Source organism: Mucilaginibacter gynuensis, assembly GCF_039541195.1.
GTDB lineage: Bacteria > Bacteroidota > Bacteroidia > Sphingobacteriales > Sphingobacteriaceae > Mucilaginibacter > Mucilaginibacter gynuensis.
This window is the reverse complement of the sequence record NZ_BAABFT010000012.1, coordinates 115343-162060: the sequence shown is the minus strand read 5'-3', so window position 1 is coordinate 162060 and position 46718 is coordinate 115343. Positions and strand designations below refer to the sequence as shown.

Genomic DNA, 46718 nt, shown 5'->3' with positions numbered 1-46718 from the left:
TACCTATCAATCTGAAAAAATAATAGCCCCGGCAAACCAGGGCTACACGTGATGAACTTCCAAGTGGAGGCCCTCATTGAATGATCAAAATTATTAAATATTATTTGCTTTTAAAGACAGTACCTCTACGCAAGCGTAAAGAGGGCTTACATATTTTTTTAATTTATTCCTTCCCTCTTTTTGCTTGCAAAGAGAGGGAGATCCAGCGAAGCGTAGATCGGGTGAGTTGCTTACGCTGATAACCTAAACCCTACCCCACATACCCACCCGACCCCCGAACCTGAAACCCCGCCACTGAAACTCCCAACTAAACCCGATTGAAGCGGATACCTGCCCGGCGCCCAAGGCCTTGCGCGCGTATGAGCGAAAAGCGGGGCTGCCGGAACAAAAGCACCACAGCCATTGATTTTCATAAAAAAATCCACAACTGCAATATGTCACACAGTTGTTCCACAAATACACTCTCTCAGTATCGTTTTACCAAACATACAGCCTTCATCAACGAAGCATATAACCCATCACACAATCAACCCTATACCTGCAATTGACGGGCATAAAAACAAATCGCAAAAAGCATTTGACATTGATATAAAAAGACGTATCTTTGCAGTCCCGTAATTACGGGGTATAATAAACGTTTAATTAATTTAATTTTAAGCAAGTGAATACGTTAAGTTACAAAACTGTCTCAGCCAACAAAAAAACCGTTAACAAAGAATGGGTTGTTGTTGACGCACAAGGCGAGATTTTGGGGCGCTTGTCTTCTAAGATCGCTATGATCATCAGAGGAAAAAACAAGCCTGGTTTCACCCCGAACGTAGACTGCGGTGATAATGTTATTGTTATCAATGCAGACAAGGTAAAGTTGACCGGAAACAAGTTTAGCGATAAACAATATGTTTCTTACACCGGTTACCCGGGTGGTCAAAAATTCATTTCTCCTAAGGAGTTAATGGCAAAACATCCTCACCGTGTAATTGAAAAAGCGGTACGTGGTATGTTACCTAAAAATCGTTTGGGCAAAGCATTATTCGGCAATTTGCATGTATATGCAGGTGCTGAGCATCCTCATGCTGCACAAAACCCAAAAGCCATTTAATTTTTTAATTTCAAAGGAGAAAAGAAATGCCAACAACTAACACTTCAGGCAGAAGAAAAACAGCAGTTGCCCGCATCTATCTTAACGATGGCAACGGCGCTATTATCGTTAACGGTAAAGATTACAAAGAGTACTTCCCTACATTGCCTTTACAATACATTGTAACTCAGTCAACTGAAGTTGCAGGTGTTGCAGGCAAATACGATGTTAAGGTAAACGTAGCAGGTGGTGGTGTTAAAGGACAGGCAGAAGCCGTTCGTTTAGCTATCGCTAAAGCTATTGTTGAGCTTGACGCTGAAAAGAAACCGGCACTGCGTGCTAAAGGTTTAATGACCCGCGATGACCGTATGGTTGAGCGTAAAAAACCAGGACGCAAGAAAGCAAGGAAAAGATTTCAATTCAGTAAACGTTAATATTTTAAGGAGGACTCAACAATGGCTAGAACAACATATCAGGATTTACTGGATGCAGGTGTACACTTTGGTCACCTTACCCGCAAATGGGATCCGAAAATGTCACAGTACATTTTCATGGAGCGTAACGGTATCCACATTATCGATTTAAATAAAACCTTAACTAAGGTTGAAGAAGCTGCTGCAGCTATAAAACAAATTGTAAAATCAGGACGTAAAGTTTTGTTTGTTGCTACCAAGAAACAAGCTAAAGACATCGTTGCTGAGCAAGCAAAAACAGTAAACATGCCTTTCATCACCGAGCGTTGGTTGGGTGGTATGTTAACTAACTTCGCTACTGTACGTAAGTCGATCAAAAAGATGTCAAACATCGATAAATTGACTAAAGACGGTACTTACAGCAACCTTTCTAAAAAAGAAAGACTGATGATTCAGCGTGAGCGTATCAAATTGGAAAGCCTTTTGGGCGGTATTGCCGACCTGAACCGTTTACCGGCTGCGCTTTTCCTGATCGACGTTAAAAAAGAGCATATCGCGGTTTCTGAAGCGTTAAAGTTAAATATCCCAACCTTTGCAATGGTTGATACTAACTCTGATCCTTCAAACATCGATTTCCCTATCCCGGCGAATGATGATGCAACCAAATCAATCTCTTTGATCACTTCTATCATCATCAAAGCTATTGAAGAAGGTTTAGATGAGCGCAAACGCGATAAAGAAGACGAAGCTGAAAAAGAAGCAGTTGCTGCTAAAGCAAAAGCTGACGCTCCTGAAACTGCTGAAGGCGGTAAAAGAAAAAGAGTAACTGCTGAGGCTGAAGCCGAAACAGAAGCTCCTGCTGCTGAAGGTTCAGAAGAATAATTTATTTTAGTTGTGAGTTGTAAGTTAACAGTAGTAACCTACTTTTGCTTATAACTCGCAACTTTTTAACATAAAACAAAAAAATTAACAATGTCTACAGTACAAATATCTGCAGCCGACGTAAACAAACTGCGCCAGCAAACTGGTGCCGGTATGATGGATTGCAAAAAAGCTTTAACTGAAACCAATGGCGATTTTGAAGCTGCTATCGATTTCTTAAGAAAAAAAGGTGCTAAAGTTGCGGCCAGCCGCCAGGACAGGGAATCAAACGAAGGTGTGGTTATTGCACGTACGTCTGCCGATGGCAAACGTGGTGTGATCATCGAACTTAACTGCGAAACTGATTTCGTGGCTAAGAACGCTGAGTTCATCGCTTTCGCTAACGCTATCGCTAACGAAGCTGTTGAGCAAAACCCTGCAACTCTTGAAGAACTGAACAACCTTTCTATCGATGTTGATACTGCACGTATCACTATCGGCGAAGCCACTACCGAAAAAACCGGTAAAATTGGCGAGAAGATCGGTGTATCTAAATTTGAAAAAGTTGAAGGCGAAAGAGTGATCGCTTACATCCACGGTAACTTCCGTTTAGGTGTATTGGTTGCTTTAAGCGCTAACGCTGAAGGTGCTGATGAAGCAGGTAAAGACGTATCAATGCAAATTGCTGCCATGAACCCTGTAGCTATTGATAAAGATGGTGTTGACGCTACTACTATTGAGCGTGAATTAGCTATCGCTAAAGATCAGATCCGTGCAGAAGGTAAACCGGAAGAAATGGTTGAGAAAATTGCTGCCGGTAAACTGAACAAATTCTACAAAGATTCAACTTTATTGAACCAGGAGTTCGTTAAAGATCCATCGAAAACTATTTCACAGTTCTTAAACACTGTTGAAAAAGGCCTTACAGTTACCGCCTTCAAGCGAGTTGCTTTAGGAGCTTAAATATTTTAATCCTCGCCGAAAGGCGGGGATTTTTTTTGATATATATTTTCGTTATCGCGGTTCGCGGTGCATTTGAGCAATTTCAGTATTACGATGAGATTGCTTTTTTACGGAATAAACACGGCGCTAAATTAAAGAATGGTAATAGCCTTACATAACATACAACTAATATCCGGCGGAACTATACTTTCCGGCAAAGCGGTATTAATTGATGGTAGTAAGATCAGCGCTGTTATCGATGAAGCCTCTCTCCCCTCAAACATTCAAACAGTTGACTTTAACGGCGCTTATCTTGCCCCGGGTTTAATTGATATGCAGGTTTATGGCGCTGGCACTTTGTTTTTTGGCGGTGAGCCAAGCGTTGCGGCCTTGCAGCAACTGGAAGATAACCTGATTAACCAGGGAACTACCGGCTTTTTAGCCACCATTGCTACCAACAGCGATGCCGTGGTTGAGCAGGGCATTGAAGCCGCTAAAACTTACAGCCAACAAGCCAAAGGCGCCTTTTTAGGGTTACACCTCGAAGGGCCGTATTTAAACGCCGCACGTAAAGGCGCGCATCCCGAAAAGTATATTAAGAAAGCTACGCTGAGCGAGATCACCCAATGGGTTGAGCAAGGCGAAGGCATCATAAAGATGATCACTATAGCGCCTGAACTACAGGAGACCGAAGTGATCGACTACCTGAACCAGCAAGGCATCATCATCTCTGCCGGGCATACCGATGCGAGTTATGAGCAGGCTTCCGCCTTTTTTAGCGGACAGGTACAGGCAGCTACGCATTTATACAATGCCATGCCTCAAATGCACCACCGCAAACCGGGCATAATCCCTGCCATTTTTGAAAAACGACCGTATACCAGCATTGTTGCCGATGGCATTCATGTAAGTTTCGCGATGATCGCTTTGGCCAAACGGGAACTGGGCGACCGCCTCTTCTTTATTACCGACGCGGTAACGGTTGCCAACGGCGGCGAATACAAACACAGGCTCAACGGCGATCATTTTGTAATGCCCGACGGCACCCTATCAGGCTCGAACCTTACCATGCTGAAAGCCGTACAAAACGGGGTACAAAAAGCGGGTATTGAACTGGCCGAAGCTGTAAACATGGCTTCTTTATATCCGGCGCAGCTGGCATCACTCACCCGCAAGGGGAAAATTGAGGCCGGTTTTGATGCGGATTTTATAATATTTAATGATAAGTTTACACCCGTAGCAACCGTATTGCAGGGTAACATCATCTATACTAACAAAATTTAACTGACACATATATCTAAAACACATCTGATGAAGTACAAAAGGATCTTACTAAAACTTAGCGGAGAATCGCTGATGGGCGAGAAACAATATGGTATTGACAATAACCGGGTGCAGCAATACGCGCAGGACATTAAAACTGTTTTTGATGCCGGTATTGAAATTGCTATAGTAATAGGTGGCGGTAATATTTTCAGGGGCTTAAGTGCCGAAAAATCAGGTATGGAACGCGCCCAGGCAGATTATATGGGTATGCTGGCCACCGTTATCAACTGCATGGCCATGCAAAGCGCTTTAGAAGATATCGGTATTGAAACCCGCCTGCAATCGGCCATTAAAATGGAGCAGATCTGTGAGCCCTATATCCGTCGCCGTGCCATGACGCATTTGCATAGTGGTCGCATTGTAATATTTGGCGCCGGTACAGGTAACCCGTATTTTACTACCGATACAGCTGCCTCATTACGCGCTATTGAAATTAAAGCGGATGTGGTATTGAAAGGTACCCGTGTTGACGGTATCTACACCGCCGACCCGGAGAAAGACCCAACAGCTACCCGTTACGAAGAGATCACTTTTCAGGAAGTTTACGATAAAGGCTTGAACGTTATGGATATGACTGCCATTACCCTTTGCCGCGAAAACAAACTGCCGATCATCGTATTTGATATGAACAAAGAGGGCAACTTTATGCGCATTGCTAACGGCGAAACCGTTGGTACCATTGTAAAATAAAGTATTATGCACTAATACCGATAAAATAAAGCTTGCAAATTGCAGGCTTTTATTCGTTAAAGGCAAATTTATTTGATAACGAAACATCGATATATCTGCATTAACACTAAATTGCGGTGAGCTAAAATCGTAGAAATTACTATTTTTGTCAAAAATTTTTAAAAATGAGCGAACTCATTAAAAAGCAAATAAGCGATGCTAAAGCATCAATGGACAGAGCCATTGAACACGCAGACAGTGAACTGAATAAAATACGTGCAGGTAAAGCCAATCCATCAATGCTTGATGATGTATCGGTTGATTACTACGGTACCCCAACCCCTTTAAGCCAGGTGGGTAGCGTAAACACGCCCGATGCACGTACCATTATCGTTCAGCCATGGGAAAAATCATTGCTTCCGGCTATTGAAAAAGCCATTAAAGAAGCTAACCTTGGTGTAAACCCGCAAAACGATGGTGTGATCATCCGCATCAACGTACCACCGCTTACCGAAGAGCGTCGCCGCGATTTAGTTAAGAAAGCTAAAGGTGAGGCCGAAACCGGTAAGATCGCTATCCGTAACATCCGTAAAGATGCTAACGAGAAGATCAAAAAATTAAAATCAGAAGGTGTTTCTGAAGACGAAATAAAAGTTGGCGAAGCTGAAGTTCAAAAACTTACCGATGCGTTCATCGTTAAGGTTGACCAATTATCAGAAGCTAAGGAAAAAGACATCATGACGGTATAAAACCAAACTAATGTCAAATTAAAAGGGAATGAGCTACTTAGCCATTCCCTTTTTCTATTTTTGCCCCTCGAAATATGAACGTACTATTATCTTACTTAAAACAGCACCGCTTAACAGTTGCCCTGGCACTGATACTGGCGGGCCTCAACATAGGTTTCTCCCTGCTTGATCCATACATAACCGGCCGAATTGTTGACCACGTTATTGAGCAGCGCAGCAAACTACAATACGACGAGTACCTGCACAATGTTTTAAAACTGGTGAGCTGGGCCATTGGCGTCGCCATGGTATCGCGTATAGCTAAAAATTTTCAGGATTACTTTACCAACATCATTACCCAAAAGGTAGGCGCGGCCATGTATGCCGATGGATTGAAGCATTCGCTGCAACTCCCCTACCAGGTATTTGAAGACCAGCGCAGCGGCGAAACCCTGGGCATTTTGCAAAAGGTACGCCTGGATAGCGAGAAATTCATTACTGCGTTCATCAGCATACTGTTTGTATCGCTGATAGGTATGGTATTTGTAATTGTGTACTCGGCAAGTGTGAGCTACAAGGTTACATTGGTTTATTTTGCGGCCATCCCGGTAATTACCATTGTGAGCATGGCCATGAGTCGCCGTATAAAAACCATCCAGAAGAATATTGTGGGCGAAACCACCGCGCTGGCAGGCTCAACTACCGAATCGTTAAGGAACATCGAGCTGGTAAAAAGCCTGGGCCTTGCTAATCAGGAGATTGAACGCCTTAACAAAACCACCTATAAAATACTCGACCTTGAACTGAAAAAGGTAAAATACGTACGCAGTATGAGTTTTGTACAGGGTACTACCGTAAACCTGGTTCGCAGTGTTATGGTTGTGGTGTTGTTGATGCTGATATTTAAAGGCACCATTTCACCGGGACAATATTTCAGCTTTTTGTTCTACTCATTCTTTTTGTTTAACCCTTTGCAGGAGTTAGGCAACGTAATATTATCATGGCGCGAGGCCGAGGTATCATTAGGCAACTTCCATAAAATAATGAGTACGCCTATTGATGTTAAGCCCGAAAAGCCGGTATTATTAGAGAAGGTGACTAACCTTACCTTCAGCAACGTTACTTTTAAGCATTTAACCGCTAACCGCAACGCGCTAAGCAATATCAGTTTTGAAACCAATATGGGCGAAACCATCGCTTTTGTTGGACCATCAGGCTCGGGTAAAACCACCCTTGTGAAACTACTGGTTGGCTTATATCAGCCATTGGAAGGTGATATTTTATATAACAAGATACTAAGTAAAGACATCGACCTCGATCAGCTACGCGAAAAGATAGGTTTTGTAACCCAGGATACGCAGCTCTTCTCGGGTACTATCCGCGAGAATTTGCAATTTGTTCGCCCGGGTGCTACGGATGCTGAGTGTATGAACGTATTGCAGCGTGCCGCCTGCCAAACCTTATTAGCCCGTGCCGATAAAGGGTTGGATACCGTAATTGGTGAAGGTGGCGTAAAAGTATCAGGTGGCGAAAAACAGCGTCTGTCTATAGCCCGTGCCCTGCTGCGCCGTCCGGACCTGCTGGTGTTTGACGAGGCTACTTCTGCGTTGGATTCTTTAACGGAAGAAGAAATCACCGAAACCATCCGCGATGTATCGGTAGAGAACGACCATATCACCATACTGATTGCCCACCGCCTGTCAACCATTATGCATGCCGACAGGATATACGTATTGGAAAAAGGCAACATCATCGAATCGGGCCGCCACCTCGACCTGCTCAACCAAAAAGGCCTGTACTACGCCATGTGGAGACAGCAAATCGGCGAAAAGGTTACTGAAGAGATTTAAGTTGAGTTGTAAGTTGTGTGTTGAAGGTTGTGAGGGAGGATGAGGTTTCAGGTATTTGTTGATGAACAAGTGAAATGTATACCGCGCGCTAAGTAAGTCCTCTCCTTTGGAGAGGACTTAGGTGAGGCTTTTCCCGTCAGCAAACAGCTTCGGGTGAAAACGGGCAGAACGTTGTCGGCCAGGAGCGCAAAGGCGGGCATAGGAGCTTGTTGCATGTGGGTAGGATAATGCGTTGGGGCAAAAGTTCCAGCCCAAGTTCTGCCCGTTTTGCAGGGCATGGCCAAGTGCGGCAAAGAAGCCTCTTGCTGGACGAAGGGTTTTGTTACTTTTGCCCTCAAAAGTAATGGGGCCTGCGCCCAAGAGCAGACTGACGTTAATAATAGCATAAGCTTAACCTAAGTAGAGATTGCTTCGTTCCTCGCAATGACGCGATTTATTCATCCTGAATCTTTACTCTTACTTCTCTATCAATACTTATACCTATCACCCCAAAGCTTTTTAAGCTTCTCTTTTATTTCGTATTCTTTAGGGTTATTGCCGGGCTGGTATATTTTGCGGCCCTTAATGGCGGCAGGCAAAAAGTCCTGATCGGTAAAGTTGCCATCGTAACTGTGGGCGTATTTATAATCTTTACCATACCCAATGTTCTTCATGAGTTTGGTAGGTGCGTTGCGTAAGTGCAGCGGCACAGGCAGGTCGCCGGTTTGGTGCACAAGTGAAATGGCCTCATTAATGGCCATATAACTCGCGTTACTTTTTGGTGAAGTAGCCAAATAAATAGCCGTTTGCGACAGGATGATCCTTGATTCGGGCATACCGATCACATTTACCGCCTCAAAGCAGCTTTGCGCCAACAGCAGCGCGTTAGGGTTGGCATTGCCAATATCCTCCGATGCCAGTATCAGCATCCGCCGAGCTATAAACGATGGATCTTCCCCTCCTACTATCATCCGTGCCAGCCAGTAAACAGCACCATTAGGATCGCTGCCCCGCATTGATTTTATAAAGGCCGAAATAATATCATAATGCTGCTCGCCGGCTTTATCGTACAGCGCCATGTTTTGCTGCACATGCTCCAGCACCACTTCGTTGGTAAGGGTTATCTTTTTGCTATCGAAAGCGTTTATCAGCAGTTCAAATATGTTGAGCAGCTTACGCGCGTCACCACCCGACAAGCGTAATAAGGCCTCATGCTCTTTAATGCTGATCTTTTTCTCCTTCAGCACCACATCTTCCTTCATGGCTTTTTGCAGCAGGTTTACAAGATCGTCCTCTGCAAGTGGCTGCAAAATGTACACCTGGCATCGCGATAGCAAAGCCGATATTACCTCGAACGACGGGTTCTCTGTAGTAGCGCCTATCAGCGTAACAATGCCACGTTCTACCGCGCCAAGTAATGAGTCTTGCTGCGATTTGGAGAAACGGTGGATTTCATCTATAAACAATATCGGCAATATTTCGCCCTGCTCTTTCAACAAGGATGCCTTTTCAATTACCTCCCGTACATCCTTAACGCCCGAATTAATAGCGCTTAACGAAAAGAACGGACGGTATAACGACTGCGAAATAATGTAAGCCAGTGTAGTTTTACCTACCCCCGGCGGCCCCCAAAATAACATAGATGGCAGCGAACCGCTTTCTATCGCTTTGCGTAGTACCGCGCCGGGGCCAACCAAATGTTTTTGGCCAACATAATCATCAAGCGATTTTGGCCGCATGCGTTCGGCTAAAGGAGGCAGATTATTCATACGAGTAAAATTCAGAAAACTAAACGCCAAATCCTAAAAAAGTTAGTAAATTGTGTTGCCAAACATGAAAAGATCTATTTTATACCTTATCATTATTCTATTCACTTGTTGTAAAACAACTAAACCCGAAATTGTTGGTATTTACAGTTATAAAAACAGTAATTATAATGTATTAAAAATTAATGCCGATCATACATTTCAATATGAGAAATTAGATATTCACCAGTTTTTTAACCCATCTGATACATCAAGGAGAGCAAATTACGATTGTTCACATACTGCGACGAGCGGTGTATGGTATAAAAATTATGATAATAAGTTAATTCTCAATAATTGCGATAATGATACAACCGATGTATTCAGATACTGGCGTTTATCCAAAAACCTAAATAATAATAATAATGAAATAAAAGTTTCCTTCAAAAACCTTATAGGTGAGACTATAGGAATTTCCGGGGTTTCGCATAACGACAACTGGATTGGCATCAGTTTCCACAAAACTTATAGAGATTTCAGTGTTGAGGTGGGTAAATACGACAATTTAGTGTTTGATTTTGGGGCTTATTTTTATAAACCCTTGGTACTTGATTTAAAGGATAGCTCTGCTGCTGATTATACCATTACCCTTGCCCCGCATTTTTTATCCGGATATTTTAAAAATGAAATAGTGACTTTACATGGAAAAAACATCATATGCCGGGATTCTGTATTTAATAAAGTCCGTATAAAGAAATGATCCGAACGTTCAACTTATCTACCTTCCATACCATTTGCGATGAGCTGGCTGCTGCCGATGCTGATCTGGCCGGGATTATCGATATTTACGGTTACCCACCCATGTGGTCGCGACCGAACACGTTTGAAACGTTGGTGCATATTATTCTGGAGCAGCAGGTATCGCTGGCCTCGGCGTTATCAGCACTTAATAAATTGCGTGAGCGGATACAGGAAATTACCCCGGCAAGGGTTTTACTGCTTACCGATGAGGAATTGAAAGCATGCTATTTTAGTCGCCAAAAAACGGCCTACACCCGTTACCTTGCCGAAGCTTTGTTGAGCAAGCTTATCGACCTGGAAGAATTGGCCGCTTTACCCAATGACGAGATCCGCAGCAAACTTACCGCCCTTAAAGGTATTGGCAATTGGACAGTTGATGTTTACCTGATGTTTGTTTTGCAACGTGCGGATATTTTCCCGATAGGCGACCTTGCCGCCGTAAATGCCCTTAAAAAAGTGAAAAATATACCTGCGGGTACAAGCAAAGAAGAGTTAGCCGCTATTGCCAAAGCATGGCAACCTTACCAAACGGTGGCCACCATGCTGCTTTGGCATTGGTACTTGAAAGGCCGTAATCCGGCGGTGCCGTTTCCTTAAATACAAAACCCATGTTGTGCGTGGCATAACAAGGGTTTATACAATATTTACTAAAATGTTCTATTAATAAAGCAAATGATCATACGGGTATCTTTCCGTATGGATGGCTTTCACTTTCTGGTAAAGCAGATCGCGGAACTCGTCGATATTTTCGCGGGTTGATGCCGATATAAACACTGCCGGGCTGTTGTTTTTACCCATCCAGGTATGTTTAAAATCTTCCAGTGTTAATGGCTGCATTTCTTCGCCTTCGTGTGTTTGTACGGGCTGGTAAGCATCAATCTTATTGAACACGGTGATAGTTTGCTTATCAATCACACCAAGGTCTTTAAGCGTTTCGTTTACCGTACGGATCTGATCTTCAAAATTAGGGTGCGATACATCCACCACGTGCACCAAAATATCGGCCTCGCGTACCTCGTCAAGTGTCGATTTAAAGCACTCTACCAAGTGGTGAGGCAGCTTACGGATAAATCCTACCGTATCTGATAACAGGAACGGCGCGTTTTCAATCACTACCTTACGTACCGTGGTATCCAGCGTAGCGAACAACTTGTTCTCGGCAAAAACCTCCGATTTGGAGATCATATTCATGATGGTTGATTTACCCACGTTGGTATAACCCACCAGTGCCGCGCGAACCAATTGGTTACGATTTTTACGCTGGGTTTCGTTCTGCTTATCTATTTGCTTCAGGCGTTCCTTTAGTAACGATATCTTGTTCAGGATCAAACGCCTGTCCGTTTCAATTTGCGACTCACCTGGTCCACGCATACCAATACCACCCTTTTGGCGCTCCAAGTGCGTCCATAAGCGGGTAAGGCGTGGCAGCAGGTATTGCAACTGTGCCAACTCTACCTGGGTTTTAGCCTGCGCGGTTTGTGCGCGGCCTGCAAAAATATCAAGGATCAGGTTGTTCCTGTCCAGTATTTTCACCTGTAGCTCGTTCTCGATATTACGCAGCTGCGATGGCGAAAGCTCATCATCAAACACCACAATATCAATTTCTTCGGCCTTTACATATTCCTTTATTTCTTCGAGTTTACCGGTACCAACATAGGTAGCCCGCTCCGGTCGCTGCAGCTTTTGGGTGAAATACTTAACCGTATCACCGCCTGCCGTGGCTACCAGAAATTCTAATTCTTCTAAATATTCTTTCTCTTGCGCTTCGGTTTCATTAGCGGTAACTACGCCAACCAAAATCGCTCTTTCCTGCTTCACAGCAGTATCATAAAATTTTTGTTTCATTCAGTAAAATGATTTACAATCTAAATGCCAAGTTAATAAAACAAGTTGTTTTAGTTGCTCGTATGCCAAAATAGCATAAAATGCACATACACAGTTAACCCGGCAACACAATAAAATAATTAATGGTAATAAGTTTCAATCCGGCTATATAGGAATAGCTGAACTCAGGGATTGAAATACTAAGCGAATACTAAATACATTGTAGTAATTATTAAGACGTTGCAAAGATAATGATTTTTGTTGTGAGTTGTGTGTTGTAAGTTGTGGGGATGAGGTTTCAGGTTTGAGGATCGCGGTTTCTGTGGGTGGGATTAATACCTTGCAATGTTCAGCGGCGGGACGCCGCGTAATAGTTGCCACTCGGCCGGGGCCGTAGCGGCTGCGGCTGAATGATGGGACTTCGCTACGCAAAAGCACAACCTTAACATGCCCACAAAAATGCGGCATCGTAAGGAACAGGTAGCACAGAACCTGCCACAGCACAACCCAAACATAGTTTCTTGCGCAGCCGCGACTTTTTTCTTTGGTTACTTTCTTTTTTGAGAGAAAAAAGAAAGCAACATCCACTAACGTTCAATTAAAGCATAACCATTCCTAACGAAGAACAAAGCGCATAATAGATGCTTCGTACCTCAGCATGACAGGTTAAAGATTTAAAACTACAAGCCCTTCACAAACTCCCTTATCGCCGCTCCCGGGTTTTCTTCTTTCATGAAATTTTCGCCTATCAGGAAACCGTTGAAACCGGCTTGTTTTAATTGTTTGATCACTTCGGTATTGCTGATAGCGCTTTCGGAGATCTTTAAAAACTCATCAGGAATATGCTTTGCCAGCTGAAAAGAAGTTTCTACAGACACGGTAAAATCGGCGAGGTTGCGGTTGTTTACACCAATGGCATCCAGGTTAGGATTAATGCTGCGCTCCAGCTCCTCGAGGTTATGCACTTCCAGCAATACATTCAAGCCAAGGCTTTTGGCCAGCGATGCCATGGTTTGTATTTCGGCCGGGGTAAGTATGGCGGCAATAAGCAGGATAATATCAGCACCTATTGCTTTGGCCTCTATCACCTGGTACTCATCAATCATAAAATCTTTACGCAATACCGGGATGGTGTTCAGCTTACGTGCCCGCATTACATCCGCTTTGCGGCCCATAAAAAACTGCTTATCCGTTAATACCGATAATGCTGATGCACCTGCCGCGGCATAGGCCGTAGTTACTTCTTTTACGGTCACCTTATCATTAATGATGCCTTTTGAGGGCGACTTGCGCTTAAACTCGGCGATAATGCCGGTTCGGTTCTCGTCGAGCAGGAAATCTTTAAACGAGTATACATCCCGGTGGAAATACTCAGATTCTTCCAGTTTGGTATATGATGTACGGTTTTTTGAGTAAGCTACTTCCTTCTTTTTGTTGGCAACTATTTTATCAAGTATGTTCATAAATCCCCCCGGCCTTCTGCCTCCCGGCAAACAGGCTTTATTATGTCAAAATTGTATTAAATCAGTTTATTTTATTCTCTGTTAGTTCCCTTAGTTAGCCTGCGGAATTAACCAGTTTTTCATCATTGCACGGCCATATTCGGTCAGTATCGATTCCGGGTGAAATTGTACGCCCCGAACATCAAACTCTTTATGCCTTAATGCCATTACCGAATTATCTTTTTCATCAATAGCGGTAATAGTAAGCACTTCGGGCAGTGCTTTTTCATCAACCACCCACGAGTGATAACGGCCCACATTAAAGCTTTCGGGAAGGCCGATGAACAGTTGTTCATGGTCGTCGGTAACTTTAATAGGTGTAGCGATACCATGCATCGGCTGACTTAAATTGTACAACCTGCCGCCAAATACTTCGGCGATAGCCTGCTGACCAAGGCACACGCCAAAAATACTCTTGGTAGGCGCGTAACGCTCAATTACCTGCAACAATAAACCCGCTTCAGATGGAATACCCGGTCCCGGAGAAAGGATGATATGATCGTAAGCATCTACATCCTCAATGGCAAACTGGTCGTTTCTCCATACATCGCACTGCAAGCCAATTTCGTTAACCAAATGCACCAAATTATAGGTGAACGAATCATAGTTATCTATGATCAGGATGCGCTTGCCCTGCGCCTTATTTATATTTTGTGTTATTTCACTCATTTTATTGTTTTTTTATCACCGATTACTCCGATTTTTTCGCCACCGATTACACGGATTTTAAAAACAGGATTTCACCGATTTGTTCTACTTAACATAATCCAACTCACAACTCACTAAAGCTCCTCTGCCAGCTCAATGGCTTTGCGTAGGGCTGCTATTTTATTGTTTACTTCGTTTAGTTCGCTTTCGGCTATTGAGCCTGCTACTATACCGGCACCGGCCTGGTAATGCAGCGTATTGTTTTTGCTCAGGAAAGAACGGATCATGATGGCATGGTTAAAGTCGCCGTTGAACCCCAGGAAACCTATGGCACCGCTGTAGAAGCTGCGTTTTATATTTTCGTTCGCATCGATGATCTCCATAGCGCGGTACTTTGGCGCGCCACTCAATGTGCCTGCCGGGAAGGTATCGGCCACAATTTTAAACGATGATGCGCCCGGATGCAGCTTGCCGCTCACATGCGATACCAAATGGATAAGGTGCGAATAGTACTGAACCTCTTTAAAGGCCTTTACCTCAACCTGCTCGCAATGACGGCTCAGATCGTTACGGGCCAAATCAACCAGCATTACGTGCTCGGCCGATTCTTTCGGGTCGTTCTCCAGGTTGTGTGCCAGCTCGGCATCCCGCTCATCATCGCCGCTGCGTTTAAAGGTGCCCGCTATTGGAAAAATGCTTGCTACACGGTTTTTGATGGTGATCTGTGCCTCCGGCGATGAACCGAAAATGCGGAAATCGCCATAATCAAAATAGAACAGGTATGGCGACGGGTTGATGGAACGCAGTGCACGGTACACGTTAAATTCATCGCCTGTAAATTCCTTAGAAAATGCCCTTGAAGGCACTATCTGGAAAACATCACCGCGATAAATATGCTGTTTCATCTTCTCCACAATGGCAATGAACTCCTCGTTGGTCAGGTTCGATTTTTCGTCGGACTTGCTTTGGAAAGTATACTCGGGGAAGTTTTTGTTTTTAATCAGGTATTCCACTTTTTCTATACCGCCATTTTCTTTTTCGCCCTCAATTTGGTTGTGGAAAATGTACATCTCATTTTTAAAATGATCAATAGCGATAATGTAGCGGTATATGTAATACTGCATTTCGGGAATCTGGCGGGTAGTATCGCTGCTTTGTTTTAGCTTAATGGTTTCAAAGTGCTCTACCGCCTCGTGCGTAAAGTAGCCGAACAAGCCGTTCGATATCATTTTTGCCGGACCATCGGTAGTTTCAAACAACGATAAAAAATCGTTGATCTGCCCCAGCAATTCAAACTCGCCTGGTTTAAACGTGGCTTTATCATCACCGGGATATTGAATTTTAAGCTCGCCCTGGTTAAGCGCCAGTCCGCTAAGGGGTTCGCAGCAAACATAGCTCATACTGTTTTCGCGGCTATGGTAATCGGAACTCTCCAGCAATAGCGAATTTGGGTAAACATCGCGCAGGCGAAGGTATATACTCACCGGCGTTGTGGTATCGGCCAGTAGTTTTTTGTGTGTAGTTACAATTTTATATTTTTTCATCCGTTAAAATCTTAAAAATAAAAAAACCCGTCGAATTGGTGTTCGCCGGGTTCCAAGTAGGTTTATAATTGGTTAGTAGTTTGTATCAAATACTCCATCCGGCTGCCAAGGTTAATTGGTGCCACCAAATGTTTATTTGAGTGATTTTGATCATATTGCGTGGCAAATTTATAAAGAAATTTGAATTACCAAACTTTTTGTGAACTTTTTAGTGCGAAACACCAAATAATGGTCGGCCACTTTGCACAATTGCCACAATAATTACCAATAAAGCCATCCCGTAAAATATCGCGATAGTTTTGTGTTTACCTTCGGGAAGTACGATCTTTTTAGATTTACTGTGACCGATAGTGATCAAAACTATTGCCAATATCATCATTACCACGTGTTCCATTGTCCAGTAACGGGTTTCGGCATTTTTCATGGTTTGGCTGGTAAATTGCACAAACGGACTTAAAAAGTACAACACTAAACCCAGTAAAAGCTGCACGTGAGCAGATATGAGGGTGAACAAATTCCATTTGCGGTTACCCTCGGTATATGATTTTTTTCCCAACCAATCGGCAACAGCTCTTATAATGGCAATTACGATTAGAAAGAACACAATATACCTGAAACCGGAATGTGCTTGCTTTAAGATGTTGTATAAGTTCATGTGTAAGAAATTTTGCGCCAATATACAAGTTTTAAATCATGGGTTGATGGCTTAGTAAGCAACTGAAAAGCGTAACGAAATTTTGTTGCTTTTAGATGATAACTTACCCTGTCATCGCTGCGCTCGACTCCCCTCTCTGCTGCGCAAAGAGGGAGTTAGCCAAATTCATCTTGCAATTAACCATCTTTGCGCAGCAGAGAGGGTGATCCAGCGAAGCGTAGATCGAGTATTTAACCCGCGAAACTAAACTTACCCATCAATACAGCCGGATTATCCCCAATCTTCAGCGGACTGCCTATCAGGGCCTCATTACCCAATAAGGCAAACAATATCGCTTCTTTGGCATCCGGGTCTATCCCTAAAGCGCGGGTGTCGGCTATCACCAAAGCCGGTAATGCCTTTTGTAGCTGTTCAATAATAAATGGGTTGCTCGCTCCGCCTCCGCTGGCAAACAGCTTAATATCTTCGCCTGGCAGGTATTTGTTAATAAAGGCCGCGATACCGGTGGCTGTAAAAGCACTTAATGTAGTGATCAGATCGGCCGGACTAATGTTTGTGGTATCACTTCGTTGCTGTGCCTGCTCAACATACGCAAGGTTAAACAGTTCGGGACCGGTAGTTTTGGGCAGGTCAGCCCAGAAGAAAGGATTATCCAGCAAGGCATCCAACAATGCTGTATTGATGGTGCCCAAATAAGCTATCCGCGCGTCTTCATCATAAGGCTTGTTGAAATATTTTTTCGTGGCGGCATCTATCAGCGTATTCCCCGGCCCAATATCGGTACAAATTATCCCCGACAGATCGTCGCCCGGCAACCAAGTAAGGTTGGCTATACCACCCATGTTGAGCAAAATACGGTTCTCACCTTTTTTGCTGCCCAGTATGGCATCACCGTACAAAGCCAGCGGAGCACCCTCGCCTCCGGCAGCAATATGCTTCTGCCTGAAATCGCTGATGGTGAGTATACCTGTTTTTACGGCGATATGGTCGCCGTCGCCAATTTGCAGGGTGCTGTTGGGGTAATTAACCAGCCCGTGCGCACGTGCCGGTGCATGGTAAACCGTTTGCCCGTGACTGGCTATAAAGTCGACTTCGATGGTTTTGATACCCCACTGATCAAGCGCCTGCAATATCAGTTCCGCATGGAAATTGCCGATATAGGCGTTGAGCAAACAAAGCTTTTCCATATCTGCCGACCGTTTAGCAAACACCTGCCGTACCTCGTCCTTAAAATGGTCATTGTAAGGGATAGTGATAAACTTCAACAGCTCAAATTCCGTCTGCAAACCACTGCCTGCAAACCTGCACAAAGCAATATCCAAGCCATCCAACGATGTACCCGACATCAGACCGATACCAATACGTTCGGGCTTTTGAGCGATATTAACGAGGTATTGCAGGTTAGTGTTCAGCGGTATCATGTTCAAAGTTATTTAAAAATTTAAATTGTGAGTTGTGAGGCTCCCTGCGGAAGCCTCTTTGTTTTACGTTTCGTCAGCAAACAGCTTCGGGCGAAAGCGGGCAGAACTTTGGTGGCCTGGAGCGCAAAAGCGGGCATAGGAACTTGTTGCATGTGGGGAGGAAATGAGCGGAGGGGCAAAAGTTCCAGCCCTAAGTTCTGCACGTTTTGCGGGGGAATGGCCTTGTGCGGCAAAGAAGCCTTTTGCTGGACAAGGGTTTTGTTACTTTTGCCCTCAAAAGTAATGGGGCCCTGCGCCCAAGAGCAGACTAACGTTAATTACAGCACAAACCTAATCTACGTAGAGATTGCTTCATTCTTTGCACCGACAATACCCCAAAACAAACACTTTTTTTAACTATGTTTACATATCAACAATACCCTAAATGAGCCAGGCATTACCCGCTAAACGACTGCTTTCTCTCGACATTTTTCGTGGCGCCACCGTTGCAGCCATGATATTGGTTAATAATCCCGGCGACTGGGGCCACATCTATCCACCGCTGGAACATTCCGTTTGGAATGGTTGTACCCCTACTGATCTGATTTTTCCGTCATTCCTGTTTATCGTGGGCGTATCTATTGTTTATGCTATGGAAAGCAAAAAGGAAACGCCTGCCAATCATACTAAAATGATATTGAGCGCATTGCGCCGTGCGCTGATATTGATCATCATCAGCCTTGTTACGCAACTCATCTTTCATCCCGGTTTTGAGCACCTGCGCTTTCCGGGCGTGTTGCAGCGCATCGGTGTGGTGTTCTTTATATGCTCAGTATTATATATTAAAACCTCACAAAAAACCCGCGACTGGCTATTTGGCATATTGCTTATCGGCTACTATATCATGATGTGCTTTGTACCCGTACCGGGTTTCGGCCATGCCAATCTCGAACCCGAAACCAATATTGGCGCATGGGTAGACAGGCTGGTGTTTACCGAGAACCACCTCTGGAGCCAATCGCGCACCTGGGACCCGGAAGGTTTGCTGGGCACATTACCTGCCATTGCCACTGGGCTTTTCGGTATACGGGTGGGCAGCTGGTTAAAAGGCAAACAGCACGATGATGGCACAAAAGTAAGCTGGCTCTTTATTTACGGAACCGCGGCTGCCGTAGCAGGCTTAGCCTGGGGCTTATTCTTTCCCATCAATAAAGCCTTATGGACAAGTTCCTTCGTACTCTACACCGGCGGACTGGCAACCATGGGATTAGCATTTTGCTACTGGCTGATAGATGTGCAGGGTTACAAAAGGTTCAGCGGTATATTTATCCCTTTCGGCATTAACGCTATTACGGCCTACGTGCTTTCTGGTTATATCCCCCATTATCTGTACAAAATAACCTTCCATACCGCATCGGGCGAAAAGAACATTTACCAGCTTGCTTTTGAGCCATACTTTTCGCCGGTGAACGCGTCGCTGGCAGCCGCGGTGGCACTGGTGATGTTGTTATGGGTAATTATGTGGGTGCTGTACCGCAAAAAGATCATTATAAAAGTGTAGTTTAGCTTTATAATTACACTAAACCAAATGCATCACATCCACTCTAAAAATACTTTAGCAACAATTTTATTTTTGATTTTAAGTTAGATGTTAATTGATTAATATTGGCAACTAATTGTTTCGTTTATAGAATATTGTATACTCCCCGATTAACTAAAAATATGCATATTAATTTAAAGCTCACCGCAGCGGCCCTTGCACTGTTCGTGGCATCACAAGGCGCATTCGCGCAGGTTAAAAAAAAGCCTGTCGTTTCGCCAAAAAATAAACCGGCCGCTCCCGAGGCCCAAATAAAAGCGGCTGTATTACCTACCGATAAAAATGTGATCATCGGTAAGTTGCCAAACGGTATTACCTATTACATCCGTCAGAATGATTTGCCGCAAAACCGGGCAGAGCTTTACTTGGTAAACAAAGCAGGCTCTATACTGGAAAGCGACGCGCAGCAAGGTCTTGCCCACTTTACCGAGCACATGGCCTTTAACGGCACACGCGATTTCCCAAAGAACGCGCTTGTGAACTATCTGCAAAGTGCAGGCGTAAAATTTGGCGCCGATCTTAACGCTTACACTTCATTTGATGAAACCGTATACCAGTTACCCTTACCTACTGATAGCGTAAAGGTATTTGAAAAAGGCTTTGACATATTGGCCAACTGGGCAGGTTATGTCAGCTTTGATCAGGCTGAACTGGATAAAGAACGCGGTGTGGTACTGGAAGAACTTCGCTTACGCGGAAAGAACGCCCAGGAACGCCTGCAACTGCAAACCTTGCCGGTATTGCTTAATAATTCGCGCTATGCATCGCGTTTGCCAAAAGGTAAAGAAGATATTATTAAGAACTTCAACTTAGCTACCATTAAGAGTTTTTACGAGGATTGGTATCGTCCCGATCTGCAAGCGGTAATTGCCGTGGGCGATTTTGATCCGAAACGTGTTGAGGAACTTATCAAACAAAAATTCTCAGGCCTTAAAAACCCTGCCGGCGAAAAGCCGCGCACCGAATACAGCGTACCTGCTACGCCGGGTACCATTGTAAAATTTGCTACCGATGGCGAGTTTCCGTACACGCTGGCTCAAATTATTGTTAAGCATCCCAAAACAAACGTTAAAACCACTACCGATTACCTGCAAAATATGCGTGTGGCCTTGTTTAACCAAATGCTTAATGCCCGCTTAAACGAATTGTTGCAAAAACCAGCTCCGCCATTTTTATACGGCAGCGCCAGCTACGGCGGCTTTTTGGCTAATTTAGATGCCTTTTCGTCGGTAGTAGTTGCTCGTCCGGGTGAGTTGGAAGGTGCGGTGAAAACTCTCGTTGCCGAGATAGAACGAGCCCGCAAGTTCGGCTTTACCCTTACCGAGTTTGAACGCGCTAAACAAAACGCGCTGATTCAAATTGGTAACTCGTGGAAAGAACGTGATAAAACCCGCTCTGTTAATTTTGTAGGTGAGTACCAGCAGCATTTCCTTACAGGGCAGGCTATACCGGGTATCGATTACGAATACAGCTTTTATGTAAGCAATATCAACAACATCACCCTGGCGCAAATGAACGCATTGGCGGGCAAATTCATATCCGACCAAAACCGTGTTATTATTGTTGAAGCGCCAGATAAGGAAAAAGATAAGTTACCAAATGAAGCTACGCTATTAAGCTGGATCAATACCGCTGGTAAAACCGTTACCCCTTATGTGGATAACGTAAGCACCAAGCCATTGATGGAGAAAATTCCGGAGGCGGGTACTATTACTGATGAACAAAAAGATGATTCAATAGGTGTTACCAACATTACGTTATCAAACGGTGTTAAGGTGATACTTAAACCTACCAACTTTAAAAACGACCAGGTGGTAATTACCGGGTACAGCTTTGGCGGTACGTCGCTGGCTGCTGATCAGGATTTCACTTCTGCCAGCTTTGCCGGACAGGTAGTATCAAGCAGCGGTGTGGGCGAGTTTAACCAGATTCAACTGGACAAACTGCTTACAGGTAAAAACGTTACCATCAATCCATACATCAGCGATAATACACAAGGCTTTTCGGGTAACGCGGCACCAAAAGACCTGGAAACCGCGTTTCAGTTGATCAACCTGTATTTTACCCAGCCACGTAAGGATCTGGATATATGGCAGTCAAGTATCTCGCAAACCAAATCGCTTTTAGCCAATCGCGGCCTTGATCCGGGTAGCGTATATCAGGATACCGTGAGCGCTGTAATGAACAATTACAATCCGCGTGCAATGGTGCCTACGGTTGAAAAACTGAGTGCGGCATCGCTTGATAAAGCTTTCGATTTTTACCACAAACGTTTTTCCGACGCCAGCAATTTCACCTTTACACTGGTGGGTAGCTTTAACGTACTGTCAATAAAACCGTTATTAACCACTTACCTGGCCAGCCTGCCATCAAGCAACAGTAAAGAAACTTTTAAGGACCTGAATATGTACCCTGTAAGCGGACAAGTTACCAAAACCGTGTACAAAGGTATTGGTGATAAGAGCAATGTGCAGCTTGTTTTCAGCGGCGATTATCAGTACAGCGAGGATAACAACATACAGATAGATGCGCTTGAAGAAATATTGAACATTAAACTGACCGAACGCTTACGCGAACAGGAAAGCGGTGCTTACGCGCCGGGGGTAAACGCGCATTACAATAAAACGCCGAAAAGCAAGTACAGCATCACGGTATCTTTTGGTTGCGCTCCCGAAAATGTTGACAAGCTGATTGCCGCCACGCTTGAAGAAATAAACAAATTGAAACAAAACGGCGCGGTACAAACCGACATTCAAAAGTTTGCTGCCGAAGACCTGCGTTCAACCCAGGTACAACTGCGCGAAAATTACTTCTGGACAGGCTACCTTGCCGGTGGCTCACAAAATCAGGAAGATCCGCACCGCATTATGTATCACGATAAAACGGTTGCCAAAGTTACCGTACAAAGCACTAAAGAGGCCGCCAACACTTACCTGAATGGCAAAAACCTCATTAAACTGATATTAATGCCGGAGAAGAAGTAATCCTGGTAAGAATCAAGAGTTAAGATTCAGGAATCAGGATAGAACTCATCAGATAAAGAGAAAGCCGGTTGCAAAACAACCGGCTTTCTCTTTGTGCAACAATTTATCTTGTTTCCCGTATCTTAACTCTTACATCTAATCCATGTAATTGTTATTCTGATTCTTGATTCCTGAATCTTAACTCTTGCATCTAATCAACGTAATTGCTATTCTAATTCTTGACTCCTGAATCTTAACTCTTGCATCTAATCAATGCATATCCAGATAAGTCCCCGAGCCTTCATTGGGCTTGTACACCACTATGGCCACGCACTTATTACTTACCGAATCTACCTCGAAAGTAATTCCCTTGGCGTTATCATCATACACAATTACCTTTTTAGCATCGGCAGTAAAACTGCTTACCTGCTTTAGCGTGTAAGCTTTTTTGATATCCTCTAATCCGGCACCTGTTGATAAGCCTTCTGGAGTTTTAAACCATGGCGAGTTCACCATTATTTTTTTAATGTAGCTGGTATTTTCATCCTTACCGCCCATGTTACGATGCGCGAAGATGGCGGTGCGATAACCCTTTCTATCGTGTTTGGCATACCAGGCCATCAGCGAGCTGCCCATAGCCGCATCGGACGAATCGGGTCTGCCCAGCAGCACAATGGCGCTATCGGCAGGCTGACCAACACGCAAATGGCCGATGCCCTGCCCCGGGCTGATGAGTTGGTTGGCGGTATTCTCTTTAACGGTAGCAACCGCTGTATCGGCCGAATTGGCTACTGAGGTATCGGTAGTTTCAGTTTTTTTATCGGGCTGATTGCAGGCAAACAATAGCGGTGCAAAAAGTATAACAAAAGTTCGTTTTAACATGGTTGTAGTTTTTGGTATAACAGATATATAACCAAATCAACCTTATTTTGTTATTTGCATTATATGAGCAGTAAAGGGCAGCAGGTAATAAAAGCGTGGTATAAAGAAAAAAGCTGGAGGCAGTTTCCGTTTCAGAAAGAAATGGAGGCCACCTACCTGCAAGGTTACTCCGGTTTGCTGAACGCCCCTACCGGCAGCGGCAAAACATTCGCGCTGTTTTTACCCTTCGTGGCCGATTATATTAACCGGCACCCCGATACCTACTCAACCCGTAAGGATAATGGCCTGCAAATGCTGTGGATCACCCCGCTGCGGGCACTTACCAACGACATCCGCAAAGCCATGCAGGAAGCCTGCGACGAGCTCGGCCTGCCCTGGCGCATTGGTACACGTACCGGCGATACATCTGCCGCCGAAAAGCAAGCCCTAAAACGCAAGCTGCCCGAAGTACTGCTTACCACCCCCGAAAGCCTGCACCTGATGCTGGCCCAAAAGGAATATCCCAAGATATTTAAAAACCTGCAAGTAGTTGTAATTGACGAATGGCACGAATTATTAGGCACCAAACGTGGAGTACAAGTAGAACTGGGCCTAAGCAAACTAAAAGTACTAAGCAACGGGCACTTACCCCCCACAACTCACCTAAGAATCTGGGGGATCAGCGCCACCATCGGCAATTTGGAACAAGCGGCAGAAGTATTATTAGGCAATACCTTCCCGGCAGATAAGATAAAGATGGTGCGGGCTAACCTGGAAAAGAAACTGGATATCCGTTCGGTTATTCCCCCTAATATCGAAAACTATTCGTGGACGGGGCATATCGGCGTAAAGCTTTTGCCGCAGGTAATGGAGTTGGTGGCCAAAAGCAAAACCACGCTGATATTTTGTAATACCCGTTCACAGGCAGAAATATGGTACCATGCCATCATTGATAACTATCCTGAGTATGCAGGCATTTTGGCCATGCACCATGGCTCGCTGGATAATGAATTGCGCAACTGGGTAGAGCAGGCCCTGCATGCCGAAGCGTTGAAGGCAGTGGTATGTACTTCGAGCTTAGACTTGGGGGTCGATTTTCGGCCGGTAGATACCGTGGTGCAGGTGGGCAGCCCTAAAGGCGTGGCCCGTTTTATGCAGCGTGCAGGCCGAAGCGGTCACCACCCCGGCGCGGTATCAAAGGCCTATTTTGTACCCACCCACTCGCTCGAACTATTGGAGGGCGCTGCGCTTAAGCAGGCCATAAGACAAGGCATATTTGAAAGCCGCGATCCTATGCTGCTTACCATGGATGTGCTGATACAATACATGGTCACGCTGGCGGTTTCTGATGGTTTCAGGGCAGATGAATTGTTCAACGAAGTAAAATCAACTTACGCCTTTGCCGATCTGAATCGCAACGAGTACAATCAACTGCTTGATTTTATTACCAACGGCGGCAAAACCCTCGCCCAATATGATGAATTTTTAAAGGTAGAGGTAGAAGAAGGCCTGTACAAGGTAAACAGTCGTAGGGTGGCCATGCGTCACCGACTTAGCATTGGTACCATTACCAGCGAGCTTAGCATCCGGGTGAAATGGCTTAGCGGCGGTAGTTTGGGCACTATTGAAGAGGGCTTTATATCAAAATTGAAACCGGGCAACACCTTTTGGTTCGCGGGCCGCAGCCTGGAGTTTTTACACGTAAAGGAGATGACGGCCTTTGTAAAGAAATCGAATGCAAAAAAAGGATTGATTCCCAGTTGGGCAGGCGGACGAATGCCGCTATCATCGCAGTTATCCGCCGTTTTCAGGGATAAGCTGGATGAGGTGGCCCATGGCGGCGAAACCGACGAAGAAGTAATTGCCCTGAAACCGCTGTTTAAATTACAGGCTGAACTTTCGCACCTGCCGCAAAGCCATGAGTTTTTGATAGAGTCGTTTAAATCGCGCGAGGGGCATCACCTTATATTTTACCCTTTCGAGGGCCGTTTGGTGCACGAGGGCATGGCTTCGCTGTTTGCCTATCGCATTGCCAAGGTACGACCGGCCAGCTTCTCCATCGCCATGAACGATTACGGGTTTGAGCTGCTGTCTGACGAAGACATCGCCATTGAAGAAATACTGGAAGATGCCGACTTTTTCTCCATCAATAACCTGTTAGATGATATTCTTCATAGCTTAAACGCCAACGAAATGGCCCGGCGCCGTTTCAGGGATATTGCCCACATCGGCGGCCTGGTGTTCACCGGTTACCCCGGTCAGCAGATCAAGAACAAGCATTTACAGGCATCAACTTCCCTGCTTTTCGAGGTATTCAGCGAATATGAGCCCGATAATCTTTTGATACGACAAGCCTATAACGAAGCCCTCGCCTTTCAGCTCGAAGAGTTCAGGCTGAGGATGGCGCTGCAACGGATAGAAAAGCAAAGCATCATCCTGAAAACCATAGAACGCCCTACCCCGTTCGCCTTCCCTATAATGGTAGATAATCTGAGCCGCGACAAACTCACCACCGAAACCCTCGAAGAACGTGTAGCCAAAATGGCCCGCCGCTATGGTACCGACATCGGCAGCGAAGAAGAAGAACCTGACAAGAAGAAAGCGCGCCCGGCAGGTATTAGGAGGAAGAAAGGTTTTTAATTTTATTGGGATTACACCGATTTTATTGGTGATTTCACTGATTTTTTTGAAAAGCTGATTTTATTCAACCGTGGCATTTCTTTTTAGTAGTACAGCGGCGGGACGCCGCGGAATAGTTGCCACTTGGCCGAAGCCAAGCGGCTGCGGGAATAATAGGCTACATCGCCAATGCAAAAGCACAACCCTAACATACTCCAAAAAATGCGGCATCGTAAGGAACGGGGAGCACAAGCCTTGCCCAAGCACGACCCAAACATAGTTCCTTGCGAAGCCGCGACTTTTCTTTTTTGGTACTTTTTTCTTTTGAGAGAAAAGAAAAAAGTACTTCCACTAACGTTCAATTAAAGCACTACCATTCCTAACGAAGAACCTAAATATGATAGATCCTTCGTTACGCTCAGGATGACAGTTAAAGAGATCAAAAACCTTATATCTTCCCAAACAACTCAAGCAGTTTAGCTTCCAGATCGGCACCACGCAGATCGCGGGCGATGATGCGGCCGGTTGGGTCGATAAGGAAGTTTTGGGGGATGGATTGCACGGCGTATAACTGGGCAACCTCGTTATTCCAGTATCTGAGGTCGGATACCTGGGTCCAGGTTAAACCATCTTTTTTAATGGCTGCCAGCCAGGCAGATTTACCATTCTCGTTATCTAACGAAACCCCTAATACGGTAAAGTTTTTGTCTTTGTATTTATTGTAGGCCTTTACCACATTAGGGTTTTCCATACGGCATGGGCCGCACCATGATGCCCAAAAATCGAGCAATACGTATTTGCCTTTAAATGATGATAGCGATACATCTTTACCATCAACATCGGCCTGTGTAAAATCGGGCGCTATAGAACCTACCGAAACGCCTTTCAACACGGTTAACGAGCTTTTAAGCGATTTGCCCAAGTTGGTTTCCTGTATATTTTGTGCCAGGCTGTTAAATACCGGCTCAATTTCGGCAGGGTTTGGCGACGGGCCACCTAACGAACCTAAAGCCAGCAGGCTCATGTAACTGTTAGGGTTGGCTTTGATGAAAGCGCGCAATACATTTTTTTGCTCATCCTGCAATACCTTAAATTTGGCTTGCATAGCGTTCTGAAAATCGGCCGATTGTTTTTGCACGTCGGTAGCCGCTTTATTTTCGGCCATTAACTTTTGCGCTTTATCGTTAACCGGTTTGAGTAGGGTTATGAGTTTCTTATTATCGTCGTTAACCGGCGAACCTGTAACCACGGCTTTCTTAGCCGAATCAGCACCCGCTATGTTGATGGTACCTTTCTCCACAAAAAAGGTAAGGGCATCGGCCGTTTTTGACGGGCCGCCATCCGGGAAATTTTGCTGTACGTATTTGGCAAAACCTACACCCTTATAATCAATAAACAGCGTGGCATTGGCTGGCTCAGCAACCGTACCGCTAAACTTAAAAGCACCGTTGCTGATAGTGGCCGAATCGGTAATGTTAGTACCGCCCACGCGATAGGCCAAAAATGCTTTGGCAGGCGTGTTCAGTTTGCCAATTTTGGCATCAATAGTAAAAGGCTGCGCTGTTTGCGCCATGGATAATGCCGGCACAAAAGCCGCTATATAAAAGAATATCTTCTTCATCAATTTAAAAACTTGAGCTACTTTAACGGATAAACAGGTTAGGGATTGCCTTATCAGATCAATTTTTGATAAGTACGCCACCAAAGATCGGGCATTTCACCGGATACAGCGGTCTTGTAATCGTCATACCGGCAAGGCACCAGGTGAAAACGCTCGTTGAGCGAACCCGCTGTAGGGTAAGGCACCTGCATCCACCAGCGGTCTGATTTTTTGCTTTTTACAAACACCAGTTCATGATCTTCATGCTTAAGGCTGGTCTTGTAAATAAGATATTGCGATTTGGGATTGAGCGGAAAATCGCGCTTGCGGTTATAAAAGCCGTCGATAAAACACCATATCATTTGGCCCAGCAGCATAGCGGTTTGGCCATTGTTATCATAAGCCGGGTTAAACTCGTAAAAGCCTATAGAACTTAACTTGTCGTTGAAACCGGCATAGCGGCATAACTGGCAGGCTTCTTCGGCATAAAAACCATTCGGACTGGCGTTGGCATTCCCCATGGCATCGGCCGAACGGATAGACGAAATATCAAAACTGATCATGTTCGCATTGCGGATCACCGGTTCGGTAACGGCAATGTTACCGCTTAACTCGCCCAGGCGGTGCACATCAAAATACAGCTTCTCCATCACCCGCAAACTCTCCTGGCTGTTAAAATAGGTTTGATAACCTAAATTACTGTAGTTGAAGAGGTAGTTAGGATCGTGCAGGAAAACCTTATTAAGGAATGAGCTTGATGTGGTGGCAATGCTACCCTCGTTGATATCTTCTTCAAGGTCGAAATGGGAATCGATCACTACCAGGTCTACCTTTTGTTCGAGGTTTTCGTAACCGAGATACTGGGCGTATGTAAGATCCTGGCTGCCGCCGATGATGACTGGCAGAATATCGTTCTTGATCAACTCCTCTACCACCGTTTTAAGGGCGTAATAGGTATCGGTTACGGTTGCGCCCTGCTTAATATTCCCCAGATCTACGATCTTGGTAGTGTAGCTACCCTCATGCAACAAGTACAGCTTTTCTCGCACATAATCGGGCGCTAAAGAACTGCCTGCATTATTGGTGCCGTTCCTGTCTTCCTGTACCCCAACAATGGCGATATCCACTTTTTGTTCCAGATCGGGAAAGTCAACAGAGTGGTGCTCAATTTTTTGCCCCAACTGACTGGTATAATAACCTTTTTTAGGAGTTATCTTTTTTATATCGATGGGTGTAAAAAAATCAGCTAATGACATCATTGTGTAATGGCGGTATGCAAATGTGCGAAATCTTGATCAGAATTTACACGATTTAAGAATTTACAGAATTAATGAATTATACGTCAGCACATTTTAAATGGTTTAGCTTACACACGTAATTATCTAAATTGTATAAAAACAACACAAGTCTCTGAAAATTCTGATCCCCATTCTATAAATTCTTAAATCCTAATTACTTATTCTGTAAATTCTCAAATCCTGTAAATTCTGATCCAAAATCATGGTCAATAATATGCACATTTGCACATAAGCACATTTGCACATCCAAAAATATGATACTAATTACAGGCGCAACCGGTTTTCTTGGGGCCGAAGTAGCAAGGCAGTTGGCACAAAGAGGCGAGCATATCCGTTGTACTAAACGGGCTTCATCTGCTATACCTGCCATATTGCAACCTTATAAGGGCTTAATTGAATGGGCCGAAGCCGATATACTGGATATTTTCGCGCTGGAAGCTGCTTTTGAAAATGTTACGCAGGTATACCATTGCGCGGCCTGGGTATCGTTAAAAACCAAGGATAAAAAACCGATGATCGCTGCCAACATTGAGGGCACTGCTAATATCGTTAACCTGTGTATCCGGTTTAACGCGAGGCTGGTGCATGTAAGTTCGATAGCGGCATTGGGCCTGGCCAAGCCCGGCGAACTGATCACCGAAAACCATCATCTTGAAGAGACTGCCGAAAACGATGGTTACGCCATATCAAAGCTGGAAAGCGAGATGGAAGTTTGGCGTGGCATTGCCGAGGGTTTGGATGCTGTAATAGTAAACCCATCACTTATTTTAGGTGCCGATGCCGGTACCGAAGGTACAGGGCAGCTGTTTGAAACCGTACGTAAAGGGCTTAAGTTTTACACTCCCGGCACCGCCGGACTGGTAGATGTGGCCGATGTGGCCAAAAGCATGATCGCCCTGATGGCTACCGACATTACCGCAGAGCGCTATATTATCAACGCCGAAAACCGCAGTTACAAGCAATTGGTAGAAGAAATTGCCCAAGGCTTCGGCATAAAGCCACCGGCCAGCGAAGCTAAACCATGGATGATGGGCCTCGCGTGGCGCATAGCCGCATTTGTGGCCGCCATAACCGGTAAAGATCCTTTTATCGATAAAATAGCCGCGCAATCGTCAGTAATGCTAAAAGAGTTTGATAACAGCAAAATCAAAAAAGCTATCGGTATTGAGTTTAAGCCAGTGAGCCAAAGTATAAAAGAAGTTTGCGCAAAGCTGAGTAAATAGTCTTTTTATATGAAGCTGTAAATAATTACCATGAGATTACGATTATTCGCTCCTCTTTTGTTGGCAGTTTTACTGCACTGCAATTTATTTGCTCAAACAATTACTTACAACCTGCCCGATGGCTTTAAAAACACGGTTAACACAGCCGAATATAAAACCATTGTTGATACCGCCATTACAGAAATAGCCAAACGTTATAAAATTGACAACGTAAAAAATGGCACCATCACTCTTGCAAGCGGCCAGGGGATGCAGGTTTTTAATTTAGATAATTTAATATTAAAGTGTAGTAAAGAAGCAGACCATTCTAAATGGCCGGCCATTATAAAAGCGCATTTTAACGCCATATTCAGCTCAATTGAAGCACAAAAGGGTATTGATGCGTTTAATTACGATAAGATAAAGCCCTATTTAAGTGTACGCATTTATAATGATGCCACTATAGCGCAAAGAGGCGGTACAGAAACACTGGTTGCCAGAACCGATCTCGCCGGTACAAAATCATTACTGATGCTGGACCTTCCGGATGCATTCACTCCGGTGTCCAAAAAACAATTTGAGGCATGGCAAAAACACACAGATGATGTGTTTACAGATGCACTTGCTAATGTAGCTAATAAACAAATGGCAAGCGCTTCCCCAACAATAGATATTGATGGCGCCAAAATAGAGTTTACTTTTTTAGAGAATGAAGATTATGCAGCAAGTTATGCACTTAACCTGGCAATAAATAAGCCTGCATTGGTGGGCGAATGGGGCTCTGTGGTTGCTATACCTAATAAAGGATTAATTTCGATTTGCAAGATAAGCAAGGCAAAACCTGTTGACTTTGTTAAGTTTATACAACGAATGCTGCCCTTAATTAATAAATCATATTCAGAAAGTACCGCACCGGTATCCAATCAATTTTTTTGGTATTATCAAGGTAAGTTTACAGTTGTGCCGGTAACGGTTGATGATAAAAACAATGTTCACGTGGCGACCCCACCCGGCCTTTCAGCTTTAATGACTGAAAAATAATGCGGTAATATTATTTGCTTTTAAAATCAGCAAATAATATATTTATTGAACCTATTCATAATCATGAAAAACCTTATTTTATCTGCAACCTTCATTCTGCTTTTATCTCCTTTTGTTAAAGCAGCCACATCTGCCGATACTTTAAAATTTGATCAACGATTTTCGCGCTGCGAAAAGAAATGGGTAGTGCTCAATAAAGCAGACACCGCTAAAAGCTATATGTATGGCTACATTTATATTGATGAAATAGCGGGTTTCACCTTCGATTTAAAGGGCCATTTCACAATTGATAGAAGTGGCAAATACATTGGCGATACCTCATCAATGAAATATAATACCATTAAATACAGAATATCGCCCAACTGGAATAACGTTGCCATTTTGCCACCTTCGCATTTTAAAGAGTTAAACATCAAAAAAGAACCCGATTGGGTTAAAATTTATTATACTTATAAAGATACTGTAGCACATAACTACCGCTTGGGCTGGGTGTACAATGACATTAATGATAGTGAGATGGCTCTAGATTACCTACTGCCCGCTTACCAGCAGAATCCGAATTTTAAAGGGCTGGAGTTTGAGATATCGTTTGCTTATAATGCCTTAAAGAGATATGACGAGGCTATAAAATTTTTGGAGGGTGTACACAAAGCCAGGCCTGACGATATACTTACTTACCGCGAACTTGGATATGCCTACCTCGAAAAAGGTGAACCTGCAAAAGCAATTCCATATTACAAAGATGGAATTGAAAAATGTAATGACAAGCAATTGGCCAACAAGGCAGAAATGGCCATAAACCTTGCAAAATGCTACGAAAGGCTTAATAATAAAGAAGAAGCAAAAACATGGGGCACAAAAGCAAAACAATGGGCACCTGAAGGCTCCACCATACAAAAGCTTATAGTTCAAAGCGGGTATTAACTCCGGCGATTCCGTGGCTTAATGTAGTAACGTTCACAACTAAACCTGATTGCAGCGTATACCGGCCAACGTGGCTAAGGCCTGTGCAGTATGAGCGGGAAGCAGGAACAGGCCCGGCAAAAGCGCTACAGGTATTGCTTTTCAAAAAAATGGTTATAAAGAAGATACCACTGCATATACCTGCGTTTTCACTAATACATTGCTGCTCAAATATGATTCATATCAGCTATCGTTAACGCACCTACCCGAATGGTAAATTTATATAGTTATATTATTTTCACTCAACTACTTGAAAATAAAAAAATTGTACCTACCTTTGCAGTCCTTAAAATAAGGATAAAACAGTAAATACAAAAAGGAAAAAATGCCTACTATTCAGCAATTAGTTAGAAAAGGTAGAGTAGCTATGGTTGACAAGAGTAAGTCACCAGCGTTGGACAGCTGTCCACAGCGAAGAGGCGTATGCACACGCGTGTATACCACTACCCCTAAAAAACCAAACTCAGCAATGCGTAAAGTTGCCCGTGTGCGCTTAACCAACGGTAAAGAAGTAAATGCTTACATCCCGGGTGAAGGTCACAACTTACAAGAGCACTCTATCGTTTTGATCCGTGGTGGCCGTGTTAAGGATTTACCAGGTGTACGTTACCACATCATTCGTGGTGCTTTAGATACTTCAGGTGTTGCGGGCCGTAACCAACGTCGTTCTAAATATGGTACTAAACGCCCTAAACCAGGACAGGTTGTTGCTGCTCCTACAAAAGGTAAAAAGAAATAATTAAAGGAGGATAGCAAGCAATGAGAAAGTCAAAACCAAAAAAGAGAATTATCCTTCCTGATCCAAAGTTCAACGATACTTTGGTAACAAGGTTTGTAAATAACATGATGTATGATGGTAAAAAATCAACCGCATACTCTATATTTTATAACGCTGTTGAAATTGTTGAGAAAAAGACAAGTGAAAACGGCTTAGAGACCTGGAAAAAAGCGTTAAACAATGTAATGCCTGCCGTTGAAGTAAAATCACGTCGCGTGGGTGGTGCAAACTTCCAGGTTCCAACAGAAGTTCGTCCGGAGCGTAAAATCGCTTTAGGTATGAAATGGCTGATCAGCTACGCTCGTAAACGTGGCGAAAAAACCATGATGGAAAAATTAGCCGGCGAAATTATATCTGCTGCTAAAGGTGAAGGTGCTGCTGTGAAGAAGAAAGAAGATACGCACAAAATGGCTGAGGCTAACAAGGCGTTCTCACACTTTAGATTTTAATCAAAGGATTACACCGATTTAATATTTGATTACACCGATTTTGTTAGGATTGCATTTAAATCGAAACAAAATCGGTGAAATCATTTAAAGAATCAGAGAAATCAAAATAACAACAGATGTCAAGAGATCTTAGATATACAAGAAACATAGGTATTGCCGCCCACATTGATGCCGGTAAAACCACTACTACCGAGCGTATCCTGTATTACGCTGGTGTGAGCCACAAAATTGGTGAAGTGCACGAAGGTGCTGCAACCATGGACTGGATGGCACAAGAGCAGGAACGTGGTATTACCATTACTTCTGCAGCTACAACTGTAAACTGGAAATACAGAGATCATAGCTACCACATCAACATTATCGATACTCCGGGACACGTGGATTTTACCGTAGAGGTAAACCGCTCGTTACGTGTATTGGATGGTTTGGTGTTCCTGTTTTCGGCTGTTGATGGTGTTGAGCCTCAATCTGAAACCAACTGGCGCCTTGCTAACAACTACAACGTTGCCCGTATAGGTTTCGTTAATAAAATGGACCGTTCTGGTGCCGACTTTTTAAATGTTGTAAAACAGGTAAAAAGCATGTTGGGCAGCAACGCTGTACCATTGCAATTGCCAATTGGCGCTGAAGAAAGCTTTAAAGGTGTGGTTGACCTTATTAACTGGAGAGGTATCGTTTGGAATGAGCATGATAAAGGTATGACCTTTACTGAAGTGCCTATCCCTGAAGATATGATTGAGGAAGCAACCGAGTGGAGAGAGAAATTACTGGAATCAGTAGCTGAGTATGACGAAAGCCTGATGGAGAAATTCTTTGACGCTCCTGAAACTATTACTGAGCGTGAAGTACTTGACGCTTTACGTAAAGCTGTTTTAGATGCTAAGATCGTTCCTATGGTTTGCGGTTCATCTTTCAAAAACAAAGGTGTACAAACCATGCTTGATTATGTGATGGAATTACTTCCTTCACCTATGGATGTTGAAGGTATTATTGGTACTAACCCTGATACAGGCGAAGAAATTTTACGCAGACCGGATGTTAAAGAGCCATTTGCAGCTTTAGCATTTAAAATCGCGACCGATCCTTTCGTAGGTCGTTTGTGCTTTATCCGCGTATACTCTGGTAACTTAGAGGCTGGTTCGTATGTACACAACATGCGTTCTGACAACAAAGAGCGTATATCACGTATATTCCAAATGCACGCTAACAAGCAAAACCCTATACCTAACGTAGGTGCAGGTGATATTGCTGCGGTAGTAGGCTTTAAAGATATTAAAACAGGTGATACCCTTTGCGACGAGAAATTCCCGATCATACTTGAATCGATGAATTTCCCTGAGCCGGTTATCGGTTTAGCTATTGAGCCTAAAACACAGGCCGACGTAGATAAATTAGGTATGGCTTTAGGTAAATTAGCCGAAGAGGATCCTACCTTCCGTGTAAACTCTGACGAAGAAACCGGCCAAACTGTAATTTCAGGTATGGGCGAGCTTCACTTAGATATCATCATGGACCGCTTGAAACGTGAGTTTAAAGTAGAGGTTAACCAGGGTGCGCCACAGGTAGCTTACAAAGAGTCTATCACAGGTACTGTACAACACCGCGAAACTTACAAGAAACAAACCGGTGGTCGTGGTAAATTCGCTGATATCCAGGTTATACTTTCACCTAACGATGAAGGTAAAGAAGGTTTACAATTCGTTAACGAAATCAGCGGTGGTTCTATTCCACGTGAGTTTATCCCATCTGTTGAAAAAGGCTTTGCAGCTTCAATGGTAAACGGTGTATTAGCCGGCTACCCATTAACCAGCTTAAAAGTACGTTTAATTGATGGTTCATTCCACGCGGTCGATTCAGATGCGCTATCTTTCGAGTTAGCTGCTAAGATGGCTTACCGTGAGGCATTGCCAAAATGTAAACCGGTATTGCTTGAGCCGATCATGAAGATCGAGATCCTTACCCCTGAAGAAAACATGGGTGATGTAATCGGTGACATGAACCGTCGTCGTGGCCAGCTGTTAGGTATGGATTCACGTGCAGGTGCACAGGTAATTAAAGCTACTGTACCACTTTCAGAAATGTTTGGTTACGTAACTCAATTACGTACTATCACTTCTGGCCGTGCTACTTCAACCATGGAGTTTGATCACTATGCTGAAGCGCCACGTAACGTACAGGAAGAAGTAGTTGCTAAAGCAAAAGGCAAAAAAGCTGCTCAAAACGCATAAATGATTTTTTGATTACACCGATTAATATGTGATTTCACAGATTGTCGGTGTAATCTTAACATAAATAAGATTGCTCTAATAAATAGCTCTTAGGGTAGTCAATTAACAAATCGGTGAAATCATCATAAACGGTGAAATCCCACAATTAAATTAACAATGAGCCAAAGAATCAGGATCAAATTGAAATCTTACGATTACAACTTGGTAGACAAATCTGCCGAGAAGATCGTAAAAACAGTAAAGCCTACAGGCGCTGTAGTTAGCGGACCACTTCCGTTACCAACCGAAAAGAAAATTTTCACTGTATTACGTTCACCGCACGTAAACAAAAAAGCACGTGAGCAGTTCCAACTGTGCTCGTACAAACGCTTATTAGACATCTACAGTTCAAACTCAAAAACTGTTGATGCCCTAATGAAACTTGAATTGCCAAGTGGCGTTGAAGTGGAAATCAAAGTTTGATAGGCAAGATTACCTTCGATATAAAAAAGACCATTCGTTTTACGGATGGTCTTTTTTTGTGCTTTTAATGAAGATGGCATTCTCTTCAGCCCTGTCATTCTGAACAACGTGAAGAATCTTCTTCGCGCAGCTAAGCATATGACAGATGCTTCGTTCCTCAGCATGACAGCGTTTTAATAATGGGAGGATAATGCTTAGAGGCCATCACCCACGCACCCTTCGACAGGCTCAGGGTGACAGGCCATGGTTTTATCTGATTTTACTCGTCATCATGCACTGTCACGAGTTACACTTCGTTAAACTCGCGACAGCATAAGTGGCCTTTATTGCGGCAGTGCGCTCATGTCCATATACGACATTTCCCAAAGGTGTCCGTCAAGATCCTGAAAGCCGTGGCCGTACATCCAGCCGTGATCTTCCTTTTCACCGGCTACGGTACCACCTGCAGCTACGGCCTTGCTAACAAACGCATCAACTTCATCCCTGCTATCGGCTGACAGGCACACGATCACTTCGTTACCTTTAGCTGTATCCACAATATCCTTTTTGGTAAATGATTGAAAAAATGGTTCAACCAGCAGCATCGCGAAGATATTATCGCCAAGTATAAGGCAGGTTGCATTTTCATTGGTGAATTGCGGATTGAAAGTATATCCTATAGCGGTGAAAAATTCAACAGATCTGTTCAGGTCTTTTACCGGTAGGTTTACAAAAATTTGCTTTGCCATAATGTTAGTGTTTTTAATTACTCAAACATAGCGCCTATTTATGGCAAAACCGGAGTGTAATACTGTCAACTTAAGGGGGCATTTGCGCCAGTGACTCATCGCAGAAATGTTGCCAATTAGTTTTTATCTTGGTGAATGGTAAACATCGATCTATTCCGGCAAATTGCACTATCGCTCCCCGAGGTGAGTGAACAGCCCCATTTTGAAAAAACATCTTTCAGAGTTAATAAAAAAATATTTGCCACTGTAGATGTGCACACGCGATTAGCCTCGCTTAAATTATCTGAAATTGATCAGGACGTTTTTTCACTGGCCGATAATACCATCATTTACCCCGTGCCCAATAAATGGGGCAAACAAGGCTGGACAATTGTAAACCTCGCTAAAGTGAACGAGCAACTACTAACTGATGCTCTTAAAACCGCGTATTGCCTTGTAGCGCCAAAAAAGCTGGCAGCCATGGTACAGCGGGGATAATCTGTTTTTGTTGTTAATGCCGCAAATTATTATCTTGTGGTGCCTTATCGCATCTATCACCTATATGAAACCTATCTACCGAATTGTATTAATAGAGCTGGCCTGGCTGGCTATTGCAGGCAGCATCACCATTTTAATAGTATACCCTTTCCTTGGTACGATTGCCGGTAATTATAGTTTAGATATCAATTTACAGGATACCTATTTCGTGATCAAAAACTCCACGATAGTAACCCTGATATTCACATTTGTGGTGTTCCTGATATTTTTTATAAAGGAACTTTTCAAAAAATTCAGCAGGCCATTTTCCAATAGCATCATCATGTTATCTGGGTTATTTCTGCTTGCGCAAATCATATTGGCAGAGCAGATGATCGTCACATTAAGCACCAGGATAATAACACCCGCTCATGTAACGGCAGGCTGGCATACCACCATATACCCTCCATCGTACGCATTGCCCAAACTGCATCCCTTTACTATAGAGAAGGCCAGCGTTATAAGCAACACTATTATGGCCATAGCTCTTGTACAATTAAGCGTTACCTGTATGCTGCTGTATGTAGCCTATAAGTGGGGAATCGCCCAATCAAAGAAAAAGGAAATCAGTCAGGCATAATAATCAAAAGCGTCCTGTCTCCTGATCCTTATCTCTTGTCTCTCTTCAAACCTATCTTCCCAGCAACTCATCAAGCTTGTTACGCTCGGTTTGCAGTTCGCGGGCAAGTTTCTTTTCTTTTTCGTTGGCTTTGGCTTTGTAGGTTTGAAACTCTGATGATAGCTCATCGTAAAGTTTAATACGGTACTTTGCTTCGTGCTTAAATCTCGCGGTAGTAAATATTACAATGGCCAATGCCACACCGAAACCGATAACCAGTCCCCACATTAACAAATTGTAGGTTGCCTTGGTAAAAGGTATCCCCAACAAACGAATCTCGTCTACACGGGCATTTGAGGCCGATATGGTTTCATCTTTAGTGCTTACATCAGCATTCAGGCCTTTTATGGTAGCCGCCTGGCTGCTAACGGTAGACTTGGCTTTCTGCAATTCAGCACGGGCTATTTTAAGCGTATCCGTCATGTTGCGGTACAGTGCCGCTACAAGCGGTTGCTGGTAGTTGTATACTTTGGTAAGCAGGTAACGGTATTGACCGTTAAGTGTGCGGTCGGTATTCAATACAGGGGCTTGCTGCGCTTGTTGCTGGGTGTAAACAGGTTTTGCTGCAGTTTGCGGCGTACCTGGTTTAGCACCTTGTTGTACTGCCGGTTTCACATATTGCGATGTAGTGGGTTTAACAACGCCTGTACGCTTTACAGAATCTTGCGCGTACACGTTTGATATAATAGTAATAAGTGCAATTAAAACCAGTAGCGGGGTATTTACTAATTTGTTCATCATGGGCTTAAATAGATATATCGTACTAAAAAACAATTTTAATATTAAATTATTGCCAATTATTGACATTGTTTTTAACAAAACTATAAAAACTATTCAATAATCGGCTATAGGTTGGCCAATGAACAATAAGACCGGCTTATTATCCCCACATGTACAAAATACCACACCTAATTGTACTTATTGAGAAAAAGCCTTATTATATTTAGCCTTTTTAATAAACGAATGTTAATAGGTATTATAGGATTAGGAGATATGGGGCGTTTATACGCCAAGGCCTTTGCCAAAGCAGGCTATGATGTGTGCGGATGCGATATGCCCCAAAACCGCGAGAAACTCGAAGAAGAGCTTAGTCCGCTTGGCATAAAACTGCTGGAAAGCGGCAAAGAGGTATCACACACCTGCGACCTCATCATTTATTCTATCGAGGCCGAAAAACTGCCACAGGTGGTTGCTCAATATGGTCCTATTACCAAATACGGTGCAATTGTGGCAGGGCAAACTTCGGTAAAATCGCCCGAGATTGCCATGTTTGAAAAGCATTTGCCTGCCGATGCCAACATCATCACCTTTCATGCTATGCACGGGCCCGGCTTTCAGCCCGAAAATCAGAAGTTGATCCTCATCAATCACCGTTCAACCGGCGATGCCTACCAGCGCATGCTGGACTTGTTTACGGCCATAGGATCGGACATTGTAGAACTGAAGGATTACCACGAGCATGATAAAATTGTGGCCGATACACAGGCCGTAACACACGTAGGGTTTGAAAGTATGGGTACCGCCTGGAAATCAGCCGGTTTCTTCCCCTGGGATAATAGCTCGTACATAGGAGGTATCGATAATGTAAAGATACTCACCACGCTGCGTATATTCAGTTACAAGGCACACGTATATGCAGGTTTGGCTATCCTTAACCCTTATGCAAGGCAGCAGGTTAAACGCTACGCGCAATCCGAATCGGAATTGTTTAAGCTGATGATCATGGAGAAGGAAGACGAATTTCGGGAGCGGCTGTACCGTGCCCGCGAGTTTGTTTTTCATGAAAGCCGTAAGCCTATTATGCTGAACGATAGCGTAATGAAAGAATTTTCGTTATCGCAAAATGCCGAAGTTCAAAAACCCAACTCGCATCTGAGCATATTAAGCATGGTTGATGCCTGGTACCACCTAGATGTAAACCCTTATGATAACCTGATCGGGCAAACGCCGCCTTTCCGACTGCGCCTGGGTATCGCCGAGTATCTGTTTAAAAATGAAGAACTTCTGGAAGAATCCATTGAAACGGCATTATATGATAAAACCATTAGGGGCGACGATCTGGAGTTCCATTCGGCCGTGCGCGAATGGGCCGCAATAATAGGATATGGCGATATGGAAGGCTATAAAAAGCATTTTAATGAAACCCAGGCGTTCTTTAAAGACCGCCTTGCCGAGGGCAACAAACAAAGCGGCGAACTCATTAGGCGGCTAATGACGGAGTAAAAAATATTTCGCCTGAAAATAAAAATACCGCGACCCTCTTCACGCGCATTCCACCTGTCTTTTCTGTACATGGCGGCACCGGTGGTTTTGGTTTAATCGTCTGTAAATAAATATTTAAAAATAACTTGCTAACTATTTGACAATTAATCTAAAATTTCTATCTTTGCCGTCCCTTTCGAGGGGAATAATATGCCTTGAACGAAGCCCTACTGCTTCGATGGGCACAAACTAAATAAGAAAATGTCAGGAATTATTGGTAAAAAAGTAGGAATGACCAGCATTTTCGACGAGTCGGGGAAAAATATCCCTTGTACTGTGATCGAAGCTGGCCCCTGTGTAGTTACACAGGTTAGGTCTGTAGAAACAGACGGATATGCAGCTGTTCAGCTGGCATATGGTGACAAAAAAGAGAAGAACACTACTGCTCCTCTGAAAGGCCATTTCCAAAAAGCCGGTACTGCTCCAAAAAGCAAACTGGTTGAGTTCAAAACATTCGAAGACGAAAAATCATTAGGTGACACTGTTACCGTTGAGATTTTTGCTGAAGGTGATTTTGTGGATGTGGTTGGTACCTCAAAAGGTAAAGGCTTTCAGGGTGTGGTAAAGCGTCACGGTTTTGGTGGTGTGGGTATGCAAACTCACGGTCAGCACAATCGTTTACGTGCGCCGGGTTCTTTGGGTGCGTCATCATGGCCTTCTCGTGTATTTAAAGGTATGCGCATGGCCGGCCAAATGGGTAATGTACGTGTAAAAGTTCAAAACTTAGAAGTTGTGAAAGTTTACCCGGAGCATAATCTGTTAGTTGTTAAAGGTTCAATCCCTGGGGCTAAGGGTTCATTCGTAATAGTGGATAAATAAGATGGAGATTAATGTATTAAACATCTCAGGTAAAGAGACAGGTGCCAAGGTGCAGCTTCCTGAGTCCGTATTCGGAATTGAGCCTAATGATCATGCGATCTATCTTGATGTTAAGCAATTTCTTGCTAACCAACGTCAGGGTACGCACAAATCAAAACAACGTAACGAAATTGCAGGTTCAACCCGCAAATTATATAAGCAAAAAGGTACAGGCGGTGCCCGTGCAGGTAGCGTAAAATCACCATTGTTTAATGGTGGTGGCCGTGTATTCGGTCCGCAGCCACGCGATTATAGCTTCAAATTAAACAAGAAGTTAAAATCATTGGCACGTAAATCAGCCTTATCATATAAAGCACAAGACAACAACATTGTAATATTGGAAGATTTTAGCTTTGATACCATCAAAACTAAAACTTACATCAAAATGGAAGCTGATCTTAATGTTACTAATGATAAAACATTATTAGTATTAGCAGCTGCTGAAAACAACAATGTTTATTTATCAAGCAGAAATCTGAAAAAAACCAAAGTTATTTCGGTTGAACAATTAAACACATATGATGTGCTTAACGCCGGTAAACTTTTGTTAACTGAAGGTGCTATTAAAACTTTGGAGGAAGCATTAGCTAAGTAATATGGAAATTTTAAAGAAACCCTTACTTACTGAAAAAGTAGCTCAATTAACTGAGAAGCTTAACCGTTATGCTTTCAAAGTTGACCACAGAGCCAACAAAATTCAGATCAAGGCAGCAATTGAACAAATGTATGGTGTAAACATAAAAGCTGTTAACACCATGAAGTACATCGGAAAACTGAAAACCCGCAACACTAAGGCAGGTGCCGTACAAGGCCGCTCTGCAACTTACAAAAAAGCGATCATTACGTTGAAAGATGGTGAAACAATAGATTTTTATAGCACTATATAAAAAGAGAGATGGCAGTAAAAAGATTTAAACCAGTTACCCCGGGTACCCGCTTCAGAGTAGGTGCTGATTATTCGGACGTAACAACCAACGTGCCTGAAAAGTCACTGGTTGTATCGCACAAAAGATCAGGCGGTCGTAACCATAGTGGTAAGATGACCATGCGCTACTTAGGTGGTGGTCACAAACAGTCATACAGATTAATCGACTTTAAACGCAATAAGTTTGACATACCTGCAAAGGTTGCAACTATTGAATATGATCCAAACCGTTCAGCACGTATCGCATTATTGTTTTACGTAGATGGCGAAAAAAGGTACATGATAGCACCGGAAGGCCTAACAGTTGGTCAAACCGTACTTTCAAGCGCTACTGCAGCCCCAGAGGTTGGTAACACTTTACCTTTGAAAAACATACCATTGGGTTCAATTATTCACAATATTGAATTAAACCCTGGTCAGGGTGGTACTATTGCACGTAGTGCAGGTACTTACGCGCAGCTTTCAGCACGTGATGGCAAATACGCCATTATCAAATTGCCTTCAGGCGAAACACGTATGATACTGTCAACCTGCCTTGCAACCATTGGTTCTGTTTCAAATGCAGAGAAAGCAAATGAGGTATTAGGTAAAGCCGGCCGTAAACGCTGGTTGGGCAGAAGGCCAAGAGTTCGTGGTGTTGCCATGAACCCGGTAGATCACCCTATGGGTGGTGGTGAAGGCCGTTCATCAGGTGGTCACCCACGCTCTCGCAAAGGTTTATTAGCTAAAGGCTACAAAACCCGCGACAAAAAGAAAACATCGGATCGCTACATCATTGAAAGAAGGAAGAAATAATGGCTCGTTCAATTAAAAAAGGACCTTATATTGATCATAACCTGGAAAGAAAAGTTCTTACCTTGAATGATACAAACAAAAAATCAGTTGTAAAAACATGGTCACGTCGTTCCATGATCTCTCCTGATTTCGTTGGTCACACATTTGCAGTACACAACGGTAATAAATTTATACCTGTGTACGTAACAGAAAACATGGTTGGTCATAAGCTGGGAGAGTTTGCCCCAACCCGTACATTCCGCGGTCACGCAGAGAAGAAAAAATAATTAGCAATGGAAGCAACAACAAAAATTAAAAAGTCTGTACTGATTGCACAGCGCAAAACTGAGAAAAAAGCTCAGCAAGGCGGCGCTTCTGTTGCTAAGTTACAGAACTGCCCAACATCACCACGCAAGATGCGTTTGGTGGTTGACCTGATACGCGGTGAGAATGTATTTGCAGCTTTAAACATATTAAAGTTTACAAATAAAGAAGCTGCTATCCGTGTTGAGAAATTACTGGTATCAGCAATTACCAACTGGGAAGCTAAAAACGAAGGCAAAAAAGCCGAAGATGCTGGTTTATTCGTTAAAGAAGTATCAGTAGGCGGTGGTCGTCAGTTAAAAAGATTACGCCCTGCTCCGCAAGGAAGAGGATACCGTATCCGTAAACGCTCAAACCACGTAACCCTTATTGTGGATAGTAAAAACGAAAACAATTAATTTGAAATGGGACAGAAAGCACATCCAATAGGTAACAGATTAGGAATCATCAGAGGTTGGGATTCTAATTGGTTCGGTGGCAACAACTACTCCGACAAATTAGTTGAAGACGAAAAAATCCGCAAATACTTATCAGCACGTATCAATAAAGGTGGTGTATCAAAAGTAGTTATCGAGCGTACTTTAAAACGTATCACTGTAACTATCCACACTGCCCGTCCGGGTATCGTAATTGGTAAAGGCGGCCAGGAAGTTGACAAGATCAAAGAAGAGTTGAAAAAACTTACTAAAAAGGAAGTTCAGATCAACATTTTCGAGATCAAACGTCCTGAGCTTGACGCGCAATTAGTAGCTGAAGGCATAGCAAAACAATTAGAAGCTCGTATATCTTTCCGTAGAGCCATGAAAACTACCATCGCAGCAACCATGAGAATGGGTGCCGAAGGTATCAAAGTAATGACTTCAGGCCGTTTAGGCGGCGCGGAGATGGCCCGTTCTGAACAATACAAAGAAGGCAGAATACCTTTGCACACTTTCCGTGCTGATATTGACTATGCATTGGCCGAAGCTTTAACTACTTATGGTAAAATAGGTGTTAAAGTATGGATTTGCAAAGGCGAAGTATACGGAAAACGCGATTTATCACCTAACATTGGTGGCACCAGCAGCAGCAGCGGCAAAGGTGGCCGTCCGGAAGGTAACGCAGGCTTTGGCGGTCGTGGCAATGAGCGCGGCGGCGAAAGAGGCGGTGAGCGTCGCGATAACAGAGGTGGCGGAAACAATCGTGGCCCGGGTGGTAACAACCGTGGTCCGGGTGGACAAAATCGTGGTGGCCAAGGTGGTCAGAATCGTGGTGGACAGGGTGGTGGAAACCGCCCGGGTGGACCAGGTAGAAGATAATTATTAACAAAGTCGAGACAGACATCGTTTAGATATAAAAGCTTAAAAAAATGCTACAGCCAAAAAGAACGAAGTTCAGAAAGATGCAAAAAGGCAGAATGAAAGGTTTAGCCACCCGTGGTGCTGAACTTTCATTTGGATCTTTCGGTATAAAATCACTCGAGGCGGCATGGATCACCAGCCGTCAGATCGAGGCAGCCCGTATCGCTGTAACACGTTTTATGAAACGTGAAGGACAGGTATGGATCAGGATATTTCCTGACAAGCCTGTAACTAAAAAACCTGCAGAGGTACGTATGGGTAAAGGTAAAGGTGCCCCTGAATACTGGGTAGCGGTAGTACGCCCCGGAAGGATCATCTTTGAAGCAGAAGGTGTGCCTTTAGAAGTAGCTAAAGAAGCACTACGCCTTGCAGCGCAAAAATTACCTGTACAAACGAGATTTATAGTACGTAGAGATTACGTAGAGGCATAAATAAAGAGGTTGAAAGGTTGTAAATGTTGAAAGGTTGTAATGTTAAATTACACCTGCCATTTGAAAAGACAGGCAACATTAAACATTACAACTTTGCAACATTACAACGAATAACAAACAAAGAAAATGAAGAACTCAGAAATTTTAGAGCTTTCGACCGAAGAATTGGTTGCGAAGATCGGTGAGGAGAAAACCAATCTTACCAAACTGAAATTTGCTCATGCGGTATCGGCTATTGAAAACCCAACCCGTATCACTAAAGTGCGTAAGGACATCGCTCGTTTAAATACTGAAATAACAAAGCGTAAAGCGGCGTCAGCTTCAGATAAAAATTAATTTTTTAAACGTCGAAAAAATGGAAAGAAATTTAAGAAAAACACGTACCGGTCTGGTAGTTAGCAATAAGATGGAAAAATCTATTGTTGTAGCTGTGGAGCGGAAGGTGAAGCACCCGATCTATGGTAAGTTCGTAAAGAAAACTACCAAATTTATGGCTCATGACGAAACTAATACCTGTGGTATTGGCGATACCGTATTAATTATGGAAACCCGCCCGCTGAGCAAAAGTAAGAACTGGAGATTAGTTGAAATTTTAGAAAGGGCTAAATAAGATGGTACAACAGGAATCAAGATTAAATGTAGCCGATAACAGCGGAGCTAAAGAAGTTTTAGTTATCCGTGTGTTAGGTGGTACAGGTAAAAGATACGCCTCGATAGGTGACAAAATTGTTGTTACCGTAAAAAGCGCGATACCTTCAGGTAACGTTAAAAAAGGCACCGTATCTAAAGCCGTAGTGGTTAGAACTAAAAAAGAGATCCGTCGTAAAGATGGTTCATATATCCGTTTCGACGACAACGCAGCTGTTTTGTTAAATAACCAGGATGAGCCAAGAGGTACACGTATCTTCGGCCCGGTTGCAAGAGAACTGCGTGAGAAACAATTTATGAAAATTGTATCATTAGCACCGGAGGTATTGTAACATGGCATATAAAAAGAAAGTAGAAACCGGCAAGATTAAGCTTCGTAAAGGAGATCTTGTTAAGGTTATTGCCGGTGATTCAAAAGGATCACAAGGTAAAATAGTTGAAGTGATCACAGCAACTAACAGGGCTGTAGTTGAAGGTGCCAACCTGGTATCAAAACATACAAAACCTAATGCTGCTAACCCTAATGGTGGTATAGTTAAGCAAGAAGCTGCTATCCATATCTCAAACTTAGCACTGGTTGATCCTAAAACAGGTAACCCAACCCGCGTTGGCCGCAAATTAAGCGATGCCGGCAAATTGGTAAGGGTAGCAAAAAAATCAGGGGAGGAAATTAAGTAATGACTTACGTACCAAGATTAAAATCAAAATATAAGGACGAAATTCGCACCGCGCTGAAAGATAAATTTCAGTACAAAAGCGTAATGCAGGTTCCTAAGCTTGAAAAAATCGCGATCAACCAGGGTGTTGGTGGTGCTACTACCGATAAAAAACTTATCGAGAACACAATCACCGAGTTAACAACCATTACCGGTCAGCAAGCGGTTTCTTCAAAATCTAAAAAAGATATCTCAAACTTCAAATTGCGTAAAAACATGCCGGTAGGTGTACGTGTAACTTTACGTGACAATACAATGTATGAGTTTCTTGACCGTTTAATCGCTGTTGCTTTGCCACGTATCCGTGACTTCAAAGGTATCAACGATAAAGGTTTTGATGGCAGAGGTAACTACACATTAGGTATCACTGAGCAAATTATCTTCCCTGAGATCAATATTGACAAGATCAATAAAATTCAAGGTATGGATATTACCTTTGTAACCTCAGCTACCAACGATGTTGAAGCTTTGGAATTGCTTAAACAATTTGGATTACCATTTAAAAATCAAAATACTAATGGCTAAAGAAGGTGTAAAAGCACGTGAAG

Annotated in this window: 50 protein-coding genes (1 of these 50 cut by a window edge); 37 read left to right on the top strand and 13 right to left on the bottom strand. The window is 43.5% G+C overall.

Translation table 11 applies throughout. From position 1 onward, the window contains the following. The first annotated feature begins 661 nt into the window (after window positions 1-661). The 8 genes from rplM to ABD894_RS20255 all read left to right on the top strand — a co-directional run bounded on the left by rplM (window position 662) and on the right by ABD894_RS20255 (window position 7867). Window positions 662-1099, top strand: coding sequence for a 50S ribosomal protein L13 (gene rplM, locus ABD894_RS20290; protein WP_345212900.1), 438 nt, complete (start codon window positions 662-664; stop codon window positions 1097-1099). 26 nt (window positions 1100-1125) lie between these two features. Then, complete coding sequence (gene rpsI / locus ABD894_RS20285) at window positions 1126-1512, top strand: 30S ribosomal protein S9 (protein WP_345212899.1); 387 nt, start codon at window positions 1126-1128, stop codon at window positions 1510-1512. A gap of 21 nt (window positions 1513-1533) precedes the next feature. Beyond that, window positions 1534-2373 (top strand): 30S ribosomal protein S2, encoded by an 840-nt coding sequence (gene rpsB / locus ABD894_RS20280; RefSeq protein ID WP_345212898.1) that lies wholly within the window; start codon window positions 1534-1536, stop codon window positions 2371-2373. Window positions 2374-2463: 90 nt separating this feature from the next. Further along, complete coding sequence (gene tsf, locus ABD894_RS20275; RefSeq protein WP_345212897.1) at window positions 2464-3315, top strand: translation elongation factor Ts; 852 nt, start codon at window positions 2464-2466, stop codon at window positions 3313-3315. Window positions 3316-3453: 138 nt separating this feature from the next. Then, entirely contained in the window at window positions 3454-4578 is a 1125-nt protein-coding gene (nagA, locus tag ABD894_RS20270; RefSeq protein WP_345212896.1) for an N-acetylglucosamine-6-phosphate deacetylase, read from the top strand. 27 nt (window positions 4579-4605) lie between these two features. Further along, window positions 4606-5310, top strand: coding sequence for a UMP kinase (gene pyrH / locus ABD894_RS20265; protein ID WP_345212895.1), 705 nt, complete (start codon window positions 4606-4608; stop codon window positions 5308-5310). A gap of 164 nt (window positions 5311-5474) precedes the next feature. Beyond that, a complete protein-coding gene (gene frr, locus ABD894_RS20260) occupies window positions 5475-6038 on the top strand; it encodes a ribosome recycling factor (protein WP_345212894.1) in 564 nt (187 codons plus the stop codon). A 74-nt stretch (window positions 6039-6112) separates the two neighbouring features. Continuing rightward, the gene (locus ABD894_RS20255; RefSeq protein ID WP_345212893.1) at window positions 6113-7867 is read left to right on the top strand and encodes an ABC transporter ATP-binding protein; all 1755 of its coding nucleotides are present in this window, start codon (window positions 6113-6115) and stop codon (window positions 7865-7867) included. 467 nt (window positions 7868-8334) lie between these two features. Here ABD894_RS20255 and ABD894_RS20250 read toward each other — a convergent pair whose 3' ends face one another. Next, window positions 8335-9615 (bottom strand): replication-associated recombination protein A, encoded by a 1281-nt coding sequence (locus ABD894_RS20250; RefSeq protein WP_345212892.1) that lies wholly within the window; start codon window positions 9613-9615, stop codon window positions 8335-8337. 64 nt (window positions 9616-9679) lie between these two features. On the opposite strand from ABD894_RS20250, the gene ABD894_RS20245 reads away from it, so the two are divergent. Next, window positions 9680-10351, top strand: coding sequence for a hypothetical protein (locus ABD894_RS20245; protein ID WP_345212891.1), 672 nt, complete (start codon window positions 9680-9682; stop codon window positions 10349-10351). Then, complete coding sequence (locus tag ABD894_RS20240) at window positions 10348-10989, top strand: DNA-3-methyladenine glycosylase family protein (RefSeq protein ID WP_345212890.1); 642 nt, start codon at window positions 10348-10350, stop codon at window positions 10987-10989. Before ABD894_RS20245 ends, ABD894_RS20240 begins: the two co-directional genes overlap by 4 nt. A 63-nt stretch (window positions 10990-11052) precedes the next feature. On the opposite strand, the gene hflX is transcribed toward ABD894_RS20240, so the two are convergent. The 7 genes from hflX to ABD894_RS20205 form a co-directional block, all read right to left on the bottom strand. Next, on the bottom strand, window positions 11053-12237 hold the full coding sequence (gene hflX, locus ABD894_RS20235; protein WP_345212889.1) for a GTPase HflX: 1185 nt from the start codon (window positions 12235-12237) through the stop codon (window positions 11053-11055). A gap of 144 nt (window positions 12238-12381) precedes the next feature. Beyond that, a complete protein-coding gene (locus ABD894_RS20230) occupies window positions 12382-12804 on the bottom strand; it encodes a hypothetical protein (RefSeq protein ID WP_345212888.1) in 423 nt (140 codons plus the stop codon). Window positions 12805-12896: 92 nt separating this feature from the next. Beyond that, window positions 12897-13679, bottom strand: a complete 783-nt coding sequence (trpC, locus tag ABD894_RS20225; protein ID WP_345212887.1) for an indole-3-glycerol phosphate synthase TrpC — start codon at window positions 13677-13679, stop codon at window positions 12897-12899. A gap of 90 nt (window positions 13680-13769) precedes the next feature. After that, window positions 13770-14387, bottom strand: coding sequence for an anthranilate synthase component II (locus tag ABD894_RS20220; protein ID WP_345212886.1), 618 nt, complete (start codon window positions 14385-14387; stop codon window positions 13770-13772). A gap of 113 nt (window positions 14388-14500) precedes the next feature. Beyond that, a complete protein-coding gene (locus tag ABD894_RS20215) occupies window positions 14501-15910 on the bottom strand; it encodes an anthranilate synthase component I family protein (RefSeq protein WP_345212885.1) in 1410 nt (469 codons plus the stop codon). A 208-nt stretch (window positions 15911-16118) separates the two neighbouring features. Then, complete coding sequence (locus tag ABD894_RS20210; protein ID WP_345212884.1) at window positions 16119-16565, bottom strand: cytochrome B; 447 nt, start codon at window positions 16563-16565, stop codon at window positions 16119-16121. Window positions 16566-16795: 230 nt separating this feature from the next. Continuing rightward, window positions 16796-17986, bottom strand: coding sequence for an anhydro-N-acetylmuramic acid kinase (locus ABD894_RS20205; protein WP_345212883.1), 1191 nt, complete (start codon window positions 17984-17986; stop codon window positions 16796-16798). A gap of 424 nt (window positions 17987-18410) precedes the next feature. Between ABD894_RS20205 and ABD894_RS20200 the strand changes: the two genes are divergently transcribed. Both ABD894_RS20200 and ABD894_RS20195 read left to right on the top strand, forming a co-directional pair. Beyond that, window positions 18411-19526, top strand: coding sequence for an acyltransferase family protein (locus tag ABD894_RS20200; RefSeq protein ID WP_345212882.1), 1116 nt, complete (start codon window positions 18411-18413; stop codon window positions 19524-19526). A 161-nt stretch (window positions 19527-19687) separates the two neighbouring features. After that, complete coding sequence (locus ABD894_RS20195; RefSeq protein WP_345212881.1) at window positions 19688-22549, top strand: M16 family metallopeptidase; 2862 nt, start codon at window positions 19688-19690, stop codon at window positions 22547-22549. A 249-nt stretch (window positions 22550-22798) separates the two neighbouring features. Here ABD894_RS20195 and ABD894_RS20190 read toward each other — a convergent pair whose 3' ends face one another. Then, complete coding sequence (locus ABD894_RS20190) at window positions 22799-23410, bottom strand: hypothetical protein (protein WP_345212880.1); 612 nt, start codon at window positions 23408-23410, stop codon at window positions 22799-22801. A 63-nt stretch (window positions 23411-23473) separates the two neighbouring features. On the opposite strand from ABD894_RS20190, the gene ABD894_RS20185 reads away from it, so the two are divergent. Beyond that, on the top strand, window positions 23474-26029 hold the full coding sequence (locus ABD894_RS20185; protein WP_345212879.1) for a ligase-associated DNA damage response DEXH box helicase: 2556 nt from the start codon (window positions 23474-23476) through the stop codon (window positions 26027-26029). Between the two features lie 427 nt (window positions 26030-26456). On the opposite strand, the gene ABD894_RS20180 is transcribed toward ABD894_RS20185, so the two are convergent. After that, window positions 26457-27629, bottom strand: coding sequence for a redoxin domain-containing protein (locus ABD894_RS20180; RefSeq protein ID WP_345212878.1), 1173 nt, complete (start codon window positions 27627-27629; stop codon window positions 26457-26459). Between the two features lie 53 nt (window positions 27630-27682). Continuing rightward, window positions 27683-28864, bottom strand: a complete 1182-nt coding sequence (locus ABD894_RS20175; RefSeq protein WP_345212903.1) for a formimidoylglutamase — start codon at window positions 28862-28864, stop codon at window positions 27683-27685. 296 nt (window positions 28865-29160) lie between these two features. On the opposite strand from ABD894_RS20175, the gene ABD894_RS20170 reads away from it, so the two are divergent. The 7 genes from ABD894_RS20170 (at window position 29161) to rpsJ (ending at window position 36029) form a co-directional block, all read left to right on the top strand. After that, complete coding sequence (locus ABD894_RS20170) at window positions 29161-30129, top strand: NAD-dependent epimerase/dehydratase family protein (RefSeq protein WP_345212877.1); 969 nt, start codon at window positions 29161-29163, stop codon at window positions 30127-30129. Between the two features lie 30 nt (window positions 30130-30159). Then, on the top strand, window positions 30160-31149 hold the full coding sequence (locus ABD894_RS20165) for a hypothetical protein (protein WP_345212876.1): 990 nt from the start codon (window positions 30160-30162) through the stop codon (window positions 31147-31149). A gap of 63 nt (window positions 31150-31212) precedes the next feature. Further along, complete coding sequence (locus ABD894_RS20160) at window positions 31213-32073, top strand: tetratricopeptide repeat protein (protein WP_345212875.1); 861 nt, start codon at window positions 31213-31215, stop codon at window positions 32071-32073. A 364-nt stretch (window positions 32074-32437) separates the two neighbouring features. Then, the gene (gene rpsL / locus ABD894_RS20155; RefSeq protein ID WP_345212874.1) at window positions 32438-32851 is read left to right on the top strand and encodes a 30S ribosomal protein S12; all 414 of its coding nucleotides are present in this window, start codon (window positions 32438-32440) and stop codon (window positions 32849-32851) included. A gap of 20 nt (window positions 32852-32871) precedes the next feature. Further along, entirely contained in the window at window positions 32872-33339 is a 468-nt protein-coding gene (gene rpsG / locus ABD894_RS20150; protein WP_345212873.1) for a 30S ribosomal protein S7, read from the top strand. Window positions 33340-33455: 116 nt separating this feature from the next. Then, window positions 33456-35567, top strand: a complete 2112-nt coding sequence (gene fusA / locus ABD894_RS20145; RefSeq protein ID WP_345212872.1) for an elongation factor G — start codon at window positions 33456-33458, stop codon at window positions 35565-35567. A 156-nt stretch (window positions 35568-35723) separates the two neighbouring features. Beyond that, window positions 35724-36029 (top strand): 30S ribosomal protein S10, encoded by a 306-nt coding sequence (rpsJ, locus tag ABD894_RS20140; protein WP_022830652.1) that lies wholly within the window; start codon window positions 35724-35726, stop codon window positions 36027-36029. A gap of 323 nt (window positions 36030-36352) precedes the next feature. Here rpsJ and ABD894_RS20135 read toward each other — a convergent pair whose 3' ends face one another. Continuing rightward, the gene (locus ABD894_RS20135) at window positions 36353-36757 is read right to left on the bottom strand and encodes a VOC family protein (RefSeq protein ID WP_345212871.1); all 405 of its coding nucleotides are present in this window, start codon (window positions 36755-36757) and stop codon (window positions 36353-36355) included. Window positions 36758-36892: 135 nt separating this feature from the next. On the opposite strand from ABD894_RS20135, the gene ABD894_RS20130 reads away from it, so the two are divergent. Together ABD894_RS20130 and ABD894_RS20125 are read left to right on the top strand one after the other, a co-directional pair. Next, on the top strand, window positions 36893-37234 hold the full coding sequence (locus ABD894_RS20130; protein WP_345212870.1) for an MmcQ/YjbR family DNA-binding protein: 342 nt from the start codon (window positions 36893-36895) through the stop codon (window positions 37232-37234). Between the two features lie 64 nt (window positions 37235-37298). After that, entirely contained in the window at window positions 37299-37853 is a 555-nt protein-coding gene (locus ABD894_RS20125; protein ID WP_345212869.1) for a hypothetical protein, read from the top strand. Window positions 37854-37904: 51 nt separating this feature from the next. On the opposite strand, the gene ABD894_RS20120 is transcribed toward ABD894_RS20125, so the two are convergent. Beyond that, window positions 37905-38633 carry a hypothetical protein gene (locus ABD894_RS20120; RefSeq protein ID WP_345212868.1) on the bottom strand — a complete coding sequence of 243 codons (729 nt, stop codon included), beginning with the start codon at window positions 38631-38633 and terminating at the stop codon, window positions 37905-37907. A gap of 222 nt (window positions 38634-38855) precedes the next feature. On the opposite strand from ABD894_RS20120, the gene ABD894_RS20115 reads away from it, so the two are divergent. The 15 genes from ABD894_RS20115 to rpsN all read left to right on the top strand — a co-directional run. After that, window positions 38856-40115: an NAD(P)-binding domain-containing protein gene (locus ABD894_RS20115; protein WP_345212867.1), complete on the top strand. Its 1260-nt coding sequence runs from the start codon at window positions 38856-38858 to the stop codon at window positions 40113-40115. Window positions 40116-40355: 240 nt separating this feature from the next. Next, window positions 40356-40973: a 50S ribosomal protein L3 gene (rplC, locus tag ABD894_RS20110; RefSeq protein ID WP_345212866.1), complete on the top strand. Its 618-nt coding sequence runs from the start codon at window positions 40356-40358 to the stop codon at window positions 40971-40973. 1 nt (window position 40974) lies between these two features. Further along, the gene (gene rplD / locus ABD894_RS20105; protein WP_345212865.1) at window positions 40975-41607 is read left to right on the top strand and encodes a 50S ribosomal protein L4; all 633 of its coding nucleotides are present in this window, start codon (window positions 40975-40977) and stop codon (window positions 41605-41607) included. Window position 41608: 1 nt separating this feature from the next. Continuing rightward, window positions 41609-41899, top strand: a complete 291-nt coding sequence (rplW, locus tag ABD894_RS20100; RefSeq protein ID WP_345212864.1) for a 50S ribosomal protein L23 — start codon at window positions 41609-41611, stop codon at window positions 41897-41899. A gap of 8 nt (window positions 41900-41907) precedes the next feature. Then, the gene (gene rplB / locus ABD894_RS20095; RefSeq protein ID WP_345212863.1) at window positions 41908-42732 is read left to right on the top strand and encodes a 50S ribosomal protein L2; all 825 of its coding nucleotides are present in this window, start codon (window positions 41908-41910) and stop codon (window positions 42730-42732) included. Then, on the top strand, window positions 42732-42998 hold the full coding sequence (gene rpsS / locus ABD894_RS20090) for a 30S ribosomal protein S19 (protein ID WP_078347776.1): 267 nt from the start codon (window positions 42732-42734) through the stop codon (window positions 42996-42998). Before rplB ends, rpsS begins: the two co-directional genes overlap by 1 nt. Before the next feature lie 6 nt (window positions 42999-43004). Then, window positions 43005-43433 carry a 50S ribosomal protein L22 gene (rplV, locus tag ABD894_RS20085; RefSeq protein ID WP_345212862.1) on the top strand — a complete coding sequence of 143 codons (429 nt, stop codon included), beginning with the start codon at window positions 43005-43007 and terminating at the stop codon, window positions 43431-43433. Between the two features lie 6 nt (window positions 43434-43439). Continuing rightward, a complete protein-coding gene (gene rpsC / locus ABD894_RS20080) occupies window positions 43440-44333 on the top strand; it encodes a 30S ribosomal protein S3 (protein ID WP_345212861.1) in 894 nt (297 codons plus the stop codon). A gap of 50 nt (window positions 44334-44383) precedes the next feature. After that, window positions 44384-44806 carry a 50S ribosomal protein L16 gene (gene rplP / locus ABD894_RS20075; RefSeq protein ID WP_345212860.1) on the top strand — a complete coding sequence of 141 codons (423 nt, stop codon included), beginning with the start codon at window positions 44384-44386 and terminating at the stop codon, window positions 44804-44806. A gap of 126 nt (window positions 44807-44932) precedes the next feature. Beyond that, window positions 44933-45142, top strand: a complete 210-nt coding sequence (rpmC, locus tag ABD894_RS20070) for a 50S ribosomal protein L29 (RefSeq protein WP_345212859.1) — start codon at window positions 44933-44935, stop codon at window positions 45140-45142. A gap of 19 nt (window positions 45143-45161) precedes the next feature. Beyond that, a complete protein-coding gene (gene rpsQ, locus ABD894_RS20065) occupies window positions 45162-45416 on the top strand; it encodes a 30S ribosomal protein S17 (protein ID WP_345212858.1) in 255 nt (84 codons plus the stop codon). Between the two features lies 1 nt (window position 45417). Then, the gene (gene rplN / locus ABD894_RS20060) at window positions 45418-45786 is read left to right on the top strand and encodes a 50S ribosomal protein L14 (RefSeq protein WP_067059744.1); all 369 of its coding nucleotides are present in this window, start codon (window positions 45418-45420) and stop codon (window positions 45784-45786) included. 1 nt (window position 45787) lies between these two features. Continuing rightward, the gene (rplX, locus tag ABD894_RS20055) at window positions 45788-46132 is read left to right on the top strand and encodes a 50S ribosomal protein L24 (protein ID WP_345212857.1); all 345 of its coding nucleotides are present in this window, start codon (window positions 45788-45790) and stop codon (window positions 46130-46132) included. Further along, a complete protein-coding gene (gene rplE / locus ABD894_RS20050) occupies window positions 46132-46695 on the top strand; it encodes a 50S ribosomal protein L5 (protein WP_345212856.1) in 564 nt (187 codons plus the stop codon). Before rplX ends, rplE begins: the two co-directional genes overlap by 1 nt. Then, window positions 46688-46718, top strand: partial view of a 30S ribosomal protein S14 gene (gene rpsN, locus ABD894_RS20045; protein WP_345212855.1) — the beginning only. 239 nt of this gene lie beyond the right edge of the window; 31 of the gene's 270 nt are visible here — the first part of the coding sequence; its start codon is at window positions 46688-46690; the stop codon falls past the right edge of the window. Before rplE ends, rpsN begins: the two co-directional genes overlap by 8 nt.

What these genes read in the sequence shown, in the direction of transcription:
- rpsI (WP_345212899.1), top strand. Translation starts at nt 1,126, where the DNA reads ATGCCAACAACTAACACTTCAGGCAGAAGAAAAACAGCAGTTGCCCGC.
- rpsB (WP_345212898.1), top strand. Translation starts at nt 1,534, where the DNA reads ATGGCTAGAACAACATATCAGGATTTACTGGATGCAGGTGTACACTTT.
- tsf (WP_345212897.1), top strand. Translation starts at nt 2,464, where the DNA reads ATGTCTACAGTACAAATATCTGCAGCCGACGTAAACAAACTGCGCCAG.
- nagA (WP_345212896.1), top strand. Translation starts at nt 3,454, where the DNA reads ATGGTAATAGCCTTACATAACATACAACTAATATCCGGCGGAACTATA.
- pyrH (WP_345212895.1), top strand. Translation starts at nt 4,606, where the DNA reads ATGAAGTACAAAAGGATCTTACTAAAACTTAGCGGAGAATCGCTGATG.
- frr (WP_345212894.1), top strand. Translation starts at nt 5,475, where the DNA reads ATGAGCGAACTCATTAAAAAGCAAATAAGCGATGCTAAAGCATCAATG.
- ABD894_RS20255 (WP_345212893.1), top strand. Translation starts at nt 6,113, where the DNA reads ATGAACGTACTATTATCTTACTTAAAACAGCACCGCTTAACAGTTGCC.
- ABD894_RS20250 (WP_345212892.1), bottom strand. Translation starts at nt 9,615, where the DNA reads ATGAATAATCTGCCTCCTTTAGCCGAACGCATGCGGCCAAAATCGCTT.
- ABD894_RS20245 (WP_345212891.1), top strand. Translation starts at nt 9,680, where the DNA reads ATGAAAAGATCTATTTTATACCTTATCATTATTCTATTCACTTGTTGT.
- ABD894_RS20240 (WP_345212890.1), top strand. Translation starts at nt 10,348, where the DNA reads ATGATCCGAACGTTCAACTTATCTACCTTCCATACCATTTGCGATGAG.
- hflX (WP_345212889.1), bottom strand. Translation starts at nt 12,237, where the DNA reads ATGAAACAAAAATTTTATGATACTGCTGTGAAGCAGGAAAGAGCGATT.
- trpC (WP_345212887.1), bottom strand. Translation starts at nt 13,679, where the DNA reads ATGAACATACTTGATAAAATAGTTGCCAACAAAAAGAAGGAAGTAGCT.
- ABD894_RS20220 (WP_345212886.1), bottom strand. Translation starts at nt 14,387, where the DNA reads ATGAGTGAAATAACACAAAATATAAATAAGGCGCAGGGCAAGCGCATC.
- ABD894_RS20215 (WP_345212885.1), bottom strand. Translation starts at nt 15,910, where the DNA reads ATGAAAAAATATAAAATTGTAACTACACACAAAAAACTACTGGCCGAT.
- ABD894_RS20210 (WP_345212884.1), bottom strand. Translation starts at nt 16,565, where the DNA reads ATGAACTTATACAACATCTTAAAGCAAGCACATTCCGGTTTCAGGTAT.
- ABD894_RS20205 (WP_345212883.1), bottom strand. Translation starts at nt 17,986, where the DNA reads ATGATACCGCTGAACACTAACCTGCAATACCTCGTTAATATCGCTCAA.
- ABD894_RS20200 (WP_345212882.1), top strand. Translation starts at nt 18,411, where the DNA reads ATGAGCCAGGCATTACCCGCTAAACGACTGCTTTCTCTCGACATTTTT.
- ABD894_RS20195 (WP_345212881.1), top strand. Translation starts at nt 19,688, where the DNA reads ATGCATATTAATTTAAAGCTCACCGCAGCGGCCCTTGCACTGTTCGTG.
- ABD894_RS20190 (WP_345212880.1), bottom strand. Translation starts at nt 23,410, where the DNA reads ATGTTAAAACGAACTTTTGTTATACTTTTTGCACCGCTATTGTTTGCC.
- ABD894_RS20185 (WP_345212879.1), top strand. Translation starts at nt 23,474, where the DNA reads ATGAGCAGTAAAGGGCAGCAGGTAATAAAAGCGTGGTATAAAGAAAAA.
- ABD894_RS20180 (WP_345212878.1), bottom strand. Translation starts at nt 27,629, where the DNA reads ATGAAGAAGATATTCTTTTATATAGCGGCTTTTGTGCCGGCATTATCC.
- ABD894_RS20175 (WP_345212903.1), bottom strand. Translation starts at nt 28,864, where the DNA reads ATGTCATTAGCTGATTTTTTTACACCCATCGATATAAAAAAGATAACT.
- ABD894_RS20170 (WP_345212877.1), top strand. Translation starts at nt 29,161, where the DNA reads ATGATACTAATTACAGGCGCAACCGGTTTTCTTGGGGCCGAAGTAGCA.
- ABD894_RS20165 (WP_345212876.1), top strand. Translation starts at nt 30,160, where the DNA reads ATGAGATTACGATTATTCGCTCCTCTTTTGTTGGCAGTTTTACTGCAC.
- ABD894_RS20160 (WP_345212875.1), top strand. Translation starts at nt 31,213, where the DNA reads ATGAAAAACCTTATTTTATCTGCAACCTTCATTCTGCTTTTATCTCCT.
- rpsL (WP_345212874.1), top strand. Translation starts at nt 32,438, where the DNA reads ATGCCTACTATTCAGCAATTAGTTAGAAAAGGTAGAGTAGCTATGGTT.
- rpsG (WP_345212873.1), top strand. Translation starts at nt 32,872, where the DNA reads ATGAGAAAGTCAAAACCAAAAAAGAGAATTATCCTTCCTGATCCAAAG.
- fusA (WP_345212872.1), top strand. Translation starts at nt 33,456, where the DNA reads ATGTCAAGAGATCTTAGATATACAAGAAACATAGGTATTGCCGCCCAC.
- rpsJ (WP_022830652.1), top strand. Translation starts at nt 35,724, where the DNA reads ATGAGCCAAAGAATCAGGATCAAATTGAAATCTTACGATTACAACTTG.
- ABD894_RS20135 (WP_345212871.1), bottom strand. Translation starts at nt 36,757, where the DNA reads ATGGCAAAGCAAATTTTTGTAAACCTACCGGTAAAAGACCTGAACAGA.
- ABD894_RS20130 (WP_345212870.1), top strand. Translation starts at nt 36,893, where the DNA reads ATGGTAAACATCGATCTATTCCGGCAAATTGCACTATCGCTCCCCGAG.
- ABD894_RS20125 (WP_345212869.1), top strand. Translation starts at nt 37,299, where the DNA reads ATGAAACCTATCTACCGAATTGTATTAATAGAGCTGGCCTGGCTGGCT.
- ABD894_RS20120 (WP_345212868.1), bottom strand. Translation starts at nt 38,633, where the DNA reads ATGATGAACAAATTAGTAAATACCCCGCTACTGGTTTTAATTGCACTT.
- ABD894_RS20115 (WP_345212867.1), top strand. Translation starts at nt 38,856, where the DNA reads ATGTTAATAGGTATTATAGGATTAGGAGATATGGGGCGTTTATACGCC.
- rplC (WP_345212866.1), top strand. Translation starts at nt 40,356, where the DNA reads ATGTCAGGAATTATTGGTAAAAAAGTAGGAATGACCAGCATTTTCGAC.
- rplD (WP_345212865.1), top strand. Translation starts at nt 40,975, where the DNA reads ATGGAGATTAATGTATTAAACATCTCAGGTAAAGAGACAGGTGCCAAG.
- rplW (WP_345212864.1), top strand. Translation starts at nt 41,609, where the DNA reads ATGGAAATTTTAAAGAAACCCTTACTTACTGAAAAAGTAGCTCAATTA.
- rplB (WP_345212863.1), top strand. Translation starts at nt 41,908, where the DNA reads ATGGCAGTAAAAAGATTTAAACCAGTTACCCCGGGTACCCGCTTCAGA.
- rpsS (WP_078347776.1), top strand. Translation starts at nt 42,732, where the DNA reads ATGGCTCGTTCAATTAAAAAAGGACCTTATATTGATCATAACCTGGAA.
- rplV (WP_345212862.1), top strand. Translation starts at nt 43,005, where the DNA reads ATGGAAGCAACAACAAAAATTAAAAAGTCTGTACTGATTGCACAGCGC.
- rpsC (WP_345212861.1), top strand. Translation starts at nt 43,440, where the DNA reads ATGGGACAGAAAGCACATCCAATAGGTAACAGATTAGGAATCATCAGA.
- rplP (WP_345212860.1), top strand. Translation starts at nt 44,384, where the DNA reads ATGCTACAGCCAAAAAGAACGAAGTTCAGAAAGATGCAAAAAGGCAGA.
- rpmC (WP_345212859.1), top strand. Translation starts at nt 44,933, where the DNA reads ATGAAGAACTCAGAAATTTTAGAGCTTTCGACCGAAGAATTGGTTGCG.
- rpsQ (WP_345212858.1), top strand. Translation starts at nt 45,162, where the DNA reads ATGGAAAGAAATTTAAGAAAAACACGTACCGGTCTGGTAGTTAGCAAT.
- rplN (WP_067059744.1), top strand. Translation starts at nt 45,418, where the DNA reads ATGGTACAACAGGAATCAAGATTAAATGTAGCCGATAACAGCGGAGCT.
- rplX (WP_345212857.1), top strand. Translation starts at nt 45,788, where the DNA reads ATGGCATATAAAAAGAAAGTAGAAACCGGCAAGATTAAGCTTCGTAAA.
- rplE (WP_345212856.1), top strand. Translation starts at nt 46,132, where the DNA reads ATGACTTACGTACCAAGATTAAAATCAAAATATAAGGACGAAATTCGC.